Here is a 50,422-nt window from a genome sequence, read left to right on the forward strand (position 1 = left end):
GACGCGCACCCCTGACCGGAACCGTCCCCGGACAGGAATCAACGCGACATCACGGACGCAAGACCAACCGGACGTCGCCGTGAAACAACGAGGCCGGGGGCTCGCGGGCCACGATCGGGGGCTGCGAACTCCTAGCATCGAGAACAGGAAGTCACGGACGAGGAAGAGGTCGAGGACATGGACGGCATCCGACAGATATTCGCGGGTATGCCCTGGTGGGTTAAGTGGGTCGCGGTTCCGCTGCTGGCGCTCTTCGTCTTCGGCGGTGTGATCACCAGCATCCTGGGCGCGCTGATCGGGATCCTCTTCAAGCTGCTCCTCTTCGTCGGCCTCGTCGGCGGCCTGGTCTTCGTCGTGAAGAAGTTCAGCGGCGGCGGTTCGAAGTCCTCCTCCTCCGGCGAGTGGTAGACGGGAGCGGGCCGGTCGGTTCCGGGATTGAGCCAGGTGAGGGAACGTGACTCGCTAAACCGCCCACATCCCCGGAATCGGTGGATAGAGTGGCAATCTGTGCCGTTCCCTGGGCACCGAAAGCCGGTACCGCCGCTCCGACCTGCCGCCCTGACCTGCGGCGATGCAAGAGAGCCGCCGAGTACGACCCCCAGGAGCCACGGCACGCGCGGGGGCGGCCCCCGCAGGGCGGGCCTCCCCAAAGGCCCGCCGCCACGCCTGGGGGTGAGCTTTGTCTCCGGTTCACAATGCCGGTGTGCCGACTCTGATCGGTTCGGTGCAGCGCGCGCTGAGGCTGCTCGAAGCGGCGGGGTCCCATAGCGGGGGAGCCCCCGCGAAACAACTGGCGCGCGAGGCCGGGCTCCCGCTTCCCACCGCGTACCACCTGCTGCGCACCCTCACGCACGAGGGCTATCTGCGCAGGGCGGGAGGAGTCTTCGTTCTGGGCGAGGCCGCGGGTCGGCTCGCCGGTGCGGGACTCCAGCAGAAACGTCGCAGCATGATCCTTGACTCCCTCGCGCACTTCCGCGACGCGGTCGGGGCCCCCGTCTACTTCGCGATCTACCGCGAGGGTGAGATCGAGGTCGTGGGTGTCTCGGACACCCCGGCCAGCCCGGCCTGCGAGGAGTGGGCCGACTTCCGCGAGACCGCTCATGCGCACGCCATCGGGCAGTGCCTGCTCGGGCAGCTCGACGAGAAGACCCGCAAGGACTACTACGACCGCCATCCGGTCGAGGCCATCACCCCTTATACGGTCCGGGATCTGCGGTCCCTGGAAAACCGGATCGGGGCCCTCGGGCGAATGCAGCCGGTGATCGAACGTCAGGAATATGCCCTCGGCATCATCTGCGCTGCCATCCCCATTACGGCCGGCGATGCGGCCGCGACGATGGCTATTTCTCTACCCCTTCATCAAGAAGAGCGATTGCTCTATGTAGTCGATCGGCTACGGAGTGAAGTAGGCGCGCTGTTGAGTACCCTCTCGTTCTCTATCAGTATCTGAAAACTCACTCCTTGTGATCTGCTACCGGTTACACCACTCTTGTCAAGTGGGTCCTGGGGGATCATTCCTGGCCACTTCAACTACAGCGGGGTAGTCAATGCGCGAGTCGGTACAGGCAGAGGTCATGATGAGCTTCCTCGTTTCCGAGGAGCTCTCGTTCCGGATTCCGGTGGAACTCCGGTACGACGCACGCGACCCCTACGCAGTCCGCCTGACCTTCCACCTTCCCGGAGACGCGCCCGTGACCTGGGCGTTCGGTCGGGAACTTCTCCTCGACGGCATCAACAAGCCATGCGGTGACGGCGATGTGCACATCGCCCCCACCCACCCCGAAGATCTGTCCGACGTCCACATCCGGCTCCAGGTCGGCGGCGACCGGGCCCTGTTCCGGGCCAGCGCGGCGCCGCTCGTCGCGTTCCTCGACCGCACCGACCGGATCGTCCCGCTCGGACAGGAGCGCAATCTGGGCGACTTCGAGGAGAACCTCGACGAAGCCCTCGTCAAGATCCTCGCCGAGTCGCAGCAGAACGAGCAGAACGCCGGCTGACCTGCCCACCTATCGCATACGCACCGTTCAGCGCTTGCGCCGCCGGCCCCGGCCGCGGACCGGCCCCGCGGTCGGGACGCCGGTCGGGACGCCGGTCGGGACGCCGGTCGGGACGCTGGCCGGGGATCCCGGTCGGTCGGCAGAAACCACCAGCGCGGCCAGCGCCGTTGTCACGGGGACCGAGGCCACCAGACCGATCGAGCCCACGAGGGTCCGTACGATCTCCTCCGCCACCAGCTCGCTGTTGGCCACGGACCCCATGCTGCTGTTGGCGATCGAGAACAGCAGGAGCAGGGGCAGCGCGGCACCGGCGTAGGCCAGCACCAGGGTGTTGACCACCGAGGCGATGTGGTCGCGGCCGATCCGGATGGCCGCCCGGTAGAGGGCGCGCGGCCCCATCGACGGGTCCGCCTGCCGCAGTTCCCACACCGCCGAGGTCTGGGTGACCGTCACGTCGTCGAGCACGCCCAGCGATCCGATGATCACGCCTGCGAGCAGCAGACCGCTCATGTCGATGTCCGGGTACAGCCCGTGGATCAGCCCGGTGTTGTCATCGGTGTTGCCGCTGAGGAACGCCCAGTCGATGAACCCCGAGCCCAGCAGCCCGATGAGCAGTAGCGAGACGAGCGTGCCGAGGACGGCCACGGAGGTGCGGGCGGTCAGTCCGTGGCACATGTAGAGCGCGATCAGCATGATGGCGCTGGCCCCGATCACCGCCACGACCAGCGGGTTCGAACCCTGCAGGATGGCCGGGAGGATGAAGAGGGTCAGTACGCCGAAGCTGACCACCAGCGCGATCAGCGCGAACAGTCCCCGCATCCGCCCGACCACGACGACCGCGACCGCGAAGATGCCGGCCAGCAGGGCCATCGGGAGTTTGCGGTTCACGTCGATCACCGAGTACTGGAGGTCGCGCGGGGCGTCCGGGGCGTACGCCACCACGACCTCCTGGCCGTCCTCCAACTGCCGTGGCGCGCCCGGCTGGACGATCTCCACGAAGGTGCGGCCCTTCTCCGGGCCGCTGGCGACCTCGACGGTGGCCTTCTTGCACTCACCGGTCTGCTCGGCCTGCGCCTGGCGGCCCCCGGGGGTGGAGGGAGCCGCGGTCGTCGGTACCTGGGCGGCGTTCACGGACTTGCAGTCGACCTGTTCGAGCGAGGTCACCACGCCCTGCTGGGTCTGCCGGTCGAAGCCCACCCCGCTGCGCTCGTGGGCGGGGGCACCGCCCGGCCAGAGCACCGCCATGCCGATGAACACGGCGGCCGCGAAGGGGATCAGTACGGCGGCGATGACCTTGCGCAGGTGCTTCGAGACGGGGGCCGCCGGGCCGTGGCTGTGGCTGTGACCGTGGGAGTGGCCCGAGGAGTTCCCGCCGGAATGACCGCCCCCGGGTCCGCCCGTGTGCCCTCCGGAATGACCGTCGGAGAGTCGCTCGGACTGCGCCGGCGAGGGCAGGTCGACATGTAGGTCGGCATGCCCGTCGGACTGCCCTGGAGAATGCCCGGCGGAGTGCCCTGGGCTCCCGTGTTCGTGGCCGTTGTGGCCATGGGTCGCTGTGGGCTCGGTGGGGGGCTGCGGCGAGGGCGTCACCAGCAGATCATCGCAAGAGATGAGGGGGCCCACTGTTCAGCACGCCATGGATGACGCTAGCGTGGGGGCACCTTTGCACAACGCGGGAGCTCGGAGCACCGGGCTGAGAGGACGCTGATCACCGTACGAGCATCACGGATGCGTACGGGAAGAGGCTGCGTCGACCGCCGAACCTGTTACCGGGTAATGCCGGCGTAGGGAGATCAGGTCTCATGACCATTCAGGACGCACGCACGCCTGCCGTCAGCCAGGACGCCGACGGCCGGACCGAGCGCCAGCCCGGCTGGCACAAGGGATACCTGGCGGGCTCCCGGCCCGACCTTCGGGTGCCGGTCCGCCAGGTCCACCTCACCAACGGCAAGGACGTGACGCTCTACGACACGTCCGGCCCGTACACCGACCCGCAGATCGAGACCGACGTCCGCCGCGGCCTCGCGCCGCTGCGCGAGAACTGGATCATCGGCCGCGGTGACACCGAGGAGTACGCGGGCCGTCCCGCGCGCCCCGAGGACGACGGCATCAAGCACACCTCGCCCCGCGGCGGCCTCAAGAACCTCGACGCGGTCTTCCCGGGCCGCCCCCGGCAGCCCCGCCGCGGCCGGGGCGGCGCCGCCGTCACGCAGCTCGCGTACGCCCGCCGCGGTGAGATCACCCCGGAGATGGAGTACGTCGCGATCCGCGAGAACGTCTCCCCCGAGGTCGTCCGCGAGGAGATCGCCGCAGGTCGCGCCGTGGTTCCGGCGAATGTGAACCACCCCGAGATCGAGCCGATGATCATCGGCAAGCGCTTCCTGGTGAAGGTCAACGCCAACATCGGGAACTCCGCGGTCACCTCCTCCATCGAGGAGGAGGTCGACAAGATGACCTGGGCCACCAAGTGGGGCGCCGACACGGTCATGGACCTCTCGACCGGCCGCAACATTCACACCACCCGCGAGTGGGTGCTGCGCAACTCCCCCGTCCCGATCGGCACCGTGCCGCTCTACCAGGCGCTGGAGAAGGTCGACGGCCGCGCTGAGGAACTGACCTGGGAGATCTACAAGGACACGGTCATCGAGCAGGCCGAGCAGGGCGTCGACTACATGACGGTCCACGCCGGCGTGCTGCTCCCGTACGTGCCGCTGACCGCCCGCCGCAAGACGGGCATCGTCTCGCGCGGTGGCTCGATCATGGCCGCGTGGTGCCTCGCGCACCACAAGGAGAACTTCCTCTACACGAACTTCGAGGAGCTCTGCGAGATCCTCGCGACGTACGACGTCACGTACTCCCTCGGCGACGGCCTGCGCCCCGGCTCGATCGCGGACGCCAACGACGCGGCCCAGTTCGCCGAGCTGAAGACGCTGGGCGAGCTGAACACGATCGCCAAGCGCCACAACGTCCAGACGATGATCGAGGGCCCGGGCCACGTCCCGATGCACAAGATCAAGGAGAACATCGACCTCCAGCAGGAGATCTGCGAGGAGGCGCCGTTCTACACGCTCGGCCCGCTGACCACGGACGTCGCGCCCGCGTACGACCACATCACCTCGGGCATCGGCGCCGCGATGATCGCCTGGTGGGGCACCGCGATGCTCTGCTACGTCACGCCCAAGGAGCACCTGGGCCTGCCCAACCGCGACGACGTGAAGACCGGCGTCATCACGTACAAGATCGCGGCGCACGCGGCGGACCTGGCCAAGGGCCACCCGGGCGCCCAGGAGTGGGACGACGCACTGTCGGACGCGCGGTTCGAGTTCCGCTGGGAGGACCAGTTCAACCTGGCCCTCGACCCGGACACGGCCCGCGAGTTCCACGACGAGACCCTCCCGGCCGAGCCGGCCAAGACCGCGCACTTCTGCTCCATGTGCGGTCCCAAGTTCTGCTCGATGAAGATCTCGCAGGACATCCGCCGCGAGCACGGTGGTGACCTGAAGGCCGACGAGATCCAGGCGGGCATGGCGGAGAAGTCCGCCGAGTTCGCGGCCTCGGGCAGCCGCGTCTACCTGCCGCTCGCCGACTGACCGCGGCAACGGCACAGGACGGACCCGCGACCCATGGGGGGAGCCGCGGGTCCGTCCCGTGCGCCGCGCACAGCCGGCGCACCGTAGCGATCGTGTGCGGGCCCGGGCCCGGGCCCGGGCCTGGGCCTGGTCGGGGCTCGGCCCGTACGCCTGACGCTCGTACCTGGTGCTATTTCGGGTCGTGTTCCGGGCCGCCGAAGTCCGGGCTCGTGAAGTCCGGCGGGCTGTAGCCGGGCCGGGGGGTCTCCGACGGTGAGCCGGGGCTCGTGAAGTCGGGCCGGCTGTACCCCAGGTTGGGGATCCGGCCCGCCGCCGGGGTGCGGGGGGTGGGAAAGCCCGGCCCCGCACTCGGATCGGCCAGCGCGTCCCGCAGGAACGGCACGATGCCGCGCTCCAGCAGGGCGTGCCGCCAGGCCTCGCGGGCCCGCGCGACCTCGTCGGGTATCGCCTCGGTCTCGTTCGCGACCACCTCGGTCGCGCTGTTGCGTACCGCCGTCACCAGCAGCCCGATCACGGCGAAGAGCAGGGCGGCCGCGGTGAGCCCGCCGAAGAGCCAACCCGCCGTCAGCATGGTTTCGGCGAAGGCCGGTTCGGGCTCGATCATCTTCAGGATGTAGCCGACGAGCAGGAAGATCAGCATGGCGGTGCCCGCGAGCACGGGCGCGAGGACCGCGACCACGGCGCTGACGCCCGCGCCGCCCCCGCTGCTCTGTCCGTCGTCCTCGTCCCCCGCCGAACCGGGCACGGTCAGTACCTCGTCGCGCCGTTCCTCGCGGACCTTCACGTAGTGGCCGTACTCGGCGGCGGCCGCGGCCGCCAGCAGGGCGCTGGCGCCCTGGGCCATGGTGCGCAGCTGTTCGGCGTTCAGCCGTTCGCCGAGCGTGGCGAGCTCGGGCCGCTCGTGGGCGGCGCGCAGCGCCTCGTCGACGAGCCGATCGAACTCCGGCCGGTCTTCGGTCAGCAGGTGCGGAGCGCTGGTCATGTGCATCCCCCGATGCTCCGTAGAAGCCGGTATGCCCGCGTAGACCCGGGCGCCGGCACAAACGGAGGAGAGCCTGCTACGGATAGGGCGATGGTAGAGGGCCCACGCCACGGCGTGACAGGGGCTTTCCGGAAATACCCCTCTGCGTAAGCTCTCAGTCGCTCAGGGGGAGTTGTACGACGAGCAGTTTGCCTGCCATCGTCACGCCGCCGTCCATGGCGATGGCGAGCCCTTCCGCGTACACGTGCGGGCCGTCCACGGCCTCGGGGCCGCGCGACTCGTCGCCGTCCTCCGTGCCCACCTCGCCGAGCAGGTAGGGGATGGGGCTGTGCCCGTGGACGACGCGGCTGCCGCCGTAGGTGTCGAGGAGTTCGCGGACGGCCGCCGGGCCGGTGCCCTCGTCGCGGAAGGCGAACCGCTTGGTGAACTTCCGGAAGAGGTCCCAGGTGATGTCGGCGTCGCCGCGGTTGAGGAGTTCGTGAATCGTGTCGTTGACGTCCTCGATCGAGTCGCCGTAGTCGAGGTAGGCCGTGGTGTCGGAGTGCAGCAGCAGGTGGCCCTCCTCCAGGACGGCCGCGTCCAGGCGCGACATCCACTGGAGGTGGACATCCTGCAGGCGCTCCATGTCGGTGCGCTGGCCGCCGTTGAGGAGCCAGGCGGCCTGGAAGGTGGCGGTACCGGCGCCGGAGACGACGGGGGTGTCGCCGAACCGCTTGGCGCCGATGAGCAGCAACTCGTGGTTGCCCATCAGGGCCTTGCAGTAGCCGCCGGCGGCGGCGGCCTCGGCGGACAGTCGCATGACGAGGTCGATGACGCCGATGCCGTCGGGGCCGCGGTCGGTGAAGTCGCCGAGGAACCAGAGCCGGGCGTTGCCGGCGGACCAGCGGCGCTCGGCGTCGATCAGTCCCTGGGCGTGGAGTTCGCTGACGAGCTCGTCGAGGTAGCCGTGGACGTCGCCGACGACGTAGAGCGGGCCGGGACCTGCGGCCTGGTCGTGGTCCTGTTCCTGGGGCACGTACTGGACCTGGACGGTGTCGCCGGGGCCGCCGAGCGCGCCGCGTCCGATGACGGGCAGGTCCCGGTAGGTCGGGGTGTAACCCTCCGGGTCCTCCTCGTCGGGGCCCTGGCTCATCGCGTGCGCGGGTTCGACGTCGGGGCGTACGTGGACACGCGTGTCGGGGTACGGGGCGTGCGGCGCGGCCGGCTGCTGCGGCGCGACGGGCGGGTGCGCCGCGACCGACAGGTGCGCGGGCGCAGGCTGCGCGGACGGCTGCGGCGGGTAGCCCGGCTGCGCGGGCACGCTCGGCGCGGCGCCGTCCTCGTAGTACGCGGGGTACTCGCCGTAGACGGGTTGTTCGCCGGGCAGCCCTGTTGCTACGGCGTACAGGGCGGGCTCGGTGACTGGAACCCGGAAGTCCCGCAGCGTGTCCGTCCGCATCGCGGGTCCCTGACCGGCCCCCTGAGTCATCGACCCCTCCACCACCGTCGCGCTGCCGTACACCTGCGGACCCTCCTGACCTCCGGGGAGGAGGGTCCGTGATGTCGTGCGCCCATCATAGGAATGCGGCTCGCGCTCTGTGACGCACCAGGGGTGGTGAATCCTGTGCGGAGCCGATCGTTCCTACCGGTTTCTACCGATATCGGTGTTGCTGAAATCCTCGGCCGGTCCTTGGTCGGTGTTCGGGCGGTGCTCGGACTGTCCTCGGTCAGCCCTTCGACAGGCCGACCGGACGGTCTGTCGGTCAGTCCTGTGCCGGCGAACGGGGAGGGCTGACGGTCGTGCGGGGCTGCCTGCGCTGCGACGAGGTACGGATGATGAGCTCGGTCGGGACGACCTGTTCGACGGGGCGCCCGGTGTTCGCTCCCTCGATCGCGTCGATGAGCAGCTGCACGACGGCGGTGCCGATGCGGCGGGGTTTGAGGGACAGGGTGGTGATGGGCGGTTCGGTGTTGGCGTAGACGGTGGACTCGCTGCAACACACGAGCAGCAGGTCCTCGGGGACGCGCAGGCCATAGCGCCGGGCGGCGGCGAGCAGGTCGGTGCCGTTGGGGTCGAAGAGCCCGTAGACCGCGTCGGGCCGGTCGGGGCGGGCGAGGAGCCGGTCGGCGGCCACGGCGCCGGCGCACGGGTCGTGGGCGGGGTAGGACTCGTAGACGGGGTCCTGGCCGACGCGCTCGCACCAGCTCAGGTAGGCGGTGGTGGAGAGACGGGTGTAGGTGTCGGTGGTCGTCCCGGTCAGCAGCCCGATCCGGCGGGCGCCGGCGGCGGCGAGGTGGTCGAGGAGGCCCAGTACGGCGGCCTCGTGGTCGTTGTCGACCCAGGCGGTGACGGGGAGGGAGCCTGCGGGGCGGCCGTCGGAGACGACCGGCAGGCCTTGGCGGACCAGTTCGGTGACGACGGGATCGTGGTCGGAGGGGTCGATGACGACGGTGCCGTCGAGGGCGACGTTGGACCACACGTCGTGGCGGGAGGTGGCGGGGAGGATGACCAGGGCGTAGCCGCGGGCGAGCGCGGCGGAGGTGGCGGCCCTGGCCATCTCGGCGAAGTAGGCGAATTCGGTGAAGGTGAAAGGTTCATCCCCGTACGTCGTCACGGTCAGGCCGATGAGGCCGGACTTGCCGGTACGGAGGGTGCGGGCGGCGGCCGACGGGCGGTAGCCCAGACGGTCGGCCACCTCGCGAACGTGGCGGCGGGTGGCGTCGGGCAGCCGTCCCTTGCCATTGAGCGCGTCGGAGACGGTTGTGATGGAGACGCCCGCCGCGGCGGCCACGTCCCTGATGCCGGCCCGGCCCTGTCGGCCGGCGGCCCGCCGGGTGGTCTCGGTCCGGCTCACCTGATGCTTCCCTGCTGCTGTCATGGCGAGCCGATAGTAGGGCTCGGTGGGGAGGGTGGTCCGGGTGCATATGCACGCGTTGACAGGCACGTTTCTGCATGGTTCGCCACCCCCAATGACCTTGGAAATGAAGGCATTTGGTCGCCCAGAGTGAGTGTGAGGCTTGTCGTCGGGTCCGGGCATGCCAAAACGATGGGATCTCGGGCCGGTCGCAACTCACCTGCACGAGGGACGCGCGCCACGGCGCAGGCCACCGGCGCGTGCATATATGCGCGCGCTCCCCCGCATTCCAGGCGCCCCCATTCTCGGAACGGCGGAATCCTCATAAGGTGAGCAGTATTGAGTCGACGGCGACGTCGTACGGGACGGTCGAGGAGGACCTGCGGTGAGCGAGAAGAGCCCGAAGCTGCGCGCCGAGCTGGACGGCATTCCGACATACAAGCCCGGGAAGCCGGCTGCCGCCGGAGGGCCTGTCGCGTACAAGCTGTCCTCGAACGAGAACCCGTACCCGCCACTGGCGGGCGTGCTGGAGACCGCGGTCGCGGCCGCCGGGAACTTCAACCGGTACCCGGACATGGCATGCACCGGCCTCGTGAACGAGCTCGCCGAGCGCTTCGGCGTGCCGGTCGAGCACATCGCCACGGGCACCGGCTCGGTCGGTGTGGCCCAGTCGCTGATCCAGTCGACGGCCGGCCCGGGCGACGAGGTGATCTACGCCTGGCGCTCCTTCGAGGCGTACCCGATCCTCACGCAGATCGCCGGCGCGACGTCGGTGCAGGTCCCGCTGACGGATGGGGACGTGCACGACCTGGACGCGATGGCGGCCGCGATCACCGACCGGACCCGGCTGATCTTCGTCTGCAACCCGAACAACCCCACCGGCACGGCCGTGCGCCGCGCCGAGCTGGAGCGCTTCCTGGACCAGGTGCCCTCGGACATCCTGGTGGTCCTGGACGAGGCCTATCGCGAGTTCGTGCGCGACACGGACGTACCGGACGGCATCGAGCTGTACCGCGACCGCCCGAACGTCGCCGTGCTGCGTACGTTCTCCAAGGCGTACGGGCTCGCCGGCCTGCGGGTCGGCTTCGCGGTGGCCCACGAGCCGGTGGCGGCGGCCCTGCGCAAGACGGCGATGCCCTTCGGCGTCAGCCAGCTCGCGCAGGACGCGGCGGTGGCTTCGCTGCGCGCCGAGGACGAGCTGATGGGCCGTGTCGGGGCGCTGGTGAGCGAGCGCACGCGGGTCCACGAGACGCTGGTCGCCCAGGGCTGGACCGTGCCGGACACGCAGGCGAATTTCGTGTGGATGCGGCTGGGGGAGCGGACCGCCGAGTTCGCGGCGGTCTGCGAGAAGGCCGGTGTGGTGGTCCGGCCCTTCGCGGGCGAGGGCCTGCGGGTCACGATCGGTGAGACCGAGGCGAACGACCTCTTCCTGCACACGGCCGAGGCGTTCCTCAAGGAAATTCAGTAGCTCCATCGGCTCCAGTGGTCCTGGCGGTTCCGGGAGCCTCGGGAGTCATGGGATCTGCGGGAGTGCCCGGAGTTCCGGGAGCAGGCGGCTTCGGAGCCGCCGCGTCCGCCGGAGATGTCCTGCCGGCCGGACCGTTTCGCGTGGCTCAGACGAGTTCCACGCGGATGGGATCGCCGTCGCGGACGGTGGACAGCAGGCGGGGGTCGCCGTCGAACGAGCCGAGCACGTTGCACGGGCTCGCGAGGCGGCTCTCGCCTCCGCGCGAGATCGGCGTGGGGCCGTAGGGCAGCGCGAGAGCGTCGCCCTCGGTCCAGAACGCGATCGTGCCGGGATCGACGACCTGCCGGGCGTCGCCCTCCAGGGCGACGGAGACGCCGGTGTCGAAATAGACCTCCTCGCCCCACGTGCTGGCGGAGGCGGAGATCGGAAGGGCCTCGGCCAGCGCCTTGCTGGTCGGGGTTTCGTCGAGGGTTGCGGTGAGCTGGCCCGCAGGCCATGAGATGCGTATCTGCATGAGCCGCATTCAACAATCTGTTGAATGGATTGGCTAGAGGGGTACCCCGCCCGAAGGTGGCCGAGAGTGGTGCGACATAATGCTTGTGAATGTGAACGCGTTCACAAGCGTGTCCCACTTGCTCCCGTATTGAGGGGGACACACCAGGCAGACTGCCGCTGTGATCATGGCGACGCGAAGGAGACGAGGACGTGGATCTAGCTTTGGCGCCGGAGACTCTGGCGCGATGGCAGTTCGGCATTACCACCGTCTATCACTTCCTCTTCGTGCCCTTGACGATCTCGCTCGCCGCGCTCACGGCCGGCCTGCAGACCGCATGGGTGCGCACCGAGAAGGAGAAGTACCTCAGGGCCACGAAGTTCTGGGGCAAGCTTTTCTTGATCAATATCGCGATGGGTGTCGTCACCGGCATCGTCCAGGAGTTCCAGTTCGGCATGAACTGGTCCGACTACTCGCGATTCGTCGGCGACATCTTCGGAGCCCCCCTGGCCTTCGAAGCGCTGATCGCCTTCTTCTTCGAGTCGACCTTCATCGGCCTGTGGATCTTCGGCTGGGACAAGCTGCCGAAGAAGATCCACCTCGCCTGCATATGGATGGTGTCGATCGGCACCATCCTGTCCGCCTATTTCATCCTGGCGGCCAATTCCTGGATGCAGCATCCGGTCGGGTACCGCATCAACGAGGAGCGGGGCCGGGCCGAGCTCACCGACTTCTGGCTCGTGCTGACCCAGAACACCGCGCTCACCCAGTTCTTCCACACCATCACGGCCGCGTTCCTGGTCGGCGGCGCGTTCATGGCGGGAATCTCCGCCTACCACCTGGCCCGCAAGAAGCACGTCCCCGTGATGCGGAGCTCGCTGCGACTCGGCCTGATCGTCATGATCATCGCCGGTATGGGCACGGCGATCAGCGGTGACCTGCTCGGCAAGGTGATGTACAAGCAGCAGCCCATGAAGATGGCCGCCGCGGAAGCGCTGTGGGACGGCGAGGCCCCCGCACCGTTCTCCGTCTTCGCCTACGGAGACGTCGACAAGGGCCACAACAAGGTGGCGATAGAGATCCCCGGCCTGCTCTCGTTCCTGGCCAACGACGACTTCACCTCCTTCGTCCCGGGCATCAACGACGTGAACAAGGCCGAGCAGGAGAAGTACGGACCCGGCGACTACCGGCCCAACATCGCGGTCGCCTACTGGGGCTTCCGCTGGATGATCGGCTTCGGCATGGCCTCCGTGGGCATCGGAGCACTGGGCCTGTGGCTGACCCGCAAGCGGTTCCTGCTGCCGGCGCAGCTGCGCACCGGGGAGTACGAGGTCCCGAACCTGGTGCTCTTCAAGAAGCCGCTGAGCCCGAAGTTCGCCAACCTGTACTGGATCGTCGCGCTCTGGACGATGGGCTTCCCGCTCATAGCCAACTCCTGGGGCTGGATCTTCACCGAGATGGGCCGCCAGCCCTGGGTGGTCTACGGGGTCCTGCGCACCAGGGACGCGGTCTCGCCGAACGTCTCCCAGGGCGAGGTGCTCACCTCGATGATCGGCTTCACGCTGCTGTACGCCGTGCTGGCCGTGATCGAGGTCAAGCTCCTGGTCAAGTACGTCAAGGCCGGACCGCCCGAACTCACCGAGGCAGATCTCAACCCGCCCACCAAGATCGGTGGGGACGACAAGAACCCCGACCGGCCGATGGCCTTCTCGTACTGAGGCCGAGGAGCGCACCCCATGCAACTCCACGATGTCTGGTTCGTACTCATCGCCGTCCTGTGGACCGGCTACTTCTTCCTGGAGGGCTTCGACTTCGGAGTCGGCGTACTCACCAAGCTGCTCGCCCGCGACCGAACGGAGAAGCGGGTCCTGATCAACACGATCGGGCCCGTGTGGGACGGCAACGAGGTCTGGCTGCTCACCGCGGGCGGGGCCACCTTCGCCGCCTTCCCCGACTGGTACGCCACCCTCTTCTCCGGCTTCTACCTGCCGCTGCTGATCATCCTGATCTGCCTCATCATCCGTGGTGTCGCCTTCGAGTACCGGCACAAGCGCCCCGAGGACCGGTGGCAGACCAACTGGGAACACGCGATCTTCTGGACCTCGCTGATCCCCGCGTTCCTCTGGGGCGTGGCCTTCGCCAACATCGTGCGCGGCGTCAAGATCGACGAGGACATGGAGTACGTCGGCAGCTTCTTCGACCTGCTGAACGTCTACTCGATCCTCGGCGGACTGGTCACCCTCACGCTGTTCACCTTCCACGGCGCGGTCTTCACCTCGCTGAAGACCGTCGGTGACATCCGGGACCGCTCGCGGAAGCTGGCGACCGGGCTGGGTGTCGTCACCGCGGTACTGGCCCTGGTCTTCCTGATCTGGACCCAGGTCTCCCGCGGCGACGGCGCGAGCCTGATCGCGATGGCCGTCGCGGTACTGGCGCTGGTCGCGGCGCTCGGCTTCAACCTGGTCGGCCGCGAGGGCTGGTCGTTCGCACTCTCCGGGGTCACCATCGCGGCGACCGTCGCGATGCTCTTCCTCACGCTCTTCCCGAACGTGATGCCGTCCTCGCTGAACGATGCCTGGAACCTCACCGTCACCAACGCCTCCTCCAGCCCGTACACCCTGAAGATCATGACCTGGTGCGCGGCCGTGGCCACCCCGCTCGTCCTGCTGTACCAGGGCTGGACGTACTGGGTGTTCCGCAAGCGGATCGGGACGCAGCACATCGTCGACGTGCACTGAGTCCCCGCGATGTAAGACCCGCCTGTCCGGCTGACCTCCCCGAGGGGATGTTTCACGTGAAACCGATCGACCCGCGCCTGCTCCGGTACGCCCGTTCCACCCGCCTCTTCCTGGGGGCGGTGGTGGCCCTGGGTCTTGCCGGGGCGGGGCTGGTCGTCGGTCAGGCGATGCTGATCGCCGAGATCGTGGTCGGTGCCTTCGAGCAGGAGCTCGACGGGCAGGCGCTCCGGACGCCGTTGCTGCTGCTCGCAGCGGTGGCGCTCGGGCGCGGGCTGATCGCCTGGCTGACGGAACTGGCCGCGCACCGGGCCGGGGCGGCGGTCAAGTCGGAGCTGCGGGGCCGGCTTCTGGAACGGGCCGCGGAGCTCGGGCCCGGTTGGCTGACCGGGCAGCGGACCGGATCGCTGGTGTCCCTGGCCACCCGCGGTGTGGACGCCCTCGACGACTACTTCTCCCGCTACCTGCCCCAGCTGGGGCTCGCGGTGGTCGTTCCGGTGACGGTGCTCGCCCGTATCGTCACCGAGGACTGGGTATCGGCGGCCATCATCGTGGTGACGCTGCCGCTGATCCCCGTGTTCATGATTCTCATCGGCATGGCCACCCAGTCCCGGATGGACCGCCAGTGGCGGCTGCTCTCCCGGCTGTCGGGGCACTTCCTCGACGTGGTGGCCGGTCTTCCCACCCTGAAGGTCTTCGGCCGGGCCAAGGCGCAGGCCGAGTCGATCCGCAAGATCACCGATGACTACCGGCGCGCGACGATGCGGACCCTGCGCATCGCCTTCCTCTCCTCCTTCGCACTGGAGCTGCTGGCGACCCTGTCGGTGGCCCTGGTGGCCGTGACCATCGGCATGCGGCTGGTCCACGGCGAACTGGACCTCTACACCGGGCTGGTCATCCTGATCCTGGCGCCCGAGGCGTACCTGCCGCTGCGCCAGGTCGGGGCGCAGTACCACGCCGCCGCCGAAGGGCTGGCGGCCGCCGAGGAGATCTTCGAGGTCCTGGAGACCCCCGTCGCGGGTCCGGCCGGTACGACGGAGCTGCCGGTCGGCGATCCCCTGCGGATCGAGATCGAGGGGATCACCGTCCGCTACGAGAGCCGGGGCGAGGACTCCCCGCGGCCCGTCTCGCTGACGGTCGGGCCAGGCGAGTGCGTGGCCCTCACCGGCCCGAGCGGAGCGGGGAAATCCACGCTGCTCCAGGTGCTGCTGGGGTTCGTGACGCCGAGCGCAGGACGCGTACGGGTCGCGGGCGTGGACCTGACCGAGCTGTCGCAGGCGCACTGGCGGGAGCAGATCGCCTGGGTGCCGCAGCGGCCGCACCTGTTCGCCGGGACCATCGCCGAGAACGTCCGGCTGGCCCGCACGGGAGCCGGCGACGCCGAGGTCGTCGCGGCGTTGAAGGACGCCGGAGCCTGGGAGTTCATCAGCGCGCTGCCGCGCGGGGTGGAAACCCCGCTGGGCGAGGGCGGTGTGGGACTGTCCGCCGGACAGCGCCAGCGGCTGGCCCTGGCGCGCGCGTTCCTGGCGGACCGGCCCGTGCTGCTGCTGGACGAGCCGACCGCGGCGCTGGACGGCGAGACCGAGGCGGGGATCGTGGACGCGGTCCGGCGGCTGTCCGCGGGGCGGACCGTCCTGCTGGTCGTGCACCGGCCGGCGCTGCTCGCCGTCGCGGACCGGGTGGTGCCGATGGCGGCGGGCGACGGTGCCGAGGAGCCCGCGGCCGGGCGGCCGCTCCCCCGCCGCGCCGCCTCCCCGGTCGGCGCCGAGGACTTGTCCCCCGGTGCGGCCGGTGACCATGTCCCGGACGCCGGGGAGTGGATCCTCGGTGCCGCCCCCGATCCGGTGCGGGCCGGGAGCGGCTCGGGTCCGGTCGGTTCAGGTCCGGTCGGTTCAGGCAGGACGGGTTCAGGCAGGACGGGCTCGGGCAGGACGGGCTCGGGGGCGGCGGATGACCCGCTGCGCCGGGTGCGGGCGGTCGCGCGGGCGTGGCAAGGACGGTTCAGGCTCGGGCTGTTGCTCGGGGCACTGGCCGTCGGGTCCAGCGTCGGCCTGATGGCCGTATCGGGCTGGCTGATTTCGCGGGCCTCGGAGCAGCCGCCGGTGCTCTACCTGATGGTGGCCGTCACGGCCACCCGGGCCTTCGGCCTGGGCCGCGCCGTCTTCCGGTACGCCGAGCGGCTTGTCTCGCACGACGCCGTACTGCGGATGCTCGCCGACCTGAGGGTCTCCGTGTACCGCCGACTGGAGCGCATCGCGCCCGCCGGGCTGCGCGAGCACCGGCGCGGAGACCTGCTGGCCAGACTGGTGGCCGATGCCGACGCGCTGCAGGACTACTGGCTGCGGTGGCTGCTGCCCGTCGGCACCGCCGTGCTCGTCGGAACCGGCTCGGTCGCTTTCACCGCCTGGCTGCTGCCCGCGGCGGGAGTCGTACTCGCTGTCGGACTGCTCGCCGCCGGTATCGGGGTGCCGCTGGTCAGCGGGGCCTGCGCCCGGCGTGCGGAGCGAAGGCTCGCGCCCGCCCGGGGCGAGCTCGCCACCCGGGTGGTCGATCTGCTCACCGGCACCGCGGAGCTGACGGTGGCCGGCGCGCTGGAGGACCGCAAGGGACGGGCGCGGGAGAGCGACGGGCTGCTGACCCGCATCGCCGCCAGGGGCTCGGCCGCGGCCGGGCTGGGCAGCGGTCTGTCCGCCCTGGTGTGCGGGCTCACCGTCGTGGCCGCCGCCGCTGTGGCCGCCGACGCAGTCTCTGACGGACGGCTTTCCGGGGTGGCCATGGCCGTGGCGGTCCTGACGCCGCTGGCCGCCTTCGAGGCGGTGAACGGCCTGCCGCTCGCCGTCCAGTACCGCCAGCGGGTGCGCCGCAGCGCCGAGCGGGTCTACGAGGTCATCGACGCGCCGGTCCCCGTCGCCGAGCCGGAGCAGGCCGCCGAGGCCCCCGCCGTACCGTTCCCGCTGCGGCTGACGGGCCTCACCGCTCGCCACCCCGGCCAGGAGCGTGCCGCGCTGCGGGATCTTGACCTGACCCTCGAGGCCGGCCGCCGCATCGCTGTTGTCGGCCCCTCGGGCTCCGGCAAGACCACCCTGGCCCAGGTCCTCCTCCGGTTCCTGGACCCCGCCGAGGGCACGTACAGCCTGGGCGGGAGCGACGTCCGCACACTCGACGGCGACGATGTGCGCGCCCTCGTGGGCCTGTGCGCCCAGGACGCGCACATCTTCGACAGCTCGGTACGGGAGAACCTGCGCCTGGCCCGGACCGGTGCGAGCGAGGAGCAGTTGCGCCAGGCGCTGGCCGCGGCCCGGCTGCTGGAGTGGGCCGACGGCCTACCGGACGGGCTGGACACGCTGGTCGGCGAGCACGGCGAGCGGATCTCGGGCGGCCAGCGCCAGCGTCTCGCCCTGGCGCGGGCGCTGCTCGCGGACTTCCCCGTACTGGTGCTGGACGAGCCGGCCGAGCATCTGGACCTGGCGACGGCGGACGCCCTGACGGCAGATCTGCTGGCCGCGACCGAGGGCCGGACCACCGTGCTGATCACGCATCGGCTGGCCGGCCTGGAGGCGGTCGACGAGGTGCTCGTGCTGGACCGCGGCGTGGTCGTTCAGCGCGGACCGTACGCGGAGCTGGCCGTCGCCGAGGGGCCGCTGCGGCGGCTGCTGGAGCGAGAAAGGGCAACGGACGGGACTTTGGCCAACTTTCCCCGCTAATGGGGACTAACTAGTCTCAGTCCATGTCAGCCCAGCAGCCGCAGGAATCGCCGGATCCCTCGCCGGATCCCTCGCCGGATCCCTCGCCGGATCCCTCGCCGGATCCCTCCCCGGGGATCTCGCCGGATCTCAGATCGGGAACGGCCGGAACATCGGACCCGCTGGTGCCCACCACCCAGGCCGCCATGAGTCTGCACGGCCTGTCCACCGAGCTCACGGCCCGTGTCCCGCAGCTGCTGGAAGCCATGAGGTCGGTCGGGACCGGGCTCGAACTGCACTCCACGCTGGACCGTATCTGCGAGACCGCGGCCGAGCTCGCGGACGCCCGCTACGCGGCGATCGGCGTCGTCGACACGGAGGGCCGGGGGCTCTCGGACTTCGTCACCCACGGGATCAGCCCGGCGGACGCCCGGAGGATCGGACACCGTCCCGACGGCAAGCGCGGCCTGCTCGGCGCACTGATCTCGCACTCCGACACGGTGCGGCTGGCCGATCTGACGAAGGACCCGCGTTCCGCGGGTTTCCCGCCGCATCACCCGCCCATGAAGACCTTCCTCGGCGTGCCGATCCGGGTGCAGGGAGAGATCTTCGGCAACCTCTACCTCGCCGAGAAGAACGGCGGCGGAGAGTTCAACGACTACGACCTGCACATGGTCCGGGTGCTGGCCACCGAGGCGGGCATCGCCATCGGCAACGCCCGGCTGTACGAGGCCGCCACCCAGCGCGAGCGCTGGATCGACGGATCGGTGGCCGTCACCACTGCCCTCCTGTCCGGCGGGGACGCCGACGACGCTCTCGCCGTGGTGGCCGAACAGGCCCGCCGGCTGGCCGACTCCGACGCCGGGATCGTCATGCTTCCGGCCGAGGAGGGCGGGATGGAGATCGTCGCCGTCTCCGCCGAGAACCCGGCCACCTCGCTCGGTGTGGTGATCCCGCCCGAGAGCCCGGTGGTGGACCGGCTGCTGGAGGGCGAACCGGTCTTCGTGGACGACGCGGCGGCCGACCCCCGCACGATCAGCAAGCTCACCAGCCAGTACGGCCCCTGCATGATGCTGCCCCTGCAGAGCGGCGGGCGGGTCCTGGGCGCGCTGGTCACCCCCCGGGCCCGCGGCGGTCGCCCCTTCACCGAGGCAGAGCGGACGCTGGCCACGCAGTTCGCCTCGCAGGCGGCGCTCGCCCTGATGATGGCCGAGGCGCAGCGCGACCGTGAGCGGCTGGCGGTGTTCGAGGACCGCGACCGGATCGCCCGCGACCTCCACGACCTGGTGATCCAGCGCCTCTTCGCGACAGGGCTGATGCTGGAGGGCGCCCAGCGCCGGTCCATCGTCCCGGAGGTGCGCGACGGCGTCGGCAAGGCGGTGGACGAGCTGGACGTGACGATCCAGGAGATCCGCACCGCGATCTTCGCCCTCCAGCAGGGCCCGGCGGAGGCCCCGTCAGGGTTGCGCACCCGGGTGCTGCGGGAGATCAACATGGCCGCGGTGCCCCTGGGGTTCAAGCCCGCGTACCGCTTCCTGGGCCCCATCGACGCGGTCGTCGGCGAGTCGGTCGGCAAGAACCTGATCGCCGCGCTCCGCGAGGCCCTGTCCAATGCCTTCCGCCATGCCGAGGCGGCCCGGATCGAGGTGGTGGTCGACTCCACCATCACGCTCGTGGACGGCCGGCCCGGGGTCCGGCTGGAGGTGGCCGACGACGGGGTGGGCATTGCCGAGGGCGGTCGCCGCAGCGGACTGCGGAACCTGCGCCGCCGGGCCGAGTCGCTGGGCGGCTCGAGCTCGTACGGCCCCGGCATCGGGGAGGACGGTGGCGGGACCACGGTGGTGTGGGAGGCCCCGCTCCAGCCTGCTGTCCAGGTCTGATCCGGCCCGGGCGGCGAGGGCTCAGGCCTGCCGCTGCGCGATCCGTTCGGCCAGGATGCGCTCGATGACCAGGGCGACCCCGTCCTCGTTGTTGGCGACCGTGCGCCCGGACGCGGCAGCGATCACATCGGGGTGGGCATTGCCCATCGCGTACGAGGTGCCCGCCCAGCTGAGCATTTCCACATCGTTCGGCATGTCCCCGAAGGCGACGACCTCGGCGGGGGAAATACCCCGCTCGGCGCAGCACAGGGCCAGCGTGCTGGCCTTGGACACGCCCGGCCCGCTGACCTCCAGCAGGGACGTGGGGCTGGAGCGGGTGATCGAGGCGTACTCGCCCGCGGCGGAGCGCGCCAGCGTCAGGAACTCGTCCGGGGCCAGCTCGGCGTGGTGTGCCAGCAGCTTGAGCACGGGTGCGGCGCTTTCGTCCGTGTCCTCGTGCAGCAGCTTCTCGGCGGTCGCGACCCGGGCACCCGGGTCCTTGAAGAAGGGCGGGTACGCGGGCTCGTAGTTGATGCCGGTGGTCAGTTCGACCGCGAAGGAAGTGCCGGGGGCGGCAGCCCGCAGGGCATCGACAACGGCGAGTGCGGCCACGCGTGGGAGAGCCCTGACCTGTACGAACTCCCGTCCGGCATGGAGATCGACCACTGCCGCGCCATTCGCGCAGATCGCGAGGCCATGGCCGTGGACATGGTCACTGACCACATCCATCCAGCGGGCCGGGCGGCCGGTGACGAAGAAGACCTCGATCCCGGCCTCCTCGGCGGCGGCGAGCGCGTCGACGGTACGTGGCGAGACGGACTTGTCGTCGCGCAGCAGGGTGCCGTCGAGGTCGGTGGCGATGAGCCGGGGCGCGGGGGTTGGCCCTTCCGGGCGCTGGGGAGCCGAGGTCACGGCTCCATCTTCGCCCATGGCCGCTGGCGTCCCGACCATGGGCGTCAGGCCCGTCACCTCGGGCGATGTTTCACGTGAAACACCGTGTTTCACGTGAAACATCGGCTCGCCGTAGGCTCGGGGCATGAGTCTGTGTCTGAGCACGGTGATCCTTCCGGTACGTCGGTGGCACGAGGGGGGACGCGATCAGTGGCTCCGGGCCGAGCAGCTCGGATTCCATACCGCCTACACCTACGACCACCTGTCCTGGCGGACCTTCCGCGACGGCCCCTGGTTCGGCGCGGTGCCCACCCTGACGGCGGCGGCCACCGCCACCGAGCGGATGCGCCTGGGCACGCTCGTCACCTCGCCGAACTTCCGCCACCCGGTGACCCTCGCCAAGGACCTCATCAGCCTGGACGACATCTCGGGCGGACGTATCACCCTGGGTATCGGCGCCGGCGGCAACGGGTTCGATGCGACCGCGCTGGGCCAGGAAGCCTGGTCGCCGCGTGAGCGCGCCGACCGCTTGGCCGAGTTCGTGCCGTTGTTGGACCAGCTGCTGACCGAGGACTCGGTGAGCCACGAAGGCACCTTCTACTCCGCCGAGGAGGCCCGCAATATCCCCGGCTGTGTGCAGCGGCCGCGGCTGCCGTTCGCGGTCGCCGCGAACGGGCCGCGCGGTATGCGGCTCGCCGCCCGGCACGGCCAGGCCTGGGTGACCACGGGCGACCCGAAACTCTTCGAGGAGGGCACGCCCGAGCAGTCGCGGGAGGCCCTGCGCGGGCAGCTCGAACGGCTCGGCAAGGTCTTCCAGGACACCGGGCGGGATGTCGAGTCGGTGGAGAAGATCCTACTGACCGGCTTCACGCCCGAGGCCAACACCGTGCTGGCGTCGGTGGATGCGTTCGTCGACTTCGCGGGTCGCCACCGCGAGCTGGGCTTCACCGAGCTGGTGATCCACGCTCCGATCCCGGACTCCGACTTCGCCTCCGACGAGACCGTCTTCGAGAAGATCGCCACCGAGGCCCTGGCCCAGCTCGACGGCTGATCCACCGGTGGTCGCCGCTCCCGAGCGGGAGCGGCGACCACCGGAACGCCGGCTACTGCCCTGCGTTCAACTGGGCGAGCAGACGCTCCGCGGACGGCAGGAGCCAGTCGGGCAGGTCGTCCCCGGGCAGCGCCCTGGCCTCGTCGATCAACGCGGAGACGCGCGCGGCGCCCGCTCGGGCCTCGCCCCGCTCGTGCTCCGTCCAGGCCGCGTTGTTCAGGCACTGGAACCGGTCCCGCAGGTAGTCGGAGCCGATCTCCGCATAGCCACGGGCGGCCCGGTCCCACAGCTCGATCTCCGCCAGGCGCAGCGCGTCGACCTCCGCCCCCTCCAGCCGGGCTGTCGGCTTCGGCCCGGCGCCGGCGAGGGCCTCGTCCCCGTACTCGTCCTCTTCCGCATCGGACTGCTCGTTCGCGCTGACGTACCGATCGAGCACCTGCGCCAGCTGGTGCCAGGTCTGGGCGAGTTCGGAGCGAAGCTCAGGCACTCCGGGATCCGCAGCGAGCGCCGCCTCCAGGACCGCGGCCGCCTCCTCCATCCGCTTCCGGGCCTGCGCCACCGTCGCGGCGGTGACCTCCTCGCGCAGTCCCAGCCAGGCCAGGGAGCGCAGGACGCGGACCTCGGCGAGCGGGGCCTCGCCCGTCAGCCGGTGCAGCTCCAGGGCCCGCTCGTACGCGGCGACCGCCTCGACGGCCAGTCCCGCGTCGCTGAGGGTGTCGGCGGCCGACTGAGCGAACCCCGCCTGCGGGCGCGGATCCTCCCAGCCCTTGGTGATCTCCGCCGCCAGCAGGTACTGCTCCGCCGCCGGCCGGGGTTCGTTCAGTCGGCGCAGCAGGTCGCCCAGGAACTCCCGTACGAACACCGCCTGCTGGTCGCCGTGCTCCAGCAGGTCGGCCAGCGCCGACTGCAGGACCTCCGCCGCCTCGGCGCTGCGACCGGATCCCGCGTAGGCCCGGGCCAGCAGCAGCCGGGCCTGCGCACCGCCGTCGGCCGTCAGCCCGGCCCGGTCGAACCAGTGGGCGCTGGTCAGCGCGTGCTCTGCGGTCTCCACCGCCGCGTCGCCCCGCCGCAGCAGGATGTCCGCGAGGGTCAGCCGTACGACGCCCTGAGCTTCGGCGTCGGTCACCTCCTCGGCGTGCTCCAGCGCGGAGCGCGCCGCCGCTTCCGCCTCCTCGGGCCGCTCCAGCGACAGCAGGACCCCGGCCCGCAGCACCAGCGGATCCACCGCCTGCCACGGCCGGCCCGCCGTGACCGCCCGCGCGGCGGACGCCGCCAGCAGGGGCAGGGCCCGTTCCGGGTCGCCGTGGGCGAGGCTCACCCGGCCCAGCATTTCCTCGGCCTCCGCCACCAGGTCCGCCAGGACGCCTTCGTGGGCGGTGACGAACTCGGTCAGCTCGGCGGCCAGCGCCCCGTGATGGTCGTGCTGGTCGTCCGCGTCGGGCATCTCCACCGAGCGCAGGTACGACTCGATCCGGATCGCCGACAGTTCCGCGAGGGCGATGCGCCGTGCCCGCAGCGGCTCGGTGGCGTCCAGTGCCTCGGCGGCCCGCAGCGCGCCGCTCAGCAGCGCCCGGACCTCCGCGGGCGGGGCTTCGGACTGCGCTGCCACCCCGGCCAGCCGCAGCTCCGCGAGCGCCGCGCGCTCGGCGAGGCCGAGCGCCCGGTAATCGTCCCGGACCGCGCTCAGCAGCCGAGCTGCCTCACCGGCCCCGCTCCGCGCGGCGGCCAGCGCCCGCTGGTCCGCGAGGTCGGCGCGGACCAGGGGGTCGACCTCCTGCTGCGCGTCCGCCCGTACGGCCACCTCGGCCCAGAGCGCGTCCGTACACGGATGGCTCAGGTCCCGGGCGCGGCGGGCCCGTTCGACCAACTCGGCGAACCCGTCCGGCGCCGACACCGGCCCGGACCCCGCGGACGCGGAGGTGGGGACGGAGCCGGGGACGGAGCCGGGGGTCTGCGGCAGCGTCGCACTGCGCACCCCGAGCGGCAGCCCGCCCACCAGCGGCTCCCGGCCGACCCGTGCGAGGAACCGGTCCGAGACCCGGGTCGTGCCGTTGCGCGCGTCGAACTCCCGGACGATGTCCAGGCAGCCCGCGTGCAGCACCTCGTACAGCTCGGCGACGGTACGAGGGCTCCCGTCGTAGGCAACGGCCGGTGTCCGCCCGTACCCCAGCTCCTTCAGGCGGCGCAGCAGCACGAGGATGCCGCCGTGGAACGCCAGCCGGTCGTCGAGGTTGGCGAGCGGGGCCACGTGTGCGGCGTGTTCGGCCAGGATCTCCAGGCCCCGCGGCTCGTTGCCCGTGAGCGCGCAGAACTCGATGTGCTTGCCGACCGAGGGCAGCAGGCTCTCGTTGCCGCGGGCCATGCGGTAGCCGCGCAGGTGGTGGGAGCGCGCCTCGTCGGCCCGGCCGAGCCGCAGCAGCGGCAGCAGCGAGGTGGCGAGCAGCCGGTGGGGCTCCTCGGCGCAGGTCAGGTCACCGTCGAGGACCGGCTGCCAGTGCTCCAGGGCCTCGGCGTCGTTGCCGTTGAGGACGGCGTACTGGCCCTGACCGTTGAGTTCGCAGGCACGGCAGTCGCTCATGCTGTCGCGATCGGCGGCCAGCCAGCGTCGGAAGGCCCGTTCGGCGCGCTCGTCCTCGCCGATCGCGTCGGCGAGCCACATCTCCGCCTCGCGCACGGGACGCTCGCTGTAGCCGGCGATCCGGTAGCGGCGTTCCATCTCGTCCAGCCAGCCGCTGGCCGACTCCAGCGGGACCCCGGGGGAGTCGGAGATGGCCGTGGCCACCCACTTGAACTGCCAGAACAGCGCGTGCGCCTCCCATTCGGAGAAGGCGCCGGGGTCCTTGTCGTACTCCTGGAGCAGCCGGGCGAAGGGCACCAGGATCTTCGGGGACTCGGAGCTGTAGAGGTAGGCATTGATCAGGTTGTCCAGTGCCTCACGGAACAGGGTCCGGTCACCGCTCGTCTCCGCCGCGCCGGTCAGGGCCTCGGCGTGCGCGTTGCGCGCGGCGCCGTTCGGGGATTCGCGGTTCTCCGCCAGGCCCCGCACGATCTCCTCGCGCGTCAGCGTCGTCACTTCTGGTCCCCCGGGGTGTCGCGGTCGTCGGTGGAGTGGGTCGTCCATTCCAGGAGTCCGAGGAAGGCCCGGTTGAGCAGGGTGGAGTCGGCGGGACGCAGCGGCCGCTGGGACATCAGCAGGGCCTGGCCGTACAGCGATTCGACGGCGGTCCCGGTCAGCGCCTCGTCGGGCAGGGCGGCGATCCGGCGGATGAGCGGGTTGTTGTGGTTGAGAACCAGGCGGGCGCGGGGCGCGGAGCCCCGCAGCGCGCCGAGGATGCCGCTCCACAGGGAGTCCGCGCTCTCCAGTGCGGCGGTCCGGTCGCGCTCCTGGCATGCCTGGCGGTCGTCCAGGTAGAGCGCGGGCACGGCGACGGGCTGGAACGCGCGCAGCACCACATCGCAGCTCTGGGGTTCCAGGCGGGTGCGCGCGGTGGCGAGGAAGGGGGCGAGGGCCAGTTCGGCGGCGGTCGGCACCGGGTCGAGCCGTTCGGTGACGGCCCCGGCGTCCAGCTCGGTGACCTTCAGCTCCGGCCGGACGGCGGGCAGCAGGGCCAGTAGGTCCGCGTCGTAGGTGTATCCGGCGTTGATGACGCCGAGCCCGTGGGCGGCGGCGATCGGCGCGATCTGGCGGAACTCCTCGACGGTGCGGGTGAAGTGGATGTCCGTATGGGCTGCTGCGAACTCCTGGAGGCTCATCGAGCCGTCGCTCGTCTCGAACGGCAGCCACGGCAGCATCAGCCCGAGCAGCTCGGGATCGTGCCGGGCCATCGACTTCACACCGAGGTGGTGGACCTGGAGGAAGGCGGCCAGTCGGTCCGGATCGCTCGCCGCGAGCTCGGCGAGCCAGCCGCGCACGCGGGCGCCGAGCGCGTCCCGGACGGCGGCGAGGGTCTCGTCGTCGTACAGGTTCTCGCGGGAGGCGGTGGGCCGCAGGGTGTCCGTGTCGAGGACGGCGCGGACGAAGAACGCCCAGTCGGGCAGCAGGTTGTCGGCCCGCTCGGTCAGCAGCATGCCCTTGAGGTGGACGCGGTGTCCGGCCCGGTGGGCGGGGCTGGTCGGTTCGGGCAGGACGTACGCCACACCGCGCACGCCGGCGACCGGAAGATCGAGGTCGATGCTGTCGAGCGGGGTGAAACCGAAGAGCTGCGCGCAGTGCCCGGCGAGCGCGACGCGACGGGCGTCCGGGGTGTGGAAGGACCGGTCCCACACGGCGGGCCGGTCGGTGACGGGACGCGGCTCGCCGCCCTCGCCGTCGTCGAAGGTGATCTCGTACGGCAGCAGGGAACCGTAGTCGCGGGCCAGTTCCTCGACCTTGGCCGGGACGGCCCATTCCGCGGCGCCCGGACGCGCTTGCAGTACGACGGTGGTACCCGGCTCCGGCCGTGCCTCGTGCGGCAGTTCGCGGACGGTGTACGAGCCGTCGTCCGTGGCCAGCCATTCGACGGGCGCGGCGTGCGGGTCGCGCGCGGAGCGGGTGACGACCCGGATCTGACGCGCCACGACGAAGCACGCGAGCAGTCCGATGCCGAACTGGCCGAGGAACTCCTGACGGGTGGCCTCCAGGCCCTGCTCGTTGAGATCGCCGTCGCTGTCGCCGCTGTCGGCGCGCTTGGAGCTGCGGCCGATGGTGGCGAGGAGGTAGTGGGCCTCGTCCGCGGTCAGGCCGATGCCGCTGTCCTCGATGGTCACCCGGCCGCCGGACGCCGACAGGCGGATGCGGATCTCCGCCGCCGGATCGAGGGCGTGGCGCGCGGTGATCGCGTCCACCGCGTTCTGCAGCAGCTCGCGGACGTAGACGCGCGGGCTGGAGTACAGGTGGTGGGAGAGCAGATCCACCAGGCCGCGCAGATCGACCTGGAAGCTGTGGGGAGCGGACGGGGACGTGGACGTGGACGTCATAGGGCGTCACCTCGCGTACATACGGGGATGGTTCGGTGATCGCGAGGTTCCCCCCTCACAGATCCCGGAGTGGTTCACACATTAGGGGGATGGTCCGACAATCTCTCCGTCAATTCCCGCACCCTGGATCCGGGCCCCTGGCGCCTGGCCCCCGGATCTACTGGAAGCGGAGGAACCGCGGCGGTACGGCGTCCACCAGCCACACCCCGTTGGCGCTGACCCGGAAGACGTGTCCGGCCGCCCGCATCGCCCCGGCGTCCACGCCGAGCACGACGGGCCGGCCGCGTCGGGCGCCGACCCGGGTGGCCGTCTCCCGGTCGGGGGACAGGTGCACGTGGTGGCGGGCCATCGGGCGCAGGCCTTCGGCGCGGATCGGGTCCAGGGCCGCGGCGACGGTGCCGTGGTAGAGGTACGCGGGCGGTTCGGCCTCCGGAAGGTCCAGGTCCACGGCGACGGTGTGCCCCTGGTTGGCCCGGATCCGGGTGCCGTCGACGGCGAACCGCTGCTTGTCGTTCGCGGCGACGACATGGTCGAGCTCGGCCCGGCTGACGTGGAAGCCGTGGGCGGCGGCCGCGCGCAGGAGATCGTCGATCTCCACCCAGCCATGGGGATCGAGCACCAGTCCGATCCGTTCCGGCTGGTGTCGCAGGTGTTTCGAGACGTACTTCGACACCTTCACGGTGCGTCTTTCATCCATGGCTCCAGCGTGCCCGGTCGGGTGGCCCCGCGGCAGGCATTTTTCCGGGGCGAGCGGTGGTGGACGCCCTCTATCGCTATTCCAAGATGCGGAATATATTTTCCACTGCCGCTTCTGTTCAGAGGGAGAAACCATGACAGCCCAACCCTCACTGTCACGCCGCGCCGCTGCCGAGCTGGTCGGTACCGCCGGCCTGCTCGTGGTCGTGATCGGCTCCGGGCTCAAGGCCGCCGAGCTCAGCCGTGACACCGGCGTCGCCCTCATCGCCAACTCGCTCGCCTCGGCCATCGGCCTCGGGCTGATCATCACCCTCTTCGGACCGCTGTCCGGAGCCCACCTCAACCCGGTGGTCACCCTCACCTCCTGGTGGTCCCGGCGGACCGGCGGCGAGGGCCTGGGCGGACGCGAGGCGCTCGTCTACACCGCGGCCCAGAGCGCCGGGGCCATCGGGGGCGCCCTCCTCGCGGAAGTCATGTTCGGCCGGACGCCGGGCACCTTCGCCACGCAGGTGCGCGACGGCGGTCACCTGCTCATCGGCGAGGTGGTCGCCACCGCCGGTCTCGTCCTGCTGATCCAGGGTCTCGGCCGCACAGGCCGTCCCCGGCTCGTCCCGGCGGCGGTCGCGGCGTACATCGCGGCCGCGATCTGGTTCACCTCCTCCGGCTCCTTCGCGAACCCGGCCGGCACGCTCGGGCGCAGCTTCAGCGACTCCTTCACCGGCATAGCCCCGGAGTCGCTGCCCGGATTCGTCGGCGCCCAGCTGGTCGGCGGGATCCTCGGGCTGGCCCTGGCCGCCCTGCTGTACGGGACCGGGCCCGGCGGCGGCCGGACCACGAAGTCAGTGCCGACGTCGGCGGCGGTTCCGGTTCCGGTCGAGACCGTCGTTCCGGCGGCCCTGCCGGAGACCGGACCGGCGGACGGAGTGGGTCCCGCCAAGGCGGCGTACGAGACCGTCGGGTGAGACGAGGTCTCAGTTGCCCACAGGAAAAGGGGAGTTGTCCACAGGTATTTGGGAGGGTTTTGACGGCAAAACACATGATCCAGCGTGTGGAACCTGTGGACTAATCCCGACCCGCCGTCATCACCGCTCCCGGCGTCGCGCCCGCTCCCGCCGGCGTCACCGATCGCCCCGGCGCGCCAGATCGTTCATGGTGCGGGCCTGGAGCTCCCGCTCCGTCGCGGCCCGGACGAACTCCGCCACATGGTCGGCGCCCACCAGCTCCTGCACCGCCCGTACGGTCGCGGCCGGCAGCGCCACCGGGGAGGGCCCCGTCGGTCCCGGTGAGCCCGCCGCCCCCAGGTGTCGCTGCAGGTGCCGGGTCGCGAAGAGCCGCATCGCCCGAGCCAGCTCCGCGTCCACCGTCTGCTGGGCCAGCGGCCGCAGCCGCCGGACCATCGTCGCCGCCTCCGCCGCGTCCGCGTCCGTCGGTGGCACCTGCCCCAGGTAGCGCGCGAACACGTGCTCGGTGGTGAACTCCAGGAACCGCGAGGCGATGTGCTCCACCTGTCCCCGCAGCTCCCGCAGGTGCCCGGTGATCGCAGGCAGCGGCACCCCGGCCGCGTACAGCTCGGCGGCCACCGCCAGCTCCTGCGGGGAGGGCACGAGGAACCGGTCCGGGCGCCCCGGGATCCGCTCCAGCACCCCGAGGTCGCAGGCCTCGTCCACCGCGTCGTCGTCCGGTCGGCCGCCGAACCGTTCGTTCAGCTCCTCCCGGCTGATCCGGGCCGCCTCCTCATCCGTCCACGGCCCGTGCACCTCGGCGACCAGCCCGAGTACGCCGCCCAGACCGCGCCCGGCGTCCCAGGCCTCCAGCAGCTCCTTGATGGAGGCCAGGGTGTAGCCGCGGTCCAGCAGGTCCGCGATCTGGCGCAGCCGCGCCAGATGCGTGTCCCGGTAGACGTTGGAACGGCCCCTTCGCTCCGGCTTCGGCAGCAGACCACGGTCCTGGTACGCCCGGATCGTGCGTACCGTCGCCCCACTGTGGTGCGCCAGATCCTCGATCCGGTACTCGGCTACTGCCTGATCGGTCAATCTCGGCTCCCTACGACATTGTGGCTCGGCCGACCGCGCCCGCCGCGGCCCGGGCGGCGGGTGATGCCGCAAGGTACTCGACCGCCCTGCGCAGCGAGCCCTCCTGCGAGGGATGGTACGACCGCCGGAAGTAGCGGGGTATGGCCGTGCCGAGCTCTCTCCATGTGGGCAGCAGGCCCTTGGCCACCGCGCGGTTGTGCGCGTGGAGCGAGTAGCGCGGCCGGCCGGCCGGTTCGGGGTCGTTGCGTATGAGGTACGAGGCTCCCCACACCCACAGCCAGGCCAGTACGGGCGCGACCACGACCATCCCCTCGACACGCCGCGCGTAGCGGGGCAGACCGGCTCCCCCGCAGTGCTGGTACATGTCGAAGGCGACGGAGCGGTGCTCCACCTCCTCCGCGCCGTGCCAGCGCAGCAGATCCAGCATGATCTCGTCGGCCCCGGCCCGGTCGAGCCCCTCGGCGCGCAGCACCCAGTCCCCGAGGACCGCCGTGAACTGCTCGATCGCGGCGACCACGGCCAGCCGGAAGCGCAGCCACTCCCGGTCCGTGAGGGGTACCCCGAACGGCGGCGTCTCCCCGAGCAGCTTCTCGAAGAGGAAGTCCACGTGCCGTGTGTACGCCTGAGTCGGCAGCCGCTGCTCGGCGAGATGGTCCAGTACGTAGGAGTGCTGCACGCTGTGCGTGGCCTCCTGGCCCATGAACCCCTTGACGTCGGCGCGCAGCTCGGGATCGGTGACCAGTGGCAGGCCTTCCTTGAGGACTTTCACGAACCACCGCTCCCCGGCGGGCAGCAGCAGGTGCAGCACGTTGATGACGTGAGTGGCGGTGGGCTCGTCCGGTATCCAGTGCAGCGGGGTGGTCTTCCAGTCGAAGTCCACCCGCCGCGGGTTGATCGGGTGCGGCCCGGGCGGGCGCTGCCCGCCGACCCGGTCCGCGGTCCCGCTCACAGTTTCGGCTCCAGCCTCGCGATGCGCCGCAGCGCCCGCGGGGCGAAGCGGGACATCCACAGGGCCCCCTTGGACTCCGGAGTCACGGGGACGACCGCCTCGTTGCGCACCACGGCTCGCAGGATCGCGTCGGCGACCTTCTCCGGCGGGAAGTTGCGCAGCCCGTACAGCCGAGAGGAGCGTTCCTGGCGGCGCTTCTCCTCGGCCTTGTCCACTCCGGCGAAGCGCGAGGTGGAGGTGATGTTGGTGTTGACGATGCCGGGGCAGATCGCGGAGACGCCGATCGACTTGGAGGCCAGCTCGGCGCGCAGGCATTCCGACAGCATCAGCACCGCCGCCTTCGAGGTGCTGTAGGCGGGCAGGGTCCTGGAGGGCAGGTAGGCGGCGGCGGAGGCGGTGTTGACGATGTGCCCGCCCTGTCCGCGTTCGGCCATCTGCTTACCGAAGATCCGGCAGCCGTGGATGACGCCCCACAGATTGACGTCCAGGACCTTTTTCCAGTCCTCGGCAGTGGTGTCGAGGAAGGCTCCGGACAGGCCGATCCCGGCGTTGTTGACCAGGACGTCGACGATTCCGTACTCGGCGGCGACCTTCGCCGCGAGCTTCTCCATCGCCTGCTCGTCGCTGACGTCCACGCACTCGCCCCAGGCATCGGCCGCGCCGACGAGGCGGGCCATGTCGGCCGTGCGCGAAGCGCCTTCGGCGTCGCGGTCGACGGCCACCACCCGGGCCCCGGCCTCGGCGAAGGCGAAGGCGGTGGCCCGGCCGATTCCGCTGGCCGCGCCGGTGACCAGGACCAACTGGCCCCCGAAGCGGTCGGCGTACCTGCCCGGGGCCTTCTGCTCCGGCGCCCGCGTCGCGGGCTCCTCCCGGTCGTTGACGAAGTCGGTGATCCAGGCGGCCAGCTGGTCGGGGCGGGTCCGCGGCACCCAGTGCTTGGCGGGCAGGGTCCGCCGCAGCAGGTCCGGCGCCCACTGCTCCAGACCGTCGTGGAGCCGCTCGGACAGGAAGGCGTCCCCGGTCGGGGTGATCAGCTGCACCGGGACGTGGGCGTACGCGTCGGGGCGAGGCCGGCGCAGTCGTGGTCGCACGTTGTCGCGGTACAGCCAGGCGCCGTGCGCCGCGTCCGAGGGCAGCGAGGCCGTCGGATAGGCACCGGCCGGAACCTTCTCCATGCGCTGGAGCATGGCGGGCCACCGCTTGCCGAGCGGCCCGCGCCAGGCGAGCTCCGGCAGCACGGGGGTGTGCAGCATGTAGACGTACCAGGACTTGGCGCCCTGGCCGAGGAGCTGCGCCGCCGCACGCGGGGTGGGCCGCGTCATCCGCTTCTTGATCCAGTGTCCGAAGTGGTCGAGGGAGGGCCCCGACATCGAGGTGAAGGAGGCGATCCGGCCCTCGGTGCGGGCGACCGTCGCGAACTCCCAGCCCTGTACGGAACCCCAGTCGTGGCCGACCAGGTGTACCGGCCGGTCCGGGCTGACCGCGTCCGCCACCGCCAGGAAGTCGTCGGTCAGCTTCTCCAGGGTGAAACCGCCCCGCAGCGGCTGCGGCGCGGTGGAGCGCCCGTGGCCGCGTACGTCGTAGAGCACCACGTGGAAGTGCGTGGCGAGGCGCTCGGCGACCTCGGACCAGACCTCCTTGCTGTCCGGGTACCCGTGCACCAGCACCACCGTCGGCCGGTCCGTCTCACCGAGCTCGACGACGCACAGCTCGACCCCACCGGTGCTCACCCGGCGCTCGCGCGCACCCGCCAGGCCCGCCGCTCCTGCTTCGCTCATGGCGCTCATGCTGCCTTCTCCTCGGCCCAGCGCCGCACGTGCGGCAGATCGTCGTCCAGCCAGAACGCGCTCTCCTCGGGGTCCCGGGAGTCGGTGACGACCAGGATCTCCTCGAACTTCGCGCCGGTGCCACGGAACCCGAGGTGCGGTTCCACCGCCCACAGGCCGGGCTGCGGCGGATGGTCGGAGAAGTGGTAGGGGCTCCACAGCGGGGACCAGCCCTCACGGTGACCGTGCAGGACGTCACCGGCCAGCCCCTTGAGGGACTGGGTGCCGAATCCGAACGCGGTAGGCGACCAGCGCCGCTCCTTGACCCGGTCGATCTTGTGCGCGATCACGCCGAAGGGATAGGCCCGGTGCCGGTTGGCGTACCCCTGCCGGGTCATCAGCCGTTCGACGTTCTCGTAGATCTCGCGCAGCGAGCGGCCCTCGCGCACCTGCTCCAGGATCAGCACGCGGTGCGCCTGGAGGTCGGACATGAGCCGGTCCTGCACCGGGTTGAGCCCGAGGCTGCCCGAATACCCGATGTCGGCCGAGTAGCCCTTGTAAACCGGTGCCATGTCGAGGATGAAGGGCATCCCCGGCTCCAGCTTCCGGTTGGTCGGGAAGAACTGCAGCGGGATCCTGAAGTTCGCGAAGGCGGTGCGGTCCCCGAACCAGGCGAAGGGCAGGTGGAACCAGTCCCGGACGCCGCGCTCCCGCAGCCACTCTCGCTGCATGCGCGCGGCCTCGCGCTCGGTCACTCCGGGCCGCAGCTGGGCCGCGACGGCCTCGGCGCACTCGTACGAGAGGCGCTGCACCTCTCTGAACCCGCTGAGGTCGCCGGCGGGTCGTGCGGAGCGTGGTCGCGCGGTGCGTTGCTTGGTGTCCCCAGCCATGTCAGCCCGTCCATCCGTGTAGCCGTACGCGCACGTAAGTTGACACTGATGAATGTGACAATGACTGGAGATCACGTCAAGGGTCGTGCACGGACCTGTGGACAAAGTTGTCGGGTCCACATCAGCCTCCAGTACGGGCATGTACGCCTGAAGGCTGAGACGGGATCCAGCTCCAGGTCTGACGTTTCACGAGAGCCGCGCCACTAACGTCGAAGCCGTGACTGTCATCGCGACCGAAAGCCTGAGCAAGCGGTACCCCCGAGTGACCGCCCTCGACCGGCTCTCCCTGGACATCGGGCCTGGTGTAACCGGCCTCGTTGGTGCCAACGGAGCCGGCAAGTCCACGCTGATCAAGATTCTGCTGGGACTGTCCCCCGCCACCGAGGGCAGCGCCGCCGTGCTCGGCCTCGACGTCCGCACGCATGGCGGCGCCATCCGTGAACGCGTCGGATACATGCCCGAGCACGACTGCCTGCCACCCGACGTCTCGGCCACCGAGTTCGTCGTCCACATGGCGCGCATGTCCGGGCTGCCGCCCACGGCGGCCCGCGAGCGCACCGCCGACACCCTGCGCCACGTCGGGCTGTACGAGGAGCGCTACCGCCCCATCGGCGGCTACTCCACCGGCATGAAGCAGCGCGTCAAGCTCGCGCAGGCCCTCGTCCACGACCCGCAGCTGGTGCTCCTCGACGAGCCGACCAACGGCCTGGACCCGGTCGGCCGCGACGAGATGCTCGGCCTGATCCGCCGCGTCTACACGGACTTCGGCATCTCCGTCCTGGTCACCTCCCACCTCCTCGGCGAGCTGGAGCGGACCTGCGACCACGTGGTGGTCGTCGACGGCGGCAAGCTGCTGCGCTCCAGCTCCACCAGCGACTTCACCCAGATCACCACAACCCTCGCGGTCGAGGTCACCGACTCCGACACCCACCCGGACGGCACCGCCGCCCTGCGCAAGGCACTCACCGAGGCCGGCGTCACCCTGCACATCGGAGAGGAGCAGGGCCTGCCCGGAGCCGGCCACATCCTCCTCGTCGAGGCCACGGGCGAGGAGACGTACGACACCGTCCGCGACACCGTCGCCGACCTGAGCATCGGCCTGGTCCGCATGGAACAGCGCCGGCACCACATCGCCGAGGTCTTCCGCGACAACGACCAGCCCTCGCCCACCGTCCAGCAGAAGGGAGCCGGTTCCGATGGCGCCTGACACCTCGACCCAGATCCACAACATCGGCTACCGGTCCTACGACGGACCCCGGCTCGGCCGCGCCTACGCCCGCAAGTCGCTGTTCTCGCAGTCCCTGCGCGGCGCCTTCGGACTCGGCCGCTCCGCCAAGTCCAAGGTCCTGCCGATGCTCCTCTTCGCGGTGATGTGCGTACCCGCGCTGATCATCGTCGCGGTCGCCATCGCGGTGCCCGGCTCCTCCGACCTGCCGATCAAGTACACGACGTACGCCCTGACCACCCAGGTGATCATCGGCCTCTTCCTCGCGTCGCAGGCCCCGCAGTCGGTCTCGCGCGACCTGCGCTTCAAGACGGTGCCGCTCTACTTCTCGCGGCCCATCGAACGCGTCGACTACGTCGTGGCCAAGTACGCGGCCATGGCCTCGGCCCTGTTCATCCTCACCGCGACCCCGCTGCTGATCATGTGGATCGGCTCGCTCCTGGCGAAGTTCGACTTCGGCCACCAGACACAAGGATTCGGGCAGGGACTCGTGTCCGTTCTGCTGCTGTCGTTGCTCTTCGCGGGACTCGGCCTGGTCATGGCCGCGCTCACCCCGCGCCGCGGGTTCGGCGTCGCCGCGATCATCGCGGTCCTCCTGATCCCGTTCGGTGCGGTGACCGCGGTCCAGGGGATCGCCTACAGCACCGGGAACACCGGAGCCATCGAGTGGATGGGCCTGTTCTCCCCGATCACCCTCATCGACGGCGTGCAGACCGCGTTCCTGAGCGCGACCTCCGCCTTCCCCGGCGGCGAGGGCCCCTCGGCCGGCACCGGCGTCGTCTACCTGCTCGTCGCCCTCGGCCTCATCGTCGGCTCCTACGCCGCCCTGATGGCCCGCTACCGGAAGGCCGGGCTGTGACCACCATCGACATCGACCACACCTCCCGCTGGTTCGGGAACGTCGTCGCCGTCAACGACGTGACCATGAGCATCGGCCCCGGTGTCACCGGGCTCCTGGGTCCCAACGGCGCCGGAAAGTCCACCCTCATCAACATGATGGGCGGTTTCCTCGCCCCCTCCACGGGCACCGTCACCCTCGACGGAACGCCGATCTGGCAGAACGAGCAGGTCTACAAGCAGATCGGTGTCGTGCCCGAGCGCGAGGCCATGTACGACTTCCTCACGGGCCGGGAGTTCGTCGTCGCCAACGCCGAACTCCACGGCCTCGACGACGCGGCCGCCCAGCGGGCGCTCGCCACTGTCGAGATGGAGTACGCCCAGGACCGCAAGATCTCCACGTACTCCAAGGGCATGCGCCAGCGCGTGAAGATGGCCTCGGCCCTCGTCCACGACCCGGCCGTCCTGCTCCTCGACGAGCCGTTCAACGGTATGGACCCGCGCCAGCGCATGCAGCTCATGGACCTGCTGCGGCGCATGGGCGACGAGGGACGTACCGTCCTGTTCTCCTCCCACATCCTGGAGGAGGTCGAGCAGCTCGCCTCGCACATCGAGGTGGTCGTGGCCGGCCGGCACGCCGCCTCCGGCGACTTCCGCAAGATCCGCCGCCTGATGACGGACCGCCCGCACCGCTACCTCATCCGCTCCTCCGACGACCGGGCGCTCGCCGCGGCCCTGATCGCCGACCCCTCCACCGCCGGCATCGAGGTCGACCTCAAGGAAGGCGCGCTGCGCATCCAGGCCGTCGACTTCGGCCGCTTCACCGAGCTGCTGCCCCGCGTCGCCCGGGCACACGGCATCCGGCTGCTGACGGTCTCGCCCTCCGACGAGTCCCTCGAGTCGGTCTTCTCCTACCTCGTCGCGGCCTGAAAGGAGCTGGCACCCATGTACGAACCCACCGTTGCCCGGCTCACCTACCGGGCCCTGCTCGGCCGGCGCCGCGCGCTGATCCTCTTCGCGCTGCCCGCCCTGCTGATCGTCATCGCCCTCGTCGTCCGTGCCTTCGTCGGCGTGGACGACAAGGTCGCGGCCGACCTCCTCGGGGGCTTCGCCCTCGCCACCATGGTTCCGCTGATCGGTGTCATCGCCGGCACCGGAGCCATCGGGCCCGAGATCGACGACGGCTCGATCGTCTACCTGCTCGCCAAGCCGGTGAAGCGCCCGACGATCATCATGACCAAGCTGATCGTGGCGATCGCCGTCACGATGGTCTTCTCCGCGATCCCCACCCTGATCGCCGGATTCATCCTCAACGGGAACGGCCAGCAGATCGCCGTCGCCTACACGATCGCCACTCTCGTGGCCTCGATCGCCTACAGCGCGCTGTTCCTGCTGCTCGGCACCGTCAGCCGGCACGCGGTCGTCTTCGGCCTGGTCTACGCCCTGATCTGGGAATCGCTCTTCGGCAGCCTGGTCGCCGGAGCCAAGACCCTCAGCGTCCAGCAGTGGGCCCTGTCCGTCGCCGAGAAGGTTGCCGGGAACGGATACGTCGACGCCACCGTCGGCCTGCCCACCGCCGTGATCCTGCTCTGCGCGGTCACCGTCGGAGCCACCGCATACGCGGGACAGAAGCTCCGCCGCCTCACCCTGGCCGGCGAGGAGTAAGCCCCGTCGCGGCACCGTGAATCTGTGCCCCGCCCGGCCCACCGGCCGGGCGGGGCACAGGTTTGCGCGGCATCATCGGTGCATGGTCGAGCACACCGAGCCGGAGCCGTCCAGGCCACTGCGGTCCTGGATACGCTCCTCGCCCGGAACGCACATCTGGCTGCTGATCATTGCCATCACCAGCATCATCGTCGCGATCGCGCCCGACCAGATCGACCGGGTCCTGCTGCACCGCAACAGCAGCAACATCACCCAGCTCGTGAAGTACCCCGTCCGGGCACTCGTCAGCAGCGCCTTCTGGATCGTGAACCCGGCCTCGCTCGCTCTCTACGCCGTGCTCTTCGAGCTGTTCCACGCTCCCGTCGAACGCTGGCTCGGCACCCTGCGCTGGCTCCTGATCGTCGCGACCGCCCATGTCGTCGCCACCCTGGTCAGCCAGAAGGTCCTGCTGACGGCCATCCAGGACCACCGGGCCCCGCACAGCATGACCCACGTCGTGGACATCGGCGTCAGCTACGGTCTCGCGGCCTCCATCGGCGTCCTCACCTACCGGATCCCCGGCCCCTGGAAATGGCTCTACCTGGCGGGCGCGCTCGCCTTCTTCGGGATCCCGCTGGTCACCGGCGGCACCTACACGGACCTCGGTCACGCCATCGCGCTCTCTGTCGGCCTGCTCTCCTGGCCCCTCACCCGCAACGCTGTTTCACGTGAAACATGACGAGCCACGGAGCCCCGAGGGCTCCTGGTGGGTGTCCTCCTCCGCTTTCGCGATGCCGTGCTCCCAGGCCCAGGCAGCGATGCCCACCCGGTTGCGGGCCCCCAGCTTGGCCTGGACGTTCGCGATGTGGGTCTTGGCCGTCCCCGCGCTGATGAACAGCTCCGCGCCGATCTCCGCGTTGGTCAGACCCCGCGCCACCCGCTGCACGATCTCCACCTCGCGCTCCGTCAGCGGATGCGCCGCGGGCGGGGCGACCGGACCCTCCTGCGTCAGCCGGCTCAGCAGCCGCACCGTGATCTGCGGGCTGATGAGTGTGTCCCCGGCCATCGCCGCCCGGACCCCCTCGATCAGCAGCGCCGGCCCGGACCGCTTCAGCAGGAAGCCGCAGGCGCCGTTGCGGAGCGCGGTGTGCACGTACTCGTCCAGGTCGAAGGTGGTCACCACCACCACGCGCGTCTGCGGCGAGAGCAGCCGGGTCACCTCCAGCCCGTCGAGCCGCGGCATCCGGATGTCCGCCAGCACCACGTCCGGCCTCAGCTCCCGGGCCAGCGCCACCGCGCTCTCCCCGTCCGCCGCCTCCCCCACCACGGTCATGTCCGGCTGCGAGTCGAGGATCAGCCGGAAGCCGCTGCGGATGTCCTTTTGGTCGTCGGCTATCAGGATGCGTGTGGTCACGCCGTCATGATCACCCGAGGGTGCGCCCGCGCGCCGGGAATACGGCGCAAACCCGCCATCCGCCGTCGGCGCTCGGCCCGGCCCGCAGGGTCCCGCCCGCTGCCTCCACCCTTCCGCGCAGGCCGGCCAGCCCGGTTCCGCCGCGCCTGCGCAGCCCCAGCAGTCCGTTCGCGCTGCGGGCCGGCGCGGAGTTGGCCACGCTCAGCTCGATCCCCTTCGCTGCCCTGTGCAGGCGCACCCGCACCACCGCCGCTCCGGGCGCGTGCCGGCGTACGTTCGTCAAGGCCTCCACCGCCACCCGGTACGCGGTGGTGTCCGCCTCCCGCGACAACGCCCGGACCGCCGCCGGATCGGCGTCCAGTACCCCGACCTCGAACCGCTCCACCAGGCCGGGCAGCTCCGAGGTCCCCGGGACCGAGACGGACCGCGCACCGGCGGCCTCCCGCAGTGCGTGCACCGTCCGGTCCATCGAGGCGAGCGCGCCGAGGCCCGCCGCCTCGATCCGTTCCAGCGCACGGACCGCCTGCTCAGGGTCCTTGTCCGCCACGAACCTGGCTGCCTGGGCCTGCACCACGATGGCGCTCACATCGTGGGCCACGAAGTCATGCAGATCCCGAGCCAGTTCCAGCTGTTGGTCGCGCCGGCCGTCCCGGACGGCTTGCCGCGTCCGGCTCGCCTGTCGGCGCAGATACCCTCCGGCGGCCAGGGCCCCGAGCGCCGGCAACGCCCAGAACGCCGCCGCCCCGCACACCTCCAGCCACGACGACTTCCCCCACATCAGAGGGAGTGGCCAGAGTGCGACGGCGGCCACGCCCAGCGAAGCGGCCACCGCTCCGGAGCGCACCGGAGACCAGCGGGCCACCAGAGCCAGCAGCGGCAGCAGGGGGCCCACCCAGAGCAGCAGCCACACCGCGGGCACCCCCAGGAACGCGGCGAGGAGCCCGCCGACGGCGGCCACAGTCAGCAACGGGGCATACACAGCACGCGTGTTCACGGTCATGAGGCCGACCCTACGAGGGTGCGAGGGGCCGGAGCATCTGCCATTCGGCAGAGCCGGCCGACGTGGCGCCGCCACGGGCCTGCTGATCGGCCGATGGTCCCGACAGGCCCGCCCGACCAGGCTTGAGGCATCACCGACCGTCTCATGCAAAGGACTTGGACCATGGACACGCTCACAGCCCCCGCCGCTGCCCCCGCCTCGGCCGATCCGCTGGGCCGCCCACGCGGCCGCCCTCACCCTCGCCCCCAGCGGCCTGTGGAGGGTGGCCATCGCAGTCGGCATACCCGTCGGCTGGGGAGTCGGCAGTGGACTGGAAGCCGAACTCTTCCCCGGCAAGTGGTCCTTCTACCTGGTGGCGCTCAGCCTCTTCGCCGAAGGCCTGGGCCTCCTCAGCCTCGGTCTCGTACAGCGCTGGGGCGAGGTCGTGCCGAGCTGGATCCCCTGGCTGCGCGGTCGCCGGATCCGGCCCCTCGCGACGGTCGTACCGGCTGCTCTCGGAGCCGTCGCGGTCACCCTGGTCACCGTCTTGGCCGCCTTCCACTGGAGCACGAGCATGGCGGCGCCGGGAGCGCCCACCGGGGCCGGCTGGTGGCCCCTCTGCTACGCCCCTCTGGTGCTCTGGGGCCCGCTCCTCGCAGTGGTGACCGTCGCCTACTGGCGCCGCCGCCGGATCCACGGCTGATGCACGGAAATTCGCTGGTAAGCGACCTGCGCCGGGTGCAGAGTGAGTGGTGCGGGGAGCAACAAAAGGTCCGGGGCAGCCACTTCGAGCGCGCCGTCCGGCGCGGGCTGCCTCGGACCTCTCCCCCGTCGTGCGCGCTACGCGGCGCCCAGCAGGCGCTCCAGCACCACCGCGATGCCGTCCTCCTCGTTGGAGGTCGTCACCTCGTCGGCCACGGCCTTGAGCTCCGCATGGGCATTGGCCATCGCCACCCCGTGCGCGGCCCAGCCGAACATCGGGACGTCGTTGGGCATGTCACCGAAGGCGATCGTCTCTGCCGCCTTGGCCCCCAGCCGGCGGGCGGCCAGGGACAGGCCCGTGGCCTTGGTGAGGCCCAGCGGCAGGATCTCGACGATGCCGGGACCCGCCATGACGATGTCGACCAGGCTGCCCACGGTCGCCCGGGCCACCTTGACGAGCGCGTCGTCGTCCAGCTCGGGGTGCTGGATGTAGAGCTTGTTCAGCGGAGCCGTCCAGAGCGCCTTGGTGTCGTCCAGGTATATGGCCGGAAGGCCTTCCTGCACCTGGTACCCGGGTCCGAACAGGACCTCTCCGTCCACCCCGTCCCGGCTGGCCGCCAGGGCCAGCGGACCGATCTCGGCCTCCAGCTTCGACAGCGCGAGACCGGCCAGCTGCCGGTCCAGCGTCACCGAGGTCAGGAGCCGGTGGGCACCCGCGTCGTAGACCTGGGCGCCCTGCCCGCAGACGGCGATCCCCTTGTAGCCGAGGTCGTCCAGTACGTGCCGGGTCCAGGGCACGGCGCGGCCGGTGACGATGATGTGCGCCGCGCCCGCCGCGGTGGCCGCGACGAGCGCTTCACGGGTGCGTTCCGAGACGGTGTCGTCGCCACGCAGCAGCGTGCCGTCGAGATCGGTCGCGACGAGTTTGTACGGGAACGGGGCCGGGCTCACTTGGCGATCGGCTCCAGGACCTCGCGGCCGCCGAGGTAGGGACGGAGCGCCTGGGGCACACGCACCGAACCGTCGGCCTGCTGGTGGTTCTCGAGGATCGCGACGATCGTGCGCGGTACGGCGCACAGCGTGCCGTTCAGCGTGGAAAGCGGCTGCGTCTTCTTGCCGTCGCGGTAGCGGATCGACAGACGGCGGGCCTGGAAGCTGTTGCAGTTCGAGGCCGAGGTCAGCTCGCGGTACTTGCCCTGGGTGGGGATCCACGCCTCGCAGTCGAACTTGCGGGAGGCGGAGGCGCCCAGGTCTCCGGTGGCCACGTCGATCACCTGGAACGGCAGCTCAAGGCTGGTCAGCCACTGCTTCTCCCATTCCAGGAGCCGCTGGTGCTCGGCCTCGGCCTCCTCCGGCGCGACGTACGAGAACATCTCGACCTTGTCGAACTGGTGGACGCGGAAGATGCCGCGGGTGTCCTTGCCGTAGGTACCGGCTTCACGGCGGAAGCACGGGGAGAAGCCGGCGTACCGCAGCGGCAGCTTGTCGCCGTCGATGATCTCGTCCATGTGGTACGCGGCGAGCGGGACCTCGGAGGTGCCGACCAGGTAGTAGTCGTCCTTCTCCAGGTGGTAGACGTTCTCGGCGGCCTGGCCGAGGAAGCCGGTGCCCTCCATGGCGCGCGGGCGGACCAGCGCGGGGGTCAGCATCGGGATGAAGCCGGCCTCGGTGGCCTGCGCGATGGCCGCGTTGACCAGCGCCAGCTCCAGCAGGGCGCCGACGCCCGTCAGGTAGTAGAAGCGCGAACCGGAGACCTTGGCGCCGCGCTCGACGTCGATGGCGCCCAGCAGCTCGCCGAGCTCCAGGTGGTCCTTGGGCTCGAAGCCCTCGGCGGCGAAGTCGCGGATGGCGCCGTGCGTCTCCAGGACGGTGAAGTCCTCCTCGCCACCGACCGGGACGTCCTCGTGGACGATGTTGCCGAGCTGGAGGAGAAACCGCTTGGCGGCTTCGTCGGCCTCGTTCTGCTCGGCCTCGGCCGCCTTGACGTCCTGCTTGAGCTGCTCGGCCTTCTTCAGCAGCTCGGCCCGCTCCTCCGGGGAGGCCTTGGGGATGAGCTTGCCGAGCGACTTCTGCTCATTGCGGAGGTCGTCGAAGCGCATGCCGGAGGACCTGCGGCGCTCGTCGGCGGAGAGGAGTGCGTCGACGAGTTCGACGTCCTCTCCACGGGCGCGCTGCGAGGCGCGGACACGGTCAGGGTCTTCACGGAGCAGCCGGAGGTCAATCACCCCTCCAGGCTACCGGGCTGGGGTTCCAGGGATCACACCGATATCACGCTGCGTGTCGCTATGTCCTAATTGCAACGAATGGATAAGTCTTGTCGACTGACCTGAAGTGGTCCTTCTCGGAGCGTCAATAAAAGCGGTCCCATTCCCCGAAAAGGGGCAGAATGTCGACGCTCGAGCGGGCGCTGAGCAGGGGTGGAGCGGGTTCTTGTCCACAGGAATTGCCGCGGGGCGGATCTTATCCACAGGCTGTGTGCTGCATCTGTGGACACAGGAATAGATCATTCCTGATCGGTGGGCGGCCTGGACGGATCGGTGCTCAAACCACCCTCACACACTCATTCGGGTGGGAATGGCTCGCCCCAAAGAGTTGATCGGCGATGCGGGGGTGACACCGTTCACCTCCCGCTCCCCAGAGCGAAACCTGAGCCACCCGGCCGATTTGTCGACCTTGTCAGGCTGTTCTGTCGACTTGTCCCCAGGTCCCCATCTCGGCCTGTGGATAACTCTGTGGACAAAGGGCGAGGCCCTACGCCCGCCCGTCGAGGCAACGCGCCAGCCAGTCGGAGGCGGCCGTGAAGTCACTGTCGGAGGTTCCGGCCCGAGGGGCGCGGACATCACTCTGAGCGACACCGGCGCGGGGGTAGGACCCGAGGAAGCGGACCTGGGGACAGGTCCGCTTGAGGCCCATGAGCGCCTCGCTGACCCGCCGGTCGGAAATGTGGCCCTCGGCGTCGACGGCGAAGCAGTAGTTGCCGATGCCCTGTCCGGTCGGACGGGACTGGATCAGCATCAGGTTCACCCCGCGGACCGCGAATTCCTGGAGGAGTTCCAGCAGCGCACCGGGGTGGTCGTCGCCGAGCCAGAGCACGACCGAGGTCTTGTCCGCGCCGGTCGGCGCGGCCGGCCGCGCGGGGCGACCCACCAGCACGAAGCGCGTCTCGGCGTTCTCCGCGTCGTGGATCTCGGTCACCAGCGGAACGAGCCCGTAGGTGGTGGCGGCGAACTCGCCCGCGAAGGCGGCATCGAAGCGGCCCTCCTGGACCAGCCGGGCGCCGTCGGCGTTCGAGGCGGCCGACTCCCACACGGCGTCGGGCAGGTTCGCCTTCAGCCAGTTGCGCACCTGCGGCTGGGCGACCGGGTGCCCCGTGACGGTCTTGACCTCCGAGAGGGCGGTCCCGGGCCGTACGAGCAGCGCGAAGGCGATGGGCAGCAGCACCTCCCGGTAGATCATCAGTGGTTCGCCCGAGGCCAGCTCGTCGAGGGTGGCGGTGACCCCGCCCTCCACCGAGTTCTCGATCGGGACCAGGGCAGCGGCCGCCTCGCCGTTGCGTACGGCGTCCAGGGCGGCCGGGACCGACACCATCGGGACGAGCTCCCGGGTCGCGGCTTCCGGCAGGGTGCGCAGGGCGGCCTCGGTGAAAGTGCCCTCGGGACCGAGATACGTGAAGCGGGTGGCTGACATGCGATCAGCCTAGTGCCGGGGTGCCGCCCACCGGGTTGCTGTTCATCCCTCGAGCAGCCGCTGCCCCACGTACTCGTCGCTGCGGGGGCCGGGCGGAACGGCGTACAGGCCGCTGGACTCGTGCCGGATGAACGCCGACAGCGCGTCGCCGCGGTCGAGCTTGCGCTGCACGGGTACGAATCCGCGCAGCGGGTCGGCCTGCCAGCAGACGAAAAGGAGCCCGGCGTCGGGAGCGCCGTCGGCGCCGATCCCGTCATGGAAGGAGAAGGGGCGCCGCAGCATGGCAGCCCCGCCGTTCTGTTCCGGGGCCGAGATCCTGGCGTGGGCGTCGGAGGGGATGACGGTCTTCCCATCCGCCCCGATCTTCTCGAGCGCCATCTCGGTGGTCTCGCCGCCGCCCGTCAGGGGGGCGCCGGTGGCCTTGGTACGGCCGATGACCCGCTCCTGCTGGTCAGGAGACTGCTTGTCCCAGTCGTCGAGGAGCATGCGGATGCGCCGGACCACGGCGTACGAGCCCCCGGCCATCCAGGCGTGCTCGGCGGGTCCGGGTCCCGCATCGGGGACGAAGATCCGCTTGTCGAAGTCGGGCTCCGAGGGCTTCGGATTGCCGGTGCCGTCGACCTGGCCCATGAGGTTGCGGGCGGTCATGGGGCTACCAGTGGCGCCGGGAGACCGGTTGAAGCCGTTCATCTGCCAGCGGACACGGGCCGCCTCCCCGGCGTCCTTCTGCAGGGCGCGCAGCGCATGAAAGGCGACGAGCCCGTCGTTGGCGCCGATCTGGACCCACAGGTCGCCGTTGCTGCGCCGCTCGTCGAGCCGGTCCGAGGAGAAGCCCGGCAGCGGGTCGAGGGCGGTGGGGCGACGGGCGGCCAGGCCGGTGCGCTCGAAGAAGGAGTGGCCGAAGCCGAAGGTGACGGTGAGGGAGGACGGACCGGCGTCGAGGGCGATCCCGCTGTCGGAGGTCGAGGCCGGCTCGCCCGCCATCAGCCGCCGAGCGGTTTCGGACCAGCGCCGCAGCAGGGCGGCGGCCTCCGTACGGCCCGCTCCGGCGGCGAGGTCGAAGGCGACAAGGTGCCCCTTGGCCTGCAGCGGGGTGGTGATGCCGGCCTGATGGTCCCCGTGGAAGGCGACCTGTGTGGCCCCGAGGGAGCTCAGGCTCCCGGCCGCGCCCGAGCCGGAGCCGCTCCCGGGGCCGGCGAGCGCAGAGTGTGCGAGGGCGCCGCCGGTGCCTCCGAGGGCGATCCCGACGGCGCCTGCGGCGCCGACGGTACCCAGCAGCCTGCGCCGGGAGATCTCGATGTCGGGGTTGGTCTCGGTCACGCTGGTCAGCCGATCTTCACGGTCTTCTGGACGGTGGTCTGGTCGATCTCGGAGGTACGCACGGTCACATCGATACGCCATTCACCCGCGAGCGGCAGCTGCACACCGGAGGCGGTCCAGTGCCCGGGTGCCGCCTGCTCGGGGACGAGCGGCAGGGGGCCGATGTCCTTGGCAGGGAGCGTGAAGGCGACCTTGATCTCGGGAAGGCCGAGGGGTGTGCCGTCCGGGGCGTCGGACCAGAGGTGCAGGGTGTTGGCGCCGACCCGTCCCGGGTCGAGTTCGAGCCGGACGGACCCCTTGCCGTTCGGGCCGCCGGTGTCGAAAGGCAGGGTGATCTTGACGGCGCGGTCGGGGACTGCGGTGGCGCTGGAGCCGCGGCTCGCCTCCTGCTCCACGGCCCGTCCGGGTTCGGTGCTGGTGAGCACTGTGGTGACGGCGAGCAGGATCACGGCGATGGCCGCCTCGGCGAGGACGGAGCGGCGCAGGCCGGCGCGGTCCGGATCGGCGTCCCGCACCTGCTTCACCCGGGCGTTCTGCCGGGCAGCCCGCTGCCGGGCGAGCTGGGCGGCACGCTGTGGGTCCGCAGGGACGGTCACGGCCTCTGTTTCACGTGAAACATCGGCGGCGTCGGAATCGCCGGAGCCGCCCCCCAGGGCTGTTTCACGTGAAACATCCTCCAAGTCCTGCCCGGCGGCTGCCGCGGGAGCATCGGCGAGCCGCGCCGTCCACTTGCGGGAGACGTAGGCGATGGCGAGGAGTACGGCCACCAGGGCGACTTTCAGGAGCAGCAGCTGCCCGTATTCGGTACCGGTGAGGGCCGACCAGCTGCCGAGCTGGCGCCAGGACTGGTAGATACCGGTGACGGCGAGTATCAGGACGCTGACGAAGGCGACCGTGGAGAAGCGCCGGACGGCCGCGCGCTCGATTCCCGGAACCTTGTGGAGGGCGACGAGCAGCGCGACGAGACCGCCGAGCCAGGTGGCGACGGCCATCAGGTGCAGGATGTCGGCGGGCATGGCTATCCCGGGCTGGATACCGGTGGAGGCATGCTCGGACAGGGCCCACGTGGCGGCGATGCCGCCGGCCACGACGGCGCCGCCCATGGCCAGCCCGAAGGTGAGGTCGCTGGTGTCGTCCGGCCTCCCGGCCTCTTCGGTTCCGTCGGACGCCTCGGTGTCGCCGGCCTCGTCGGTCCCCTGGGCCTGGGCGGCCCCGTCGGGCCCGGCGCTCGCCACGCGGCGCGCGTACACGCCGAAGAGGACGGCGACGAAGAGTGCGGCCGCACCCAGCAGGAGCAGCCGGGAGACCAGCGAGGCTCCCGTCTTGGTCTCCAGGACGGCCCTGAGCCCATTGAGGTCGAACACGTCGGAGAAGTTGCCGGACCCCGTGTACGGGGTCCGGAGCACCAGCATCGCGAGGGTGGCGGCGGTCAGGGTGACCCAGGCGCGCACGACCAGCTTCTGCAGCGGCCGCTCGGCGGCGCCCCGGCGCCAGCACAGCAGGATGAAGGCGGCCCCGCCCACGAGCACGGTGAAACCGACGTAGGAGAGGTAGCGGGCGATCCCGTAGGCGATCCCGACGGGTCCGCCGCCCGCCTGTGCGGCGGGCAGGGTGACGTCGGTGGCCGAGGGCGCCCCGATGGAGAAGGTGAAGGCGCCCGAGATGGGATGACTGTCGGCCGAGACGGCCTGCCAGGCGACGGTGTAGGTGCCGTCCGGCAGTCCGGCGTGCAGCGCGGTGCCGTACCGGACGGTGTTCCCGCTGCACATGTCGCGCAGCTCGCCGGTGTCCACGCGCTTGCCCTGGGGGTCCAGGACGCGGATGGAGTCGTCACCCATCGCGACCTGCTCCGAGAAGGAGAGCGTGACCTGGGCGGGGGCCGTGGCGACCACCGCCCCGTCCTTGGGGTCGCTCGCGGTGAGTGCGGCGTGCGCCGTGGCCGGGGAGGCCGCGGTGAACAGGGTTGCCAGCAGAGCCGCGAGGACCAGCGCGAGCCGTGGCAGGAGTGCCGTGGCACGGGCGCGGGCCGTGGAGGGGGCGGGGGCGGTGGCCGTCATGGCGTGTCAGTTCCTCGGTCCGTCAGTGGCCGTTGACGGCCGTAGAGGTCGGAGCCTGCGCGGTGTACGTCCGGTCCTTCACGTCCAGCTCGACCTTGACCGTGCCGGCCTTCTCGAAGCGGAGCTCGACGGTGACCTTGTCCCCGACCTTGGGAGTGTTCTTGAGCCCCATGAACATGATGTGGTTCCCGCCGCGCTCCAGCCGGAGCTCCCCGTTCGCCGGCACGTCCATCGACTGGACCTGCTGCATCTTCTGGTCCTTCGTCTCGTGGATCTGGAGATCGTCGGAGAGCGGGGACGTGGCGCCGGTGAGCTTGTCGGCGGCCCCGGAGCCGTTCTTGATGACCAGGAACCCGCCGGCCATCTTGTCGTTCACGGGCTGGGGCATGAAGGCGCCGCTGACGGTCATCTTCGGCTCGGAGTCGCCGGAGCAGCCGGATATGGCGAGGGCTGCCGTCAGGGAGAGAGCGACGGCGAGGGTGCGGGTGGTGCGGGCGTTCACGGGTTCTCTCCCTTGACGAGCTTCGGCAGGTCCTTGGTGTAGTCATCGACGGTGGTGCCCTCGCCGTAGAGGACGTAGCCCTCGTCCGTCTTGGGCGAGAACGCGATGACCTGGGCGCCGTGCATGGAGACCACGTCGCCGTTGGCCACCGTCTTGGCGGCCTCGATACCGATGCCGAGCGTGCGTGCGGCGGCCTGGATGGTCGCGAAGTCCCCGGTGAGTCCGATGAAGGACGGGTCCTGCCCCTTGAGCCACGCGCCGAGGGATTCGGGAGTGTCCCGCTCGGGGTCCGTGGTGACGAAGACGACCCGCAGGTTGTCCTGGTCGGCCTTGGGGAGTGCCTTCTTGGCCACGGCGATGTTGCTCATCGTCAGCGGGCACACGTCGGGGCAGTTGGTGTAGCCGAAGTAGATGAGCGTCGGCTTCCCCTTGGTCTGCTCGCGCAGGTTCCAGGGGTTGCCGGTGGTGTCCGTGAGGACGAGCTCGGGCTTGCCGAAGGGGCGGTCCAGCACGGTCGCGGCCTTGGTGTTGCTCTGGCCGCCCGCGATCTGGGTGACCCCGCTGGGCTTAGCGGTTTCACCGCCGCAGGCGGTGAGGGTGAGTGCGGCCGCCGCGAGCAGAGCGGCGACCGTCACACGTGTGGTGCGCATGGAGAAATGTCCCTGGGATCGGGGGTGCTACGGATATCGGAGTGACGCGCCCCTGGGGCGCGGCAGTCAGGCGGAGCGGCGGCGCGAGGCGATGCCGAAGGCGACACCGCCGAGTCCGACGACGATGCCGGCGATGCCGAGAACGCGTGCGGTGGTGTCGGAGCCGTTCTCGGAGGCGGCCTTGTCGTGGCCGTGCGCGGCGTCCTTGTCGGCGTTCTTCGCCTCGTCGGCCTTGGCGCCGTCGTGGTGGTCGTCGCCCTTGGGGGCGGTCAGCTTCAGGACGGGCGCGGGGCTCTGCGGCTCCGCGGCGCCCTCCTTGGCCTCCTCGATCCAGCGGACGACCTCGCCGTTGTCGTAGGTCTGGATGGACTTGAAGACCAGCTGGTCGGCGCTCTCCGGCAGCTTGCCCACGGAGAGCGGGAACTGCTGGAACTTCCCGGGCTCGATCTTGCCGCCGGTCCAGGTCACCTTGGTGACGGCCTCGTTGATCTGCTTGCCGTGGACCGTCAGCGGCTTGTCGAGCTTGCTCTTCTCGACCGTCACGGTCCAGCCGGGAACGTCCTGCGGCATGACGGAGGTGAGCGGCTGGTCGATCGGGAAGTTGACCTCCAGCTGCGTGGTCGACGCGTTGTCCCGCTCGTTGGGGACCTTGAAGTTGATCGTCGCGTAGCCGCCCTTGGGGGCCTCGCCGACGGGCTGCACGCCGACGTGCGCGAAGGCGGTGCCCGAGAGGACGAGGACGGAACCGGCGGCGATGGCGGCGGCGATGGAGACGCGAGAGGTCTTCATGGCAGGAACACTCCACGGAAGCAGTGGTGGCGGAGGCTCCGCGCACGGGCGCGCGCGGAGTTCGCGGCACCGGTACTCCCGCTCTGTGTCCGGGAAGGAGGGTGCCGCGTCAGGCTGCGAGGGCGAGCGCCTCGGGCGGGCCGCGCCGGATCACCGTGTGCTGGAGTGCTTCCCGGCCGGTCGGGACAACGGGGTCGGACCCGGTCCGCGCCTGCGGGGTACGGGCGGACGCCCCCGGGAGCCCGGCGCCGAGGGCGCGTACGAAGGCCAGCGCGGCGCGCAGCGGCCGGATCGGGGCCGCTTCGGCCGAGCGCCGGGACAGTTCGACGAGTCGGAAGAGCGCGGCGTCGCCCCGGCCGAGCAGCCAGCCCGCGGCGAGTGCGGCCAGCAGGTGACCGGCCAGCATGGCCGGGCTGAACAGCCCGGTCGCGGGCGCGGTGGTGAAGACCTGAGCCACATGCGCGTGCGCCCCGTGGCCCTGCGCCACGATCTGCGCGACCTGCCCGCTCTGTCCCGCCTGCTCGGCGAGGGCGGCCGGGTCCAGGCCCGCGGCCTCCAGGATCTGCCGGGCGTCGGCCGGGCTGAGCGGTACGGAGTTGCCCCCGCAGACCAGCTTGGCGGCGAGTTCAGCGAGCGTGACGTCGGCGGTGCCGGCCGGTGCCTGCGCGGCCGCGGCGCTGTGCTGGCCGAGGCCGAACAGCGCGTGCAGGCTGAGCTGTCCGGCGGTGAGCCCGGCGGCGATGCCGGGCAGAGTCCGCCGGCGGCCCGCGAGCGGGGCCGCGACCGCGAAGACGGCGAGGAAGCCGAGGCTGAGGGACCACCAGGGCACGGTGGCGCAGGACGCCAGGGCGTGCCCGGTCGCGGACAGCACGACACAGACCGCGGTGAACACCGCGGCCCGGATCAGCCGGAGGCCCGCTCCGGCGTGCGTCGCGTGGGGGTCAGACATGGCCGGGTCATCATCGCACTGCCCCTGCGCCCCTCATACGGCAGGTCCGGAAGGTCCGCATGAGTCCTCTCTGCGAGGACCATCCGGGTCCGCCGCGTACACCGCTCCCCGGGAGAGTCACATCGGCCGATCGGGCGTATTGAGGTCTCGGACGGTCGCAGGGCGCTTACGCCCCCTCGCGGGCGGCAATACGTAACCGTATGAGCATCTGGTGGTCTCTCCACTTGAGGCGCGAAGCCGCGAGCGTGCCGCTCGCCCGGCGACTGCTGCTGGGGACTATGGAGACCGCGGGGGTGGATCCGGACATCTCCTTCGATCTCTCGGTGGCGCTGAGTGAGGCGTGTGCGAACGCGGTGGAGCACGGCGGGGGCGGCGAAATCCCGAACGATGCCGAGGCGTACCACGTCACGGCCTATCTGGACGGGGACCGCTGCCGCATCGAGGTGACCGACTCCGGTCCGGGGTTCCCGCCCACGACGGTGGCCCGCCGTAGACCCTCCCTGGCCGAACACGGCCGGGGTCTGCACCTGATCGCCGAGCTCGCCGACCACGTCCGCTTCCGCAACCGGCCGGGCCGGGGCGCGGTGGTGAGCTTCGACAAGATGCTGAAGTGGCGCGACGGCGCGCTCCTGAAGGTCTCGTAGAAACGCCGGTGGGCGGGAACCCCGTAAGGGATCCCGCCCACCGGTACGAGACGCTCGGGCGTCAGCCCTTCAGGTCGGCCATCCAGGCCTCGATGTCGCTGGAGGTGCGGGGGAGTGCGGCGGAGAGGTTGTGGTTGCCGTCTTGGGTGA

General features: G+C 70.8%; 42 protein-coding genes and 1 riboswitch. Of the genes, 18 read left to right on the forward strand and 24 right to left on the reverse strand.

Annotated features, from left to right (window positions below; all coding sequences use genetic code 11):
* Positions 1–177 precede the first annotated feature (177 nt).
* The 3 genes from ACIQZO_RS37765 (at position 178) to ACIQZO_RS37775 (ending at position 1,997) form a co-directional block, all read left to right on the forward strand.
* Positions 178–408 carry a DUF5326 family protein gene (locus ACIQZO_RS37765; RefSeq protein ID WP_403635564.1) on the forward strand — a complete coding sequence of 77 codons (231 nt, stop codon included), beginning with the start codon at positions 178–180 and terminating at the stop codon, positions 406–408.
* 295 nt (positions 409–703) lie between these two features.
* Positions 704–1,450 carry an IclR family transcriptional regulator gene (locus tag ACIQZO_RS37770; RefSeq protein ID WP_403635565.1) on the forward strand — a complete coding sequence of 249 codons (747 nt, stop codon included), beginning with the start codon at positions 704–706 and terminating at the stop codon, positions 1,448–1,450.
* Positions 1,451–1,547: 97 nt separating this feature from the next.
* Entirely contained in the window at positions 1,548–1,997 is a 450-nt protein-coding gene (locus tag ACIQZO_RS37775; protein WP_403635566.1) for an SsgA family sporulation/cell division regulator, read from the forward strand.
* Positions 1,998–2,024: 27 nt separating this feature from the next.
* On the opposite strand, the gene ACIQZO_RS37780 is transcribed toward ACIQZO_RS37775, so the two are convergent.
* Positions 2,025–3,590, reverse strand: coding sequence for a YibE/F family protein (locus tag ACIQZO_RS37780; protein WP_403635631.1), 1,566 nt, complete (start codon positions 3,588–3,590; stop codon positions 2,025–2,027).
* A 69-nt stretch (positions 3,591–3,659) separates the two neighbouring features.
* A riboswitch (TPP riboswitch) is annotated at positions 3,660–3,805 on the forward strand.
* On the opposite strand from ACIQZO_RS37780, the gene thiC reads away from it, so the two are divergent.
* The gene (gene thiC / locus ACIQZO_RS37785) at positions 3,800–5,587 is read left to right on the forward strand and encodes a phosphomethylpyrimidine synthase ThiC (RefSeq protein WP_403635568.1); all 1,788 of its coding nucleotides are present in this window, start codon (positions 3,800–3,802) and stop codon (positions 5,585–5,587) included. Its footprint overlaps the riboswitch before it by 6 nt.
* A 169-nt stretch (positions 5,588–5,756) precedes the next feature.
* Here the strand turns inward: thiC and ACIQZO_RS37790 are convergent, their stop codons facing one another.
* From ACIQZO_RS37790 to ACIQZO_RS37800, 3 genes are all read right to left on the reverse strand, one after another.
* Complete coding sequence (locus ACIQZO_RS37790; protein ID WP_403635570.1) at positions 5,757–6,575, reverse strand: hypothetical protein; 819 nt, start codon at positions 6,573–6,575, stop codon at positions 5,757–5,759.
* Between the two features lie 148 nt (positions 6,576–6,723).
* Positions 6,724–8,007, reverse strand: coding sequence for a metallophosphoesterase (locus tag ACIQZO_RS37795; protein ID WP_403635571.1), 1,284 nt, complete (start codon positions 8,005–8,007; stop codon positions 6,724–6,726).
* A gap of 304 nt (positions 8,008–8,311) precedes the next feature.
* Positions 8,312–9,427, reverse strand: a complete 1,116-nt coding sequence (locus ACIQZO_RS37800; RefSeq protein WP_403635573.1) for a LacI family DNA-binding transcriptional regulator — start codon at positions 9,425–9,427, stop codon at positions 8,312–8,314.
* A gap of 361 nt (positions 9,428–9,788) precedes the next feature.
* Between ACIQZO_RS37800 and hisC the strand changes: the two genes are divergently transcribed.
* On the forward strand, positions 9,789–10,871 hold the full coding sequence (gene hisC / locus ACIQZO_RS37805) for a histidinol-phosphate transaminase (protein WP_403635575.1): 1,083 nt from the start codon (positions 9,789–9,791) through the stop codon (positions 10,869–10,871).
* Positions 10,872–11,016: 145 nt separating this feature from the next.
* Here the strand turns inward: hisC and ACIQZO_RS37810 are convergent, their stop codons facing one another.
* Complete coding sequence (locus tag ACIQZO_RS37810; protein ID WP_403635577.1) at positions 11,017–11,385, reverse strand: cyclophilin-like fold protein; 369 nt, start codon at positions 11,383–11,385, stop codon at positions 11,017–11,019.
* 191 nt (positions 11,386–11,576) lie between these two features.
* Here ACIQZO_RS37810 and ACIQZO_RS37815 point away from each other — a divergent pair, with 191 nt between their 5' ends.
* The 4 genes from ACIQZO_RS37815 (at position 11,577) to ACIQZO_RS37830 (ending at position 19,662) form a co-directional block, all read left to right on the forward strand.
* Positions 11,577–13,082: a cytochrome ubiquinol oxidase subunit I gene (locus tag ACIQZO_RS37815; RefSeq protein ID WP_403635578.1), complete on the forward strand. Its 1,506-nt coding sequence runs from the start codon at positions 11,577–11,579 to the stop codon at positions 13,080–13,082.
* An 18-nt stretch (positions 13,083–13,100) separates the two neighbouring features.
* Positions 13,101–14,102 carry a cytochrome d ubiquinol oxidase subunit II gene (cydB, locus tag ACIQZO_RS37820; protein WP_403635580.1) on the forward strand — a complete coding sequence of 334 codons (1,002 nt, stop codon included), beginning with the start codon at positions 13,101–13,103 and terminating at the stop codon, positions 14,100–14,102.
* Between the two features lie 56 nt (positions 14,103–14,158).
* Entirely contained in the window at positions 14,159–17,803 is a 3,645-nt protein-coding gene (cydD, locus tag ACIQZO_RS37825; protein WP_403635582.1) for a thiol reductant ABC exporter subunit CydD, read from the forward strand.
* A 185-nt stretch (positions 17,804–17,988) separates the two neighbouring features.
* On the forward strand, positions 17,989–19,662 hold the full coding sequence (locus ACIQZO_RS37830) for a GAF domain-containing sensor histidine kinase (RefSeq protein WP_403635632.1): 1,674 nt from the start codon (positions 17,989–17,991) through the stop codon (positions 19,660–19,662).
* Between the two features lie 21 nt (positions 19,663–19,683).
* Here ACIQZO_RS37830 and ACIQZO_RS37835 read toward each other — a convergent pair whose 3' ends face one another.
* Entirely contained in the window at positions 19,684–20,571 is an 888-nt protein-coding gene (locus ACIQZO_RS37835) for a Cof-type HAD-IIB family hydrolase (RefSeq protein WP_403635584.1), read from the reverse strand.
* Between the two features lie 106 nt (positions 20,572–20,677).
* Between ACIQZO_RS37835 and ACIQZO_RS37840 the strand changes: the two genes are divergently transcribed.
* Complete coding sequence (locus ACIQZO_RS37840; RefSeq protein ID WP_403635585.1) at positions 20,678–21,583, forward strand: LLM class flavin-dependent oxidoreductase; 906 nt, start codon at positions 20,678–20,680, stop codon at positions 21,581–21,583.
* Positions 21,584–21,635: 52 nt separating this feature from the next.
* On the opposite strand, the gene ACIQZO_RS37845 is transcribed toward ACIQZO_RS37840, so the two are convergent.
* From ACIQZO_RS37845 to ACIQZO_RS37855, 3 genes are all read right to left on the reverse strand, one after another.
* The gene (locus tag ACIQZO_RS37845; RefSeq protein ID WP_403635587.1) at positions 21,636–24,656 is read right to left on the reverse strand and encodes a tetratricopeptide repeat protein; all 3,021 of its coding nucleotides are present in this window, start codon (positions 24,654–24,656) and stop codon (positions 21,636–21,638) included.
* Positions 24,653–26,539 carry an HSP90 family protein gene (locus tag ACIQZO_RS37850; protein ID WP_403635589.1) on the reverse strand — a complete coding sequence of 629 codons (1,887 nt, stop codon included), beginning with the start codon at positions 26,537–26,539 and terminating at the stop codon, positions 24,653–24,655. The genes ACIQZO_RS37845 and ACIQZO_RS37850 overlap by 4 nt, the downstream gene beginning before the upstream one ends.
* Positions 26,540–26,696: 157 nt before the next feature.
* Entirely contained in the window at positions 26,697–27,236 is a 540-nt protein-coding gene (locus tag ACIQZO_RS37855; RefSeq protein ID WP_403635591.1) for an RNA 2'-phosphotransferase, read from the reverse strand.
* A 133-nt stretch (positions 27,237–27,369) separates the two neighbouring features.
* Between ACIQZO_RS37855 and ACIQZO_RS37860 the strand changes: the two genes are divergently transcribed.
* On the forward strand, positions 27,370–28,197 hold the full coding sequence (locus ACIQZO_RS37860) for an aquaporin (RefSeq protein WP_403635593.1): 828 nt from the start codon (positions 27,370–27,372) through the stop codon (positions 28,195–28,197).
* 156 nt (positions 28,198–28,353) lie between these two features.
* Here ACIQZO_RS37860 and ACIQZO_RS37865 read toward each other — a convergent pair whose 3' ends face one another.
* From ACIQZO_RS37865 to ACIQZO_RS37880, 4 genes are read right to left on the reverse strand one after another with little or no spacing between them, the layout of a single operon-like run.
* Positions 28,354–29,268, reverse strand: coding sequence for a MerR family transcriptional regulator (locus ACIQZO_RS37865; protein WP_403635595.1), 915 nt, complete (start codon positions 29,266–29,268; stop codon positions 28,354–28,356).
* A 10-nt stretch (positions 29,269–29,278) separates the two neighbouring features.
* Positions 29,279–30,217, reverse strand: coding sequence for a metal-dependent hydrolase (locus ACIQZO_RS37870; protein ID WP_403635596.1), 939 nt, complete (start codon positions 30,215–30,217; stop codon positions 29,279–29,281).
* The gene (locus tag ACIQZO_RS37875) at positions 30,214–31,995 is read right to left on the reverse strand and encodes an SDR family oxidoreductase (RefSeq protein ID WP_403635633.1); all 1,782 of its coding nucleotides are present in this window, start codon (positions 31,993–31,995) and stop codon (positions 30,214–30,216) included. Before ACIQZO_RS37875 ends, ACIQZO_RS37870 begins: the two co-directional genes overlap by 4 nt.
* Before the next feature lie 5 nt (positions 31,996–32,000).
* Positions 32,001–32,873, reverse strand: coding sequence for a M24 family metallopeptidase (locus ACIQZO_RS37880; RefSeq protein WP_403635597.1), 873 nt, complete (start codon positions 32,871–32,873; stop codon positions 32,001–32,003).
* Between the two features lie 217 nt (positions 32,874–33,090).
* Between ACIQZO_RS37880 and ACIQZO_RS37885 the strand changes: the two genes are divergently transcribed.
* From ACIQZO_RS37885 to ACIQZO_RS37905, 5 genes are all read left to right on the forward strand, one after another.
* The gene (locus ACIQZO_RS37885; protein ID WP_403635599.1) at positions 33,091–34,080 is read left to right on the forward strand and encodes an ABC transporter ATP-binding protein; all 990 of its coding nucleotides are present in this window, start codon (positions 33,091–33,093) and stop codon (positions 34,078–34,080) included.
* Positions 34,070–34,957: an ABC transporter permease gene (locus tag ACIQZO_RS37890; RefSeq protein WP_403635601.1), complete on the forward strand. Its 888-nt coding sequence runs from the start codon at positions 34,070–34,072 to the stop codon at positions 34,955–34,957. Before ACIQZO_RS37885 ends, ACIQZO_RS37890 begins: the two co-directional genes overlap by 11 nt.
* Positions 34,954–35,865 (forward strand): ABC transporter ATP-binding protein, encoded by a 912-nt coding sequence (locus tag ACIQZO_RS37895; protein WP_403635602.1) that lies wholly within the window; start codon positions 34,954–34,956, stop codon positions 35,863–35,865. Before ACIQZO_RS37890 ends, ACIQZO_RS37895 begins: the two co-directional genes overlap by 4 nt.
* A gap of 15 nt (positions 35,866–35,880) precedes the next feature.
* On the forward strand, positions 35,881–36,600 hold the full coding sequence (locus tag ACIQZO_RS37900) for an ABC transporter permease (protein ID WP_403635604.1): 720 nt from the start codon (positions 35,881–35,883) through the stop codon (positions 36,598–36,600).
* An 82-nt stretch (positions 36,601–36,682) separates the two neighbouring features.
* On the forward strand, positions 36,683–37,318 hold the full coding sequence (locus ACIQZO_RS37905) for a rhomboid-like protein (protein ID WP_403635606.1): 636 nt from the start codon (positions 36,683–36,685) through the stop codon (positions 37,316–37,318).
* Here the strand turns inward: ACIQZO_RS37905 and ACIQZO_RS37910 are convergent.
* Complete coding sequence (locus ACIQZO_RS37910) at positions 37,304–37,993, reverse strand: response regulator (protein WP_403635608.1); 690 nt, start codon at positions 37,991–37,993, stop codon at positions 37,304–37,306. The two genes, ACIQZO_RS37905 and ACIQZO_RS37910, sit on opposite strands and share 15 nt — an antisense overlap.
* Before the next feature lie 10 nt (positions 37,994–38,003).
* Positions 38,004–38,993 (reverse strand): sensor histidine kinase, encoded by a 990-nt coding sequence (locus tag ACIQZO_RS37915; protein WP_403635610.1) that lies wholly within the window; start codon positions 38,991–38,993, stop codon positions 38,004–38,006.
* Positions 38,994–39,255: 262 nt separating this feature from the next.
* Here ACIQZO_RS37915 and ACIQZO_RS37920 point away from each other — a divergent pair, with 262 nt between their 5' ends.
* Positions 39,256–39,675, forward strand: a complete 420-nt coding sequence (locus ACIQZO_RS37920; RefSeq protein ID WP_403635612.1) for a hypothetical protein — start codon at positions 39,256–39,258, stop codon at positions 39,673–39,675.
* Positions 39,676–39,812: 137 nt separating this feature from the next.
* Here ACIQZO_RS37920 and ACIQZO_RS37925 read toward each other — a convergent pair whose 3' ends face one another.
* The 9 genes from ACIQZO_RS37925 to ACIQZO_RS37965 all read right to left on the reverse strand — a co-directional run bounded on the left by ACIQZO_RS37925 (position 39,813) and on the right by ACIQZO_RS37965 (position 49,628).
* On the reverse strand, positions 39,813–40,625 hold the full coding sequence (locus ACIQZO_RS37925) for an HAD family hydrolase (RefSeq protein ID WP_403635613.1): 813 nt from the start codon (positions 40,623–40,625) through the stop codon (positions 39,813–39,815).
* Positions 40,622–41,899: a serine--tRNA ligase gene (gene serS / locus ACIQZO_RS37930; RefSeq protein WP_403635614.1), complete on the reverse strand. Its 1,278-nt coding sequence runs from the start codon at positions 41,897–41,899 to the stop codon at positions 40,622–40,624. Before serS ends, ACIQZO_RS37925 begins: the two co-directional genes overlap by 4 nt.
* A 526-nt stretch (positions 41,900–42,425) precedes the next feature.
* Entirely contained in the window at positions 42,426–43,361 is a 936-nt protein-coding gene (gene pheA / locus ACIQZO_RS37935) for a prephenate dehydratase (RefSeq protein WP_403635616.1), read from the reverse strand.
* A gap of 42 nt (positions 43,362–43,403) precedes the next feature.
* Positions 43,404–44,762 carry an iron uptake transporter deferrochelatase/peroxidase subunit gene (gene efeB / locus ACIQZO_RS37940; protein WP_403635618.1) on the reverse strand — a complete coding sequence of 453 codons (1,359 nt, stop codon included), beginning with the start codon at positions 44,760–44,762 and terminating at the stop codon, positions 43,404–43,406.
* On the reverse strand, positions 44,687–46,738 hold the full coding sequence (locus tag ACIQZO_RS37945) for a copper resistance CopC/CopD family protein (protein ID WP_403635620.1): 2,052 nt from the start codon (positions 46,736–46,738) through the stop codon (positions 44,687–44,689). The genes efeB and ACIQZO_RS37945 overlap by 76 nt, the downstream gene beginning before the upstream one ends.
* 22 nt (positions 46,739–46,760) lie before the next feature.
* Positions 46,761–47,240 (reverse strand): copper chaperone PCu(A)C, encoded by a 480-nt coding sequence (locus ACIQZO_RS37950; protein WP_403635622.1) that lies wholly within the window; start codon positions 47,238–47,240, stop codon positions 46,761–46,763.
* Positions 47,237–47,890 (reverse strand): SCO family protein, encoded by a 654-nt coding sequence (locus ACIQZO_RS37955; RefSeq protein WP_403635624.1) that lies wholly within the window; start codon positions 47,888–47,890, stop codon positions 47,237–47,239. The genes ACIQZO_RS37950 and ACIQZO_RS37955 overlap by 4 nt, the downstream gene beginning before the upstream one ends.
* Positions 47,891–47,956: 66 nt before the next feature.
* A complete protein-coding gene (locus tag ACIQZO_RS37960; protein ID WP_403635626.1) occupies positions 47,957–48,679 on the reverse strand; it encodes a YcnI family protein in 723 nt (240 codons plus the stop codon).
* Between the two features lie 109 nt (positions 48,680–48,788).
* Positions 48,789–49,628: a hypothetical protein gene (locus ACIQZO_RS37965; protein WP_403635628.1), complete on the reverse strand. Its 840-nt coding sequence runs from the start codon at positions 49,626–49,628 to the stop codon at positions 48,789–48,791.
* Between the two features lie 200 nt (positions 49,629–49,828).
* On the opposite strand from ACIQZO_RS37965, the gene ACIQZO_RS37970 reads away from it, so the two are divergent.
* A complete protein-coding gene (locus tag ACIQZO_RS37970) occupies positions 49,829–50,272 on the forward strand; it encodes an ATP-binding protein (protein WP_403635629.1) in 444 nt (147 codons plus the stop codon).
* Positions 50,273–50,422: the final 150 nt, after the last annotated feature.

The sequence above is a fragment of the Streptomyces sp. NPDC097617 genome (assembly GCF_044761485.1).
Lineage (GTDB): Bacteria > Actinomycetota > Actinomycetes > Streptomycetales > Streptomycetaceae > Streptomyces.

Coding starts and splice junctions, on each gene's coding strand:
- ACIQZO_RS37915 (WP_403635610.1), bottom strand. CDS start 38,993: ATGACCGTGAACACGCGTGCTGTGTATGCCCCGTTGCTGACTGTGGCC.
- ACIQZO_RS37965 (WP_403635628.1), bottom strand. CDS start 49,628: ATGTCTGACCCCCACGCGACGCACGCCGGAGCGGGCCTCCGGCTGATC.
- ACIQZO_RS37905 (WP_403635606.1), top strand. CDS start 36,683: ATGGTCGAGCACACCGAGCCGGAGCCGTCCAGGCCACTGCGGTCCTGG.
- ACIQZO_RS37970 (WP_403635629.1), top strand. CDS start 49,829: ATGAGCATCTGGTGGTCTCTCCACTTGAGGCGCGAAGCCGCGAGCGTG.
- ACIQZO_RS37875 (WP_403635633.1), bottom strand. CDS start 31,995: ATGAGCGAAGCAGGAGCGGCGGGCCTGGCGGGTGCGCGCGAGCGCCGG.
- ACIQZO_RS37900 (WP_403635604.1), top strand. CDS start 35,881: ATGTACGAACCCACCGTTGCCCGGCTCACCTACCGGGCCCTGCTCGGC.
- ACIQZO_RS37795 (WP_403635571.1), bottom strand. CDS start 8,007: ATGCGGACGGACACGCTGCGGGACTTCCGGGTTCCAGTCACCGAGCCC.
- thiC (WP_403635568.1), top strand. CDS start 3,800: ATGACCATTCAGGACGCACGCACGCCTGCCGTCAGCCAGGACGCCGAC.
- pheA (WP_403635616.1), bottom strand. CDS start 43,361: ATGTCAGCCACCCGCTTCACGTATCTCGGTCCCGAGGGCACTTTCACC.
- ACIQZO_RS37765 (WP_403635564.1), top strand. CDS start 178: ATGGACGGCATCCGACAGATATTCGCGGGTATGCCCTGGTGGGTTAAG.
- ACIQZO_RS37830 (WP_403635632.1), top strand. CDS start 17,989: ATGAGTCTGCACGGCCTGTCCACCGAGCTCACGGCCCGTGTCCCGCAG.
- ACIQZO_RS37860 (WP_403635593.1), top strand. CDS start 27,370: ATGACAGCCCAACCCTCACTGTCACGCCGCGCCGCTGCCGAGCTGGTC.
- ACIQZO_RS37850 (WP_403635589.1), bottom strand. CDS start 26,539: ATGACGTCCACGTCCACGTCCCCGTCCGCTCCCCACAGCTTCCAGGTC.
- ACIQZO_RS37775 (WP_403635566.1), top strand. CDS start 1,548: ATGCGCGAGTCGGTACAGGCAGAGGTCATGATGAGCTTCCTCGTTTCC.
- ACIQZO_RS37960 (WP_403635626.1), bottom strand. CDS start 48,679: ATGAAGACCTCTCGCGTCTCCATCGCCGCCGCCATCGCCGCCGGTTCC.
- ACIQZO_RS37890 (WP_403635601.1), top strand. CDS start 34,070: ATGGCGCCTGACACCTCGACCCAGATCCACAACATCGGCTACCGGTCC.
- ACIQZO_RS37835 (WP_403635584.1), bottom strand. CDS start 20,571: ATGGGCGAAGATGGAGCCGTGACCTCGGCTCCCCAGCGCCCGGAAGGG.
- cydB (WP_403635580.1), top strand. CDS start 13,101: ATGCAACTCCACGATGTCTGGTTCGTACTCATCGCCGTCCTGTGGACC.
- ACIQZO_RS37810 (WP_403635577.1), bottom strand. CDS start 11,385: ATGCAGATACGCATCTCATGGCCTGCGGGCCAGCTCACCGCAACCCTC.
- ACIQZO_RS37945 (WP_403635620.1), bottom strand. CDS start 46,738: ATGACGGCCACCGCCCCCGCCCCCTCCACGGCCCGCGCCCGTGCCACG.
- ACIQZO_RS37955 (WP_403635624.1), bottom strand. CDS start 47,890: ATGCGCACCACACGTGTGACGGTCGCCGCTCTGCTCGCGGCGGCCGCA.
- efeB (WP_403635618.1), bottom strand. CDS start 44,762: ATGGCGTATCGATGTGACCGTGCGTACCTCCGAGATCGACCAGACCAC.
- ACIQZO_RS37790 (WP_403635570.1), bottom strand. CDS start 6,575: ATGCACATGACCAGCGCTCCGCACCTGCTGACCGAAGACCGGCCGGAG.
- ACIQZO_RS37840 (WP_403635585.1), top strand. CDS start 20,678: ATGAGTCTGTGTCTGAGCACGGTGATCCTTCCGGTACGTCGGTGGCAC.
- ACIQZO_RS37800 (WP_403635573.1), bottom strand. CDS start 9,427: ATGACAGCAGCAGGGAAGCATCAGGTGAGCCGGACCGAGACCACCCGG.
- ACIQZO_RS37880 (WP_403635597.1), bottom strand. CDS start 32,873: ATGGCTGGGGACACCAAGCAACGCACCGCGCGACCACGCTCCGCACGA.
- ACIQZO_RS37855 (WP_403635591.1), bottom strand. CDS start 27,236: ATGGATGAAAGACGCACCGTGAAGGTGTCGAAGTACGTCTCGAAACAC.